The sequence below is a fragment of the Acinetobacter modestus genome, assembly GCF_014636095.1.
Classification (GTDB): domain Bacteria; phylum Pseudomonadota; class Gammaproteobacteria; order Pseudomonadales; family Moraxellaceae; genus Acinetobacter; species Acinetobacter modestus.
Genome location: NZ_BMDV01000001.1, coordinates 711636 through 769306, shown reverse-complemented (window position 1 = coordinate 769306; position 57671 = coordinate 711636). Strand labels below are relative to the sequence as shown.

General features: G+C 36.8%; 51 protein-coding genes (2 of these 51 cut by a window edge). 37 read left to right on the top strand and 14 right to left on the bottom strand.

Annotation, left to right across the window (positions count from 1 at the left end; genetic code table 11):
* Positions 1–583: the 5' portion of a pseudouridine synthase gene (locus IEV17_RS03530; protein ID WP_004663285.1), read on the bottom strand. Its footprint begins 221 nt before the window's first position; the window shows 583 of its 804 coding nt (coding positions 1–583); it begins with the start codon at positions 581–583; the stop codon falls past the left edge of the window.
* A gap of 192 nt (positions 584–775) precedes the next feature.
* Between IEV17_RS03530 and icd the strand changes: the two genes are divergently transcribed.
* The 6 genes from icd to IEV17_RS03500 all read left to right on the top strand — a co-directional run bounded on the left by icd (position 776) and on the right by IEV17_RS03500 (position 8372).
* Positions 776–2032, top strand: a complete 1257-nt coding sequence (gene icd, locus IEV17_RS03525; RefSeq protein ID WP_004663284.1) for an NADP-dependent isocitrate dehydrogenase — start codon at positions 776–778, stop codon at positions 2030–2032.
* 213 nt (positions 2033–2245) lie between these two features.
* Positions 2246–3064, top strand: coding sequence for a PhzF family phenazine biosynthesis protein (locus tag IEV17_RS03520; protein ID WP_004663280.1), 819 nt, complete (start codon positions 2246–2248; stop codon positions 3062–3064).
* 144 nt (positions 3065–3208) lie between these two features.
* Entirely contained in the window at positions 3209–5971 is a 2763-nt protein-coding gene (locus IEV17_RS03515) for a M16 family metallopeptidase (protein ID WP_004663278.1), read from the top strand.
* 314 nt (positions 5972–6285) lie between these two features.
* Positions 6286–7260, top strand: coding sequence for a hypothetical protein (locus IEV17_RS03510; protein ID WP_004663276.1), 975 nt, complete (start codon positions 6286–6288; stop codon positions 7258–7260).
* Positions 7261–7348: 88 nt separating this feature from the next.
* Positions 7349–7762: a hypothetical protein gene (locus IEV17_RS03505; protein ID WP_227554450.1), complete on the top strand. Its 414-nt coding sequence runs from the start codon at positions 7349–7351 to the stop codon at positions 7760–7762.
* A 28-nt stretch (positions 7763–7790) separates the two neighbouring features.
* On the top strand, positions 7791–8372 hold the full coding sequence (locus tag IEV17_RS03500; protein ID WP_155757120.1) for a hypothetical protein: 582 nt from the start codon (positions 7791–7793) through the stop codon (positions 8370–8372).
* 71 nt (positions 8373–8443) lie between these two features.
* On the opposite strand, the gene IEV17_RS03495 is transcribed toward IEV17_RS03500, so the two are convergent.
* Positions 8444–8827 carry a DUF3144 domain-containing protein gene (locus IEV17_RS03495; RefSeq protein ID WP_004663269.1) on the bottom strand — a complete coding sequence of 128 codons (384 nt, stop codon included), beginning with the start codon at positions 8825–8827 and terminating at the stop codon, positions 8444–8446.
* Positions 8828–8931: 104 nt separating this feature from the next.
* Between IEV17_RS03495 and IEV17_RS03490 the strand changes: the two genes are divergently transcribed.
* Positions 8932–9564, top strand: a complete 633-nt coding sequence (locus tag IEV17_RS03490; protein ID WP_004663267.1) for a hypothetical protein — start codon at positions 8932–8934, stop codon at positions 9562–9564.
* A gap of 104 nt (positions 9565–9668) precedes the next feature.
* Here the strand turns inward: IEV17_RS03490 and IEV17_RS03485 are convergent, their stop codons facing one another.
* Positions 9669–11117 (bottom strand): CYTH and CHAD domain-containing protein, encoded by a 1449-nt coding sequence (locus tag IEV17_RS03485; RefSeq protein WP_004663265.1) that lies wholly within the window; start codon positions 11115–11117, stop codon positions 9669–9671.
* A gap of 176 nt (positions 11118–11293) precedes the next feature.
* On the opposite strand from IEV17_RS03485, the gene IEV17_RS03480 reads away from it, so the two are divergent.
* From IEV17_RS03480 to IEV17_RS03435, 10 genes are all read left to right on the top strand, one after another.
* The gene (locus IEV17_RS03480; RefSeq protein ID WP_004663263.1) at positions 11294–11665 is read left to right on the top strand and encodes an Mpo1-like protein; all 372 of its coding nucleotides are present in this window, start codon (positions 11294–11296) and stop codon (positions 11663–11665) included.
* A 273-nt stretch (positions 11666–11938) separates the two neighbouring features.
* Positions 11939–13105: a helix-turn-helix transcriptional regulator gene (locus tag IEV17_RS03475; protein WP_004663259.1), complete on the top strand. Its 1167-nt coding sequence runs from the start codon at positions 11939–11941 to the stop codon at positions 13103–13105.
* Between the two features lie 234 nt (positions 13106–13339).
* Complete coding sequence (locus IEV17_RS03470; RefSeq protein ID WP_188363574.1) at positions 13340–14584, top strand: hypothetical protein; 1245 nt, start codon at positions 13340–13342, stop codon at positions 14582–14584.
* Between the two features lie 12 nt (positions 14585–14596).
* Entirely contained in the window at positions 14597–15538 is a 942-nt protein-coding gene (locus tag IEV17_RS03465; RefSeq protein WP_004663254.1) for a hypothetical protein, read from the top strand.
* A 148-nt stretch (positions 15539–15686) separates the two neighbouring features.
* Positions 15687–17300 (top strand): carboxypeptidase regulatory-like domain-containing protein, encoded by a 1614-nt coding sequence (locus tag IEV17_RS03460; RefSeq protein WP_004663253.1) that lies wholly within the window; start codon positions 15687–15689, stop codon positions 17298–17300.
* Positions 17301–17517: 217 nt separating this feature from the next.
* Entirely contained in the window at positions 17518–19809 is a 2292-nt protein-coding gene (locus IEV17_RS03455; protein WP_004663252.1) for a hypothetical protein, read from the top strand.
* 83 nt (positions 19810–19892) lie between these two features.
* Positions 19893–20360, top strand: a complete 468-nt coding sequence (locus IEV17_RS03450; protein WP_034601588.1) for a DUF4231 domain-containing protein — start codon at positions 19893–19895, stop codon at positions 20358–20360.
* Between the two features lie 251 nt (positions 20361–20611).
* The gene (locus tag IEV17_RS03445) at positions 20612–21214 is read left to right on the top strand and encodes an LOG family protein (RefSeq protein ID WP_004663250.1); all 603 of its coding nucleotides are present in this window, start codon (positions 20612–20614) and stop codon (positions 21212–21214) included.
* Between the two features lie 38 nt (positions 21215–21252).
* Positions 21253–22584 (top strand): patatin-like phospholipase family protein, encoded by a 1332-nt coding sequence (locus IEV17_RS03440; RefSeq protein WP_004663249.1) that lies wholly within the window; start codon positions 21253–21255, stop codon positions 22582–22584.
* A gap of 29 nt (positions 22585–22613) precedes the next feature.
* Positions 22614–23621, top strand: a complete 1008-nt coding sequence (locus IEV17_RS03435) for a S1 family serine peptidase (protein WP_155757119.1) — start codon at positions 22614–22616, stop codon at positions 23619–23621.
* Positions 23622–23639: 18 nt separating this feature from the next.
* On the opposite strand, the gene IEV17_RS03430 is transcribed toward IEV17_RS03435, so the two are convergent.
* Entirely contained in the window at positions 23640–24767 is a 1128-nt protein-coding gene (locus IEV17_RS03430) for a helix-turn-helix transcriptional regulator (protein WP_004663245.1), read from the bottom strand.
* A 257-nt stretch (positions 24768–25024) separates the two neighbouring features.
* Between IEV17_RS03430 and thiE the strand changes: the two genes are divergently transcribed.
* Both thiE and hemL read left to right on the top strand, forming a co-directional pair.
* A complete protein-coding gene (gene thiE, locus IEV17_RS03425; protein WP_004663243.1) occupies positions 25025–25636 on the top strand; it encodes a thiamine phosphate synthase in 612 nt (203 codons plus the stop codon).
* Positions 25637–25687: 51 nt separating this feature from the next.
* Complete coding sequence (hemL, locus tag IEV17_RS03420; protein ID WP_004663242.1) at positions 25688–26989, top strand: glutamate-1-semialdehyde 2,1-aminomutase; 1302 nt, start codon at positions 25688–25690, stop codon at positions 26987–26989.
* Positions 26990–27032: 43 nt separating this feature from the next.
* Here hemL and IEV17_RS03415 read toward each other — a convergent pair whose 3' ends face one another.
* Positions 27033–27374 carry a DUF5713 family protein gene (locus IEV17_RS03415; RefSeq protein ID WP_004663241.1) on the bottom strand — a complete coding sequence of 114 codons (342 nt, stop codon included), beginning with the start codon at positions 27372–27374 and terminating at the stop codon, positions 27033–27035.
* A gap of 368 nt (positions 27375–27742) precedes the next feature.
* On the opposite strand from IEV17_RS03415, the gene IEV17_RS03410 reads away from it, so the two are divergent.
* The gene (locus IEV17_RS03410; protein WP_171062419.1) at positions 27743–28387 is read left to right on the top strand and encodes an RluA family pseudouridine synthase; all 645 of its coding nucleotides are present in this window, start codon (positions 27743–27745) and stop codon (positions 28385–28387) included.
* 187 nt (positions 28388–28574) lie between these two features.
* Positions 28575–31403, top strand: a complete 2829-nt coding sequence (gene rapA / locus IEV17_RS03405) for an RNA polymerase-associated protein RapA (protein ID WP_004663236.1) — start codon at positions 28575–28577, stop codon at positions 31401–31403.
* Between the two features lie 62 nt (positions 31404–31465).
* Here rapA and dps read toward each other — a convergent pair whose 3' ends face one another.
* From dps to fabR, 3 genes are all read right to left on the bottom strand, one after another.
* The gene (gene dps / locus IEV17_RS03400; protein WP_004663234.1) at positions 31466–31960 is read right to left on the bottom strand and encodes a DNA starvation/stationary phase protection protein Dps; all 495 of its coding nucleotides are present in this window, start codon (positions 31958–31960) and stop codon (positions 31466–31468) included.
* A 206-nt stretch (positions 31961–32166) separates the two neighbouring features.
* Complete coding sequence (locus tag IEV17_RS03395) at positions 32167–33183, bottom strand: AI-2E family transporter (RefSeq protein ID WP_004663233.1); 1017 nt, start codon at positions 33181–33183, stop codon at positions 32167–32169.
* Positions 33184–33268: 85 nt separating this feature from the next.
* Positions 33269–33967, bottom strand: a complete 699-nt coding sequence (gene fabR, locus IEV17_RS03390) for an HTH-type transcriptional repressor FabR (RefSeq protein ID WP_004663232.1) — start codon at positions 33965–33967, stop codon at positions 33269–33271.
* A 138-nt stretch (positions 33968–34105) separates the two neighbouring features.
* Between fabR and IEV17_RS03385 the strand changes: the two genes are divergently transcribed.
* Together IEV17_RS03385 and IEV17_RS03380 are read left to right on the top strand one after the other, a co-directional pair.
* Positions 34106–35173 carry a ferredoxin reductase gene (locus IEV17_RS03385; RefSeq protein ID WP_004663231.1) on the top strand — a complete coding sequence of 356 codons (1068 nt, stop codon included), beginning with the start codon at positions 34106–34108 and terminating at the stop codon, positions 35171–35173.
* Between the two features lie 14 nt (positions 35174–35187).
* Positions 35188–36282 (top strand): fatty acid desaturase family protein, encoded by a 1095-nt coding sequence (locus tag IEV17_RS03380; protein WP_004663230.1) that lies wholly within the window; start codon positions 35188–35190, stop codon positions 36280–36282.
* Between the two features lie 52 nt (positions 36283–36334).
* Here the strand turns inward: IEV17_RS03380 and IEV17_RS03375 are convergent, their stop codons facing one another.
* A complete protein-coding gene (locus IEV17_RS03375) occupies positions 36335–36802 on the bottom strand; it encodes a hotdog fold domain-containing protein (protein ID WP_004663229.1) in 468 nt (155 codons plus the stop codon).
* Between the two features lie 113 nt (positions 36803–36915).
* Here IEV17_RS03375 and IEV17_RS03370 point away from each other — a divergent pair, with 113 nt between their 5' ends.
* Positions 36916–37548, top strand: coding sequence for a TetR/AcrR family transcriptional regulator (locus IEV17_RS03370; RefSeq protein ID WP_004663228.1), 633 nt, complete (start codon positions 36916–36918; stop codon positions 37546–37548).
* Positions 37549–37586: 38 nt separating this feature from the next.
* Positions 37587–38048, top strand: a complete 462-nt coding sequence (locus IEV17_RS03365) for a GFA family protein (RefSeq protein ID WP_004663227.1) — start codon at positions 37587–37589, stop codon at positions 38046–38048.
* 50 nt (positions 38049–38098) lie between these two features.
* On the opposite strand, the gene IEV17_RS03360 is transcribed toward IEV17_RS03365, so the two are convergent.
* Complete coding sequence (locus IEV17_RS03360) at positions 38099–38800, bottom strand: SIMPL domain-containing protein (RefSeq protein ID WP_004663226.1); 702 nt, start codon at positions 38798–38800, stop codon at positions 38099–38101.
* A 465-nt stretch (positions 38801–39265) separates the two neighbouring features.
* Between IEV17_RS03360 and IEV17_RS03355 the strand changes: the two genes are divergently transcribed.
* The 8 genes from IEV17_RS03355 (at position 39266) to blp2 (ending at position 51054) form a co-directional block, all read left to right on the top strand.
* Positions 39266–40636, top strand: a complete 1371-nt coding sequence (locus IEV17_RS03355; RefSeq protein ID WP_004652118.1) for a diaminobutyrate--2-oxoglutarate transaminase — start codon at positions 39266–39268, stop codon at positions 40634–40636.
* Positions 40637–40639: 3 nt separating this feature from the next.
* Positions 40640–42172 (top strand): pyridoxal phosphate-dependent decarboxylase family protein, encoded by a 1533-nt coding sequence (locus IEV17_RS03350; RefSeq protein ID WP_004663225.1) that lies wholly within the window; start codon positions 40640–40642, stop codon positions 42170–42172.
* Between the two features lie 522 nt (positions 42173–42694).
* Positions 42695–43726, top strand: a complete 1032-nt coding sequence (locus IEV17_RS03345; protein WP_004663224.1) for a substrate-binding domain-containing protein — start codon at positions 42695–42697, stop codon at positions 43724–43726.
* Positions 43727–43825: 99 nt separating this feature from the next.
* Complete coding sequence (gene pstC / locus IEV17_RS03340) at positions 43826–45205, top strand: phosphate ABC transporter permease subunit PstC (protein WP_004663223.1); 1380 nt, start codon at positions 43826–43828, stop codon at positions 45203–45205.
* Entirely contained in the window at positions 45202–46593 is a 1392-nt protein-coding gene (pstA, locus tag IEV17_RS03335; protein WP_004663221.1) for a phosphate ABC transporter permease PstA, read from the top strand. Before pstC ends, pstA begins: the two co-directional genes overlap by 4 nt.
* A gap of 14 nt (positions 46594–46607) precedes the next feature.
* Entirely contained in the window at positions 46608–47522 is a 915-nt protein-coding gene (pstB, locus tag IEV17_RS03330; RefSeq protein ID WP_004663218.1) for a phosphate ABC transporter ATP-binding protein PstB, read from the top strand.
* A 147-nt stretch (positions 47523–47669) separates the two neighbouring features.
* Positions 47670–48632 carry a protease SohB gene (gene sohB, locus IEV17_RS03325; protein ID WP_004663217.1) on the top strand — a complete coding sequence of 321 codons (963 nt, stop codon included), beginning with the start codon at positions 47670–47672 and terminating at the stop codon, positions 48630–48632.
* A gap of 244 nt (positions 48633–48876) precedes the next feature.
* Positions 48877–51054, top strand: a complete 2178-nt coding sequence (gene blp2 / locus IEV17_RS03320) for an Ig-like repeat protein Blp2 (RefSeq protein ID WP_004663215.1) — start codon at positions 48877–48879, stop codon at positions 51052–51054.
* 23 nt (positions 51055–51077) lie between these two features.
* Here the strand turns inward: blp2 and IEV17_RS03315 are convergent, their stop codons facing one another.
* Both IEV17_RS03315 and IEV17_RS03310 read right to left on the bottom strand, forming a co-directional pair.
* Positions 51078–51716, bottom strand: a complete 639-nt coding sequence (locus IEV17_RS03315; RefSeq protein ID WP_004663213.1) for a DUF2238 domain-containing protein — start codon at positions 51714–51716, stop codon at positions 51078–51080.
* A gap of 38 nt (positions 51717–51754) precedes the next feature.
* On the bottom strand, positions 51755–52105 hold the full coding sequence (locus IEV17_RS03310) for a hypothetical protein (RefSeq protein WP_004663211.1): 351 nt from the start codon (positions 52103–52105) through the stop codon (positions 51755–51757).
* Positions 52106–52246: 141 nt separating this feature from the next.
* Between IEV17_RS03310 and IEV17_RS03305 the strand changes: the two genes are divergently transcribed.
* On the top strand, positions 52247–52852 hold the full coding sequence (locus IEV17_RS03305; RefSeq protein ID WP_004663210.1) for a GNAT family N-acetyltransferase: 606 nt from the start codon (positions 52247–52249) through the stop codon (positions 52850–52852).
* A 79-nt stretch (positions 52853–52931) separates the two neighbouring features.
* Positions 52932–53336, top strand: a complete 405-nt coding sequence (locus tag IEV17_RS03300) for a hypothetical protein (RefSeq protein ID WP_004663209.1) — start codon at positions 52932–52934, stop codon at positions 53334–53336.
* Here IEV17_RS03300 and rsmD read toward each other — a convergent pair.
* Complete coding sequence (gene rsmD / locus IEV17_RS03295) at positions 53333–53881, bottom strand: 16S rRNA (guanine(966)-N(2))-methyltransferase RsmD (RefSeq protein ID WP_004663207.1); 549 nt, start codon at positions 53879–53881, stop codon at positions 53333–53335. The two genes, IEV17_RS03300 and rsmD, sit on opposite strands and share 4 nt — an antisense overlap.
* On the bottom strand, positions 53881–55881 hold the full coding sequence (gene mrdA / locus IEV17_RS03290; RefSeq protein ID WP_004663206.1) for a penicillin-binding protein 2: 2001 nt from the start codon (positions 55879–55881) through the stop codon (positions 53881–53883). The genes rsmD and mrdA overlap by 1 nt, the downstream gene beginning before the upstream one ends.
* A 241-nt stretch (positions 55882–56122) precedes the next feature.
* Between mrdA and IEV17_RS03285 the strand changes: the two genes are divergently transcribed.
* Both IEV17_RS03285 and IEV17_RS03280 read left to right on the top strand, forming a co-directional pair.
* On the top strand, positions 56123–56644 hold the full coding sequence (locus tag IEV17_RS03285; protein ID WP_004663205.1) for a hypothetical protein: 522 nt from the start codon (positions 56123–56125) through the stop codon (positions 56642–56644).
* 63 nt (positions 56645–56707) lie between these two features.
* Positions 56708–57671 carry the 5' portion of a DUF445 domain-containing protein gene (locus IEV17_RS03280; RefSeq protein WP_004663204.1) on the top strand. The gene runs 350 nt beyond the window's last position, so 964 of the gene's 1314 nt are visible here — the first part of the coding sequence; its start codon is at positions 56708–56710; its stop codon lies beyond the right edge, outside the window.

Here is a 57671-nt window from a genome sequence, read left to right as displayed (position 1 = left end):
GTTGATCTTCAGGTAAATCTTTAAAATCAGGATAAAGCAAAGGCTCGATTTCAGTTTGCTGGCCTGGTTGTAAACCTAAACGAACCAAATCAATTGCACCAATTTTAGTACGAATTAAGCGTAAAGTTGGAAAGCCAACCGCCGCGGTCATACGACGTACTTGGCGATTACGACCTTCACAAATTTGTAGCTCAATCCAACTCGTTGGGATGTTGGCGCGATAACGTACTGGTGGATCTCGGTCCCATAACCATTCTGGTGCATCTACTTTCATTGCGTTAGCAGGTAACGTCATGCCATCAGCGAGTTCAACGCCTTTACGCAATTGTTCTAATGCTTCCTCAGTTACATCACCATCGACTTGAGCAAGGTAGGTTTTAAATTTTTTATTTGCAGGATTCGTAATGTATTGATTCAGACCACCATGATCGGTAAGGAACATAAGTCCTTCTGAGTCAAGATCAAGTCTACCTGCCAGACGCAAATCTGGATCATGAATAAAGTGAGAAAGTGTAAGGTGAGCTTCATCCTCACGGAACTGTGACAAAACGTCGAAAGGTTTGTTGAATACAACTATTTTCATATGAGTATACTGCTTTGGCTATGGGCGGCATCATAACAATAAAGGTTTCTATTTAATGGGAAAATGTTGTTATTTCCCGTATAAATCTCAAAAAAACCTGTTTTGAACTAAACTGTTTCATGCAATAAAAACGAAAGTATGCCATAGAAGGCATAGTTATAATCGCTAAATACATGAGGGAGAACCTGCAAAATGGGTTATCAGAAGATCGTGGTTCCTGCTGATGGTGACAAAATCACAGTAAACGCAGACCTGTCACTGAATGTTCCAAATCATCCAATCATCCCTTTTATTGAAGGTGATGGTATTGGTGTGGATATTACACCAGCTATGAAAGCAGTAGTAGATGCTGCGGTGTTAAAAGCTTACCGAGGCAAACGTTCGATCGAATGGATGGAAGTCTATTGCGGTGAAAAAGCAGATAAAATTTATGGCACTTACATGCCTGAAGAAACCTTCGAAGCTTTACGAGAATTTATTGTTTCAATTAAAGGCCCTTTAACCACACCTGTGGGTGGTGGTATTCGTTCACTGAACGTTGCATTGCGTCAAGAACTTGATTTATATGTCTGTGTGCGGCCAGTACGTTGGTTTGAGGGCGTTCCTTCGCCTGTGCAACATCCTGAACTCACGGATATGGTAATTTTCCGCGAAAACTCAGAAGATATTTATGCAGGGATTGAGTGGAAAGCAGATTCAGAAGAAGCTAAAAAAGTTATTAAATTTCTAAAAGAAGAAATGGGTGTAACAAAAATCCGTTTTGATGAAGGCTGTGGAATTGGGATCAAACCTGTTTCTAAAGAAGGGACACAACGTTTAGTACGTAAAGCCATTCAGTTTGCGATAGATAATGATAAACCTTCTGTGACGTTGGTTCACAAAGGTAACATTATGAAATACACCGAAGGTGCATTCAAAGAGTGGGGCTATGAACTTGCAATAGAGCGCTTTGGTGGTGAACTACTTGATGGTGGGCCATGGGTTAAAATCAAGAATCCTAAAAATGGTAAAGACATCATTATTAAAGATGTGATTGCCGATGCATTCTTACAGCAAATCTTAATGCGTCCAGCAGACTATTCTGTTATTGCGACGCTAAATTTAAATGGTGACTATATTTCTGATGCGTTGGCAGCAGAAGTAGGGGGAATTGGCATTGCACCTGGCGCTAATATTGGCGGTGCGATAGCAGTTTACGAGGCAACGCATGGAACAGCACCAAAGTATGCAGGGCAGGATAAGGTTAATCCTGGTTCAATTATTCTTTCTGCTGAAATGATGTTACGTGATATGGGGTGGGGTGAAGCTGCTGATTTGATTATCAAAGGTGTTTCTGGTGCAATTGAAGCGAAAACAGTAACGTATGACTTTGAACGATTAATGCCGAATGCAACCTTATTGCGCTGTTCTGAATTTGGTCAAGCCATTATTCATCATATGGAAGATTAAACAAAGCTGAGCTAAAGAGAAGGGTGTTTAAATAATGCCCTTTTTTTGGCATGTTTTAGTTCTATTGTTTGTTAATATCATTCTTTCATAGTGCATTTCACATGATTTTTAAACGTATAAATATGCACTGTATCGTAAATTTAGATAAATCTGTATCTATGTTTTATCGGCTAAAAGTTCAAAATAGTTGAAAAATATTTAGAGTCTGTTGCTATGAAAATGTATCAAGTTGATGCTTTTACCCAAGTATTATTTAAAGGCAATCCAGCAGCAGTCATTGTCTTAGATGAATGGTTGGATGAGTATCTCATGCAAAATATCGCATTAGAGAATAATCTTTCTGAAACGGCTTTTGTTAAAAAGATTGATGAGACAAATTATGAAATTCGTTGGTTTTCGCCAACGGATGAGGTCGCTTTTTGTGGACATGCGACACTGGCAAGTGCATTCGTATTATTTAAAGATTTTACAAGAATAAAAACCATTCAATTTCATGTGCGTGAGTTGGGAATTTTTATCGTTAGCCAAGCAGCAGACGGCAAGATTAAAATGAATTTCCCTATTCGAAAAGCTGAACTTATATCTGAATATCCTCAAGAACTTCGCGATGGTTTAACCAAGCCATTTAAAGCGGTTTATCTGAATGGTCAGGCGTATATTGTTGAATATGAAACAGTCGCTGATGTATTAAACGAGCAACCTGATTTTGAAAAATTAAAGCAATTAGGCGCATTACGTACCGCAATTACTGCATCTCAACCTGATGTTGCTATTACAGCGAGAGGCGAAGGTCAGTTTGATTGTGTATCTCGCTATTTCGCTCCTACGATTGGGATTAATGAAGATCCTGTTACGGGTTCGATTCATACTGCAATTGCGCCCTTATGGGCTGAAAAACTTGATCAAACTCAGCTTATCGCATATCAGGCATCAGTTCGAGGTGGGATTTTAGAGTGTGTTATTGAGTCTGAGGATCGTATTGAAATTTCAGGTTATGCAAAACTGTATATGCAAGCTGAACTGACGATCTAAATTTTAACTAAACCGCTATAAAAATATAGAAAAAAGCTGTTTAAATACACAGCTTTTTTCAAAACATAACTATTAAAAATTTAAACCATTATCTAGTATAGCTTGTTGTTTTTATTTAAATCACCAAAAAAACTCGGATAATCTATGTTAATGCGGTTTAAGCAGCTTACTCTCTCACTTTGTTTGATCGGGTTGAGTGCAACGTCTTGGTCTCAGACAGTACTCGTAAAAAGTGAAAAAAATATTGAAGAATACAAATTAGATAATGGTTTCAGAGTTATTCTTGCACCAAATGATAAAGAAAATAAAGTCTATGTAAATACAGTGTATTTAACAGGCTCTCTTAACGATCCTAAAGGGAAAAGTGGTCTTGCTCATTTGCTTGAACATTTGGCATTTAAAGGCACACAAAATGTAAAAGGTGAGGAGTTTCAGCGTCGTTTGGATCAATTCACTTTAATGACCAATGCCAGTACCGATTATTACTCAACTAAATATTTAAATATTGTTCGTCCTGAAAAAAATGCACTGAATGAAATTCTATACCTTGAGTCTGAGCGTATGGATAAATTAGTGCTACAAGAAAAATTTGTCCCTTCTGAAATCGAAATCGTAAAACGTGAACGTGAAATTCGTATGGATCAACCGTTTGCAGTATTGATGGATCAGATGTGGAAAGCGGCTTATGGCAATCAATATTTAGGTCGATTGCCGATTGGTGATTTGCCTGAATTGAAGTCTATAAAAATGAATGAATTAAATCAGTTTTATAGAACATGGTATGCACCAAATAATGCCGTAATGGTCATTTCTGGAAAATTTGATAAATCAGAAGTACTAAATAAAATTGATCAATATTTTAGTCTGATTCCTGCACGTACTGTGCCTGCACCTGTTCAAGTTCCAGTCTTAGATTCTAGTAAGATTGAGCAGCGAAAATTCATGGTGCAAAAGGGCAGTGATCTTGCTAAATTCCACATTTATATGAATGGAAAAAATACGCAACTACAACCAGCATTAGCACTTGCACCAGCACTTTATACCATGCAGCCTAGTGGTACGCTGTATAAGAGCATGGTAGAAACAGGAGTGAGTACAGCTGTTCAATCGACGACATGGTTGGACCAAGATTTTAATATGGTCTTTATGGGTGCGGTGTATGCGCCGAATCATGATGCAAAGAAAGTTGATGATGCGTTGATTGATGGTGTTGAGAATAGTCAAGCATTTACCGACGCAGAATTACAACGTATCAAAACTATTACTCAAAATACCGCTGATACGATTGCAAATGATGCCGTTGCTTTGGGTTCTCGCCTTAGTGATTATGCAGTGTCTTCACATGGACAATGGGATCAGTACTTCAAAGATTTGCAAGCTATTCAAGATTTAAAATTAAATGATGCCAATCAAACATTAAAACAGTTTTTAGTGTCATCTCATCGTATTTCGGGAGATATTCTACCTACGCCTGAAGATCAAAAGAAAGCGATGACGCTCAAGGCACAAGATAAACCTAAAACCTTAGATCAAAGTGCCGAAAAACCTGAACCTTTGAAAGATGTTGCTATTTATCAACAAGAAGTAACTCAATTTGTTGCACAGTCTGCGCAGCAATTGCAAAAAAATGAGCAAAAAATTCAACGTGGTGAATTAAAGAATGGTATTCACTATGCTTTGTTCCCGACCACAACACGTGATGACAAAACCTATGCCACGATTAGCCTAGATTTTGGTACAGAAAAATCACTGTTTGGTAAAGGGGTGACCTTAGATTTAACCAGTTATTTGATGTTGCGTGGTTCCGAGAAACATACATTGCAAGAAATTACAGATAAAGCGATTGCAGCAAGTGGTGGAGCATCTATCACTTCAAATGGTAATGGTTTAACAATTGGGATTCAGGCAAAAAAAGATAAGTTTGAAGATTTTTTAAACTTTATTATCGATGTGATGAAGCAACCTAAATTTGCACAATCGGAATTTGATTTAGCAAAAAATCAGAGTTTATCTGCATTAGATCGACCTTATACTGAACCTGCTGTAGTCGCATCTATGACTTTAGCAAGATTACTTGAAACCTATCAACCAGGTGATTTACGTTATCACTTTGAACCAGAGTTTGCCAAGAAGCAGTTAAATGCGGCTACGCAAGCACAGGTGAAGCAATTCTATGATCAATTCTTTGTGACAGATCATGGTCAAATTGCTGTGACAGGTGATTTCGATCCGAAAAAAATGCAAAGCACGTTACAGAAAGCATTTGGACAGTGGAAAACGAAACAGCTGTACCAAAAAATTATTTCCCCTTACGTCGCGTTCAAAGCTGAAAAAGTCCATGCACTATCTGAGCAACGTGAGTTTGGTAGTTATCAAAGTATCCTGACTATTCCTGTAGGTGCTTATCATCAAGATGCTCCTGCACTCATTATCCTTAGCCATATTATGGGTAACTCGCAATTGTCTTCTCGCTTGGCGCAGGAATTACGTGAGAAAAATGCGCTTGTTTATGGATTTGGAAGCAATCTTGATCTAGATTCTGATACCGATAGTGGATCAATTAGTATTACTGCGAATTATACAGCTGGTCGTTCTGATCAAGTTTCTCAATCTGTTCATAAAGTATTAACTGATTTGCTAAGCAAAGGTGTGACTGAACAAGAGGTTGAAGCAGCCAAAGCCGATATTATGAAGAAGCGTGTGACTTCATTAGAAGATGAACGAAATATTCATAGTATGCTTACGGGTCAATTAGAGCGAAATAAGACATTGATGGATCGTGCTGAGCGAGATCAAGCGCTTGCAAAACTGACCAAGGCAGATGTGGATGCTGTGATTCAGAAATATATCAAGCTGAATCAGTTTGTTGAAGTGATGGCTGATCAGTATGGTAAAGCACAGAAGTGAATAATTTTTAGAAAATCATTGGATTATCGTATGAACTTGATGATGTATATCAAAGAAAATTTTATGCAACGATTGACGCAATTGTAAGAATAATAATATCCTAGCCGCACTGACCATATTGTCAGTCGGTTTTGACAGACCGATTCAAACGAAAGTGCAAAGTGAAAATCTTTGTGCTTGGCTTTTCCGTCCCCTTTGCGGTAGAACGGAAAGGGGACACATTCGTGTGTGCTGGCTTATTCGTTTGACCAGTCTGTCAACCCTTTTTCGTTCTGCCACCATAATGACATGGTGGTTTTTAATGGGATTTAAGGATGAGTTTCAATACTAAGATTTTAAAAATATCTCTTGGGCTAATCAGTTTTAGTTTATCTTCGTTTGCTATAGCCAATGTACCATCACCAAAACAGATTAAAGATAATATTCTCAATAAATACCAATCGAGTGCAAATCCTCAAGGTGCGATCAAAGTTAGCAATACCAAGCAAATTCGATTATTAAATGGTGAAATTGCTTATATTTCTTCGGCGGATTATGCTGATTCTGCAAGAAACTTCTGGGGAGGATATATTTTAACCCGACCTAAGTTTAAATATTCGGTTATTTTACAAAAGTTTGGTGGACAGTCGAATACTTATAAATTGCATCCAATAAAATATAATGGTCGAATGATTGATTTAGTAGAGTTTGAAAATTCATCTTCAGGACAAGGGTGGAGCGGAACAACAAAAACACTCACTTATATTAATGGTTGGACTGTGCATGATTTGGATAAAATAGAAGAAGAATCCTATATGCAATCTGAAAAATGTTCTTCCAATTATGAGAAATTGGGGAAATTTAGTATTAATAATGAAAATAAATTGATTGTGAAAGAACTCAAAGCATTAAACGCATGTTCAAAAAAATATTCTACCCAAACATTAACCAAACCAATCAAGATTGTTGAAAATAAAGTAGAACAAAATTCAGAATTTTTGCAATTACTGAATCGGGATGTTGATGCTGATAAAGATGTTTATGAAACTTATTTAGATACTTCAACGATAGAGATTTCAGCAAATCCAAAGAAAGTTAATTTTTTACTTATAGGTGTGCATCCATCAAGTCAATCATTATTGGTCAATGAAATGGAAATATCTTGTAAGATTAAGGAATATAGAACGATATCAGAAACACTTTATTCTTCAAATAGTCAAGAACGTAGAGATGTAGGAGAAGGCTCTCCTGATCAGATCACAAAGGGTTTTGTTGCGATGTATAAAATGTATTCAAAATATTGTCAATAATTTATTTTAACTGTTCAATAAATAACCGAATGAAACTTTAAATGGACTAAATATGTGTTTTAAAATAATAATCTGTAGTTTGGCAATATTGCTAACTTCTAAAGTATTTGCAGTATCTGAAATAATGTTTAGATGTGATACGACACCAAAAGGCTTAATTGAAGTCAGTCGAGATAAGACGACTTATAAATTTAATATTTCTAAAAATGGAAAAAGTATTCTGAACTATACGAAAGATTTTAAGAAGAACACAGAAAGAAATTTTTTAAGATTTAACTATAGTTATGATTCAGATGTGGTTGCGATAGGATTTATGCTTGGTGATTTAGGCATTAAAAAGAATGAATTACATTTTGTATATATGGATGAGTATTTTACACATTTTGTTGGTTATAGTGTGGATAATAACAAAACTTTAGAATGTGTTAAAAATAACAATTATATTAATAGACTGAGAGAATTGGATAGACAAAAAAGTTTACCAGCTTTTAGTTATGATTGATAAATTTGTATTTGTAAATGGGCTATTTATGAAAAATATTTTAATAGCAAGCGTTCTGGTTTCGTTGACAAGTTGTTCATCATTCAACAATAGTGATGAACCATCACAAAATGATATTAAAAAAGCTTTTACAGAAAATGTACATATCTATAGCTCACCTAGAGATCTTGTCTGTATTGGAAAGGTATGTCCAACTGAATTTTTGTCAAAGTATGATTATCATGATCAGTTGACTAAAACCAGTAATGGATTCTATACCTCAGATGAAGATCGGCAGCGAGATGATGAACTACGAGAAAGCACAAGTCGTAAAATGCTGACAGATATTGCAGCAGACCTTGAAAAAATAGGCAATTGTTCACGCTCTTTAAAAGAGGGTGGGCAGTATGATCAGAAAGATAATACAGTATTTATTGATAGTGGTTATATTCAATATGAATGTATTGTAAAAATTAAAAATCAGATCACACAGCAAGAATTTGATGAGTATACACGGACAGGATCATCAACACCTCCAGAGATAAAATGGTCAAAGGAAATGTATCGAGTGATTGATTTGAATAAAAGGTCAGGAAATTGGATGATTACATCCATTCAAAGTAGAAGCTAACGCATTTTACTTGAATGATAGAAAAGGTTAATAGCGTGAATATTCATCCTTGAATATCTACGCTTTTTCAATCAATGATCATGTTTATGCGTATGAAAATCTTCATTTTTACGGAAGCGTAAGTAATTTTCAAACTGCTCGCAATATTCGTCAAAGTTATCTTCTAACATCATTTGAAATTGTTGCAATAAATAAGACATGACTTGCTCTTTGGCATCACGCATTTCATTGCCATCTTTAAAATTATTTGCTGCAACCCACGTATTAAAGCGAGCTGTTGCAAATAGCATGGCAGCGCTGACTTGTCCGCGTAACTCTTCTGGTTTGGGTTGCTGTCCTTTTTGTGGGCGACAAAACTCATTGGCTTGTTTGATAAATTCATCTGCTCGCTCAAAAAATATCGCATTTAAAGCTTCTTCTTCTGTCACATCAGTGGCATTAATTTTTTGAGACATGATTTTTCCCAACAACAAATAAGACAAGATATTATAGACAAAGCCTTGTCGAAACTAAACCTTTGGCTTAATCTAAAATAGCCTAAGTAAATAGAATAATCACTATGCAAGATGCGATTGCAATTCAAAGCCTTAAAACAGATATCGCTTTACTACGTCAACATATTCATCCACCACAATATTTAGAGCATGTCGAAGGTTTGCCAATTTATTATGGTTTAAAGGACGAGGTCGATGAATATTACCGACAATGGCAACCTTTGATTGAAAGGGCACAGCAACTCTGTCAGCCTTTTATGGAGGATGATGTCGTTGATGCAATTCATTTACCAAGCCATCTAAATTTGCCACTATTTTTCTTTCATGTAGATCGTATTCGAATTAATAAAACACGAGCTAAAGAATCTAAGACTTTCCGTGGCGTGGCGGCTTTGCTCGAAAAATGTGGACAATTTGAGACCGATCAGATTTTTGCGATGCAGGAATGGTTGGGGAGTGATGATACTGCGGCTTTGGTGGCACATCGTGAGTTTATTGATTTACGAATTTATGTCTTTCAACATGGACAAAGTGAATATACGCGTACCCGTTTTTATATGAATGGCGTGATTTTAAGTGTTGAGCCGCATTTTAAATTGGTAGATGCGCGAGATAAGCCACGTAAGCAGCGTAATGATAGTTATAGTGACCCGCTTGCTGATAATGGGACATGGAAGATTTTTGGGAAATATCGGTAGGGTTTGATCATTTCTTATCAAGTCAAGCTTTCAATCCCCCTCTTTTTCAAAGAGGGGTTAGACGAGATTTATACTGATCAGTATGTGGGTTTGAGTAGAGATTGCTATTTCCAGAAAATATCTTTAGCCGATAAATGCTGTAACTTTTTATTAGCTTTCTTTGCGATATGAGGTTGTTGTGCTTTTACCCAACCGAGTGCAAATAAAAATTGTGGTTGTTCTAGCGCCTGCTTTTCAAAAATCTGTTCCGCCACAAAGAGATCATTATAAAAACCTAAATATTCCTGAATTGGCTCAAGTTTATTTAGAAATTGCTGAACCTCTTTTTCAGGATAAAGCCTAGAAATAAAATCGATACAATAACGCAATTGCTTGATACGCTTACGAGTACGATGTTGTTTTTCAACTGTAAGTGTAGAGAACTGAGTGGCGTCCATTAAAATTTTATGAAAAAGCTTGCTCAAACTTTTAGCCACTTGCTTTGATAATTTGGTCTTAGACTCATGATCACAATATATAAAACTAAATAATGATAAGAATAGCTGTGTTGTTTTAGCTGCACTGAAAAGCTTGGCGATATTGGAATCTATTTCAGCACCAAGAGGAAATTCAAAATCACAGCTTTGTTTTATAAGCGGAATCACAGAATCCTGAATTGCATCGTGATCACGTGATTGCCCCAAAGCCCTAAAAAGTTCTGCTAATTCATTTTCCCAAGTTGGGTCAATCTGTGCTGACCAATTTGAAAAATGTTTTAAAGCAGAACGTAAGCGACGCAAACCGACACGTGCTTGATGAATATGATCGGCCTCAGCGACACCATCGGCAATTGCGGCAGCATTCGGCAATATTTGGTTTAAGGTATTTTCGACGATCAGTTTAAGCGACTGTTCTGCGCTAAGTTCAGCTTCTAAATTTAGCATTTTGGCTTTGGTCGCAGGAGAAACACGTTTGCCAATAGTCAGTAAATTACCCCGTTCTGCTTTGCTACGTACATCAAGCCATAATTGATATTTATCTACCCATGTCTTGGCAAAATCAATTAAGTCCTGTGCTGCACCTTGCTTGAGTTCAAATTCGACTTCACAGATTTTTGCTTGATCGGTTGGGGTACGAATTTCACCATCATCTAAACAAACTTCGATCTGTGAACCTTCAAACTCAAACACATGGAAACTTCGCTGTACATTGGTTTGAAACTGTAATTGTAGTTCAGCAGGCGTATCACCTAAAATCTCATGTAGCACCGTTTGAACGGTTCGGTTGTGCTGATAAAGTGATAGATCGAGTTCGGGTTCTTGTTCACATTTACCCAAATAAATATCTTCTTCAATGCGCTGTAGATGGTTTTTACTGGCAGCTTTAAAGGTTTGTACCCAGTGCTCACCTTCTTGGCGTAAGCGGATAGCGACATAATTTTTGGCAAGTAAGCGGTCAGCAGTATCATAATATTTGGCTTGGAGCTGAATTTTTTGCGCTTTTTGCTTATTCAATGTTTGTAAAACCGTTTTTTTCTTAGATTCAGGAAGTTGAAATTTAAGCTCTATTTCCATGATGTTATAACTCCTGAGCGTAAACAATGATAAATATAAAATGAGTATAACGAGTTGATCTCAAGAGTGGTTATAAAGTTGTTTTAAGTCCGGATACGATGACACCTAATGACTTTATTTTGTGCAAAAAATGAATTAACGTGTGGACAACCTTGCACGATTAGGATGATCAAGAAATGAATGCACCAGCAAATATAACCAAGCCAGTTGAATTTTCATTACCGGTTAAAAATTATAATGAATTCTATTATTTTTACCTTACAGAACATCGTAGTATCGCTAGTCGCCGTTTACACGTGATCGGTAGTTCAATTGGCTTATATTTCTTTAGTAAAGCAATTCGTCAGCGTAAAGCAAAATACTTCGCTTATGGCTTAGTCTCAGGCTATGCCTGCGCTTGGGTTGGGCATTTTTTCTTTGAACACAATAAACCTGCTAGCTTTAAACAACCGTTTTATAGCTTTATTTCGGATTGGAAGATGCTATCAGACGTTGCACGTGGGCGTTTGAGTTTGGTTGATCGTCAGTTTGATAAAATTGATTCTTAAAATTCATATTAATCTCTAAGTTTCCAAAAGCTGATTTAGTAACTTTTGTAGATCATGAAAATATAGCTTAATAAGTTTTGTCTATGATGTTTTATAAGATCTAATAAAAAATTAGCTCAAATATGATGATAATCATAGTGCAGATACTATTGAAGTAAATCATTAAAATATCGTCAGTTAGTGTTTCTAGTTTATTTGATTGGAGATAGTGATATATATCAACAAATATTTTTTGTTATATTGATTAATATACTATCTCTATTTGTTGGATCTATGAATCGCTATGATATCTACTATGATGAGCTTGTAGAGCTTATTTATAAAATTCCTTTAGATGCAGAAGGTTGGAATCAATTTGCTACACGACTGAACCAAGTTCTCAGTTTATCTTTGGTACATATTCTTGCACTAGATTTCCAAAAACAAGCTTTTTCATTTAGTCATAGTGTTGGTGTGATTTCAGAAGAAGAGATAGCAAGCACAGAGGTTAAATACCTACATTATTCGGTTGAAGATGATCCACGTTGGGGAGAGTTTCTAAGACCTGATCGTATAGGTTGGTATCAATGCCATCATACAGTTACTGAGGAGTTTGTTGCACAGTCTACCCTTTATCAAAATATCTTATTGCCGATACAAGTACGTTATACAGCAGCACATGAACTTATTTTGGATGACAAATTATGTGTGCTTTTGGGTGTATTTACCTCAATTGAACGACAACCACTAAAAAAAGAAGATTTGGACTTTTTAGATCAACTGATTGTACATCTAAAACGAGTTGTGGCGATTCAAAGACACATTTACGAATTTTCTAGCAAAGCAATTATGGGATATGCACTGATTGATAAATTATCTCAGCCAATTATGTTATTAAATCTAGCTGGGCAAGTATCTCATGCTAATTTGGCCGCTAAACAATTGTTGGTTAAGAATAGGATACTCAAGGTTGAAGATAATAAGCTGATCTTGCCAGAACCATACCAATCCCAATTGGCAGCTAACTTACAACATATTGAATATTTATTTAAATCAAGACAGTTATTATTTGAGCAAATTTTAGATGATGGCTGTATAAAAATAACTGATCAGAACAACGAGATTCTGTATATTTTCGCAACCTTGTTAATTTCTGAACAGGAGATGAAGGCTTTCGGCATCCGACCTTCGGTGATGTTGACTTTTTATCATCCAAGTTATTCTTCTACGGTTGATGCACATCTATTACATGCGGCCTTTAATTTGTCGCCTGCCGAAGCGAAAGTTGCGTTAGCATTATTAGAAGGTGATTTACCTAAAGAAATTGCAGTCAAACATCAAGTTAATCAAGATACAATTCGAAAGCAACTCCAATCTATTTATAAAAAGACTTCGACCAACCGCCAAGCTGAATTGGTTAAATTATTGTTGAATATTCCTCGTTATAATACAAATCAATAAAATTATTTTATAAATACAAGTTTTTTTGGTATGTAAAGTGTAATGATATAAAAGTCGTACGTGATGTGGCTTTTATTTTTATCCTAAATTAAATAATAAAATTCAAATATTTTTTTATTTATGCATAAAACTCTATTAGAGTCTATTCCTCAAATGAGGAATGTTTTAATTACAAAAAAAAACATAGTATCTGAGTTCGGAAATGTGTGCCAGATTTTTGATGGGGATGGACGAATGAATAGGAATTTTTTAAATTTTGGATTGGGATTTTTTCTGATTGGTATAAGTATCAATAGCGCATTGGCTAAAGATATTTTTACTGCAGAATTACAAGTAGATGGCTCTACTCAAACTACTGGATATAATAAAATTACTAATGTTGCGGATCAATATGAATTCCCCAATATGCAAAAATTGTTTCCGAATTATACAGAAAGTTCTGCTGTCAATGCCAAACTAAATTTACGAGATGTCTTTGTAAATTTAAACTTCGCTCAAAACTCTTCAGCTTTAGTTTTCACAATTCCAGAATTAGGTATAACGCGTACTTACACTGGAGCAACTCGAGAAGAGAGTAAAGATAAATTTATTGATGCTTTAAAAGGGGAAGATAAAGACTTACTTAAACAGCTTACTAAAGAATGGGTAAAAAAATCTCCTATTGATCCGGTCGCAGGTAACCCAACTAGTTTAATGTCAACAATGGTTGGCTCAATGGCCGATAATGTATCGGATATGGCAACGGATCGTGTATTTGGATTAAAAGATCAGTCTTCCTCTAGTTTTTCCATGGCGCCACGATTTGGTCGATACACTCAACAGGGATATGGTTTAGATGTTTATAATTTACCATTAACTTATTCACGTTGGTTTGATACAAAAAAAATAGGAATAGTAGTTGATGCCCCGATCACACTTGTAGATGCGGAAAATGGGGCATTGTCCGGTAGCTTAAATCTAGGTTTAGGAGTTAATTTTCAAGTATTATCAAATGAGTCTCTAACTTGGTATTTAATGCCTCAAATTCGTGTAGGGCTCACAGGTTCTGAGGATTTTGGTACTGCCGCAGTAATTTATGGTGGAGGATTGAGCAGTAATACTCAAATTCCTCTTAATGATCATGCAGTTGTATCTATGATCAATATGTTGTCATTTTATAAAACGGGCTCAATTAAAGTTGGAGATTATGATAGCGGCTATGATTTGAAAAATAGCGTATTGCGTAATGGTTTAGAATATAGTCAAGTTTTGCATAAAACGGTAGCTGGCAGCCCTTTAGTCGCAAAATTATCTTATGCAAGAACCGATTTTTCTGGAGATCAACTTTATTCTGAACTATCACATGATTTTTCAGGTTCATTAGGTTTTAAAAACTTAATGCCAAATGCTTGGATTAATGAATATCGTATAGGATTTACTTATACACATGCAGGTAAAGATCTAAGTGGCTTCATGGTGAATATGGGATATACCTTTTAAAAGGATTTTGTAATGAATAAATCTATATTTGCATGTGGTCTTGGTTTAATTTCTAGCTCCGTATTTGCGGAGCTAAATGTACAGGAAACACGTCAAGACACTGTACCAATCTCTACTCCAGTGGTGGGTGTAGTAGCAACAGCAAAACAGCCAGTCGCTGAAAGCATTATACCAAATACGCCACTATTAGAGCAAAGCTTTACGTCTGTACATACAGAAGTGCCGTCGAATGTTGCTGAACTTGTCGAGGGTGAAACTACAAATAAGCATATTCTTGGTTTGAGTTATTCACGAGATAGCAAGCCTTTTTTTGTATTTGCAGAAGGTGGAATTTTTGGATTTGGTGGTGGTATTGGTTTTTCACCAAATTCATATATTGATTTAACTGCGAGTTTTAATAAAGGTTCTTGGAAAGACGTTGAATTTTCTTCATTAGAACTTATTGATGGTACGAAATATAAGTTAGACATTGATACCGATGTAAAATCATTATATGCCAACATCCGTCCTTTTGCAGGAAGCTTCCATTTAACTGTTGGTTTGGTCAATCAAAATAATAAATTTAATGGGTCGATTGAGCCAAGCAAGTTTATCCCAGAAGATATGGATATTGAAAAAATTGAACCAGAATATGTGTTTGATGATGCGATGTTTGATGCAAATGAAGTGGGTAAAGTTTATGGAAGTTTGCATTATAAAAAGAAAACCATGCCTTATATTGGGATTGGTTGGAGTCCAGCATTAACCAAGCGTTTTGGATTGACGACACAAATCGGTGCGCTGTATGCAGGTAAGCCTACGATTGAGTTGTATCCTGAAAATGGCAATCTCGCTGTACAAGATAAAAATCATACGACAACTTTAGGCGTGGCATTGGAAGCAGAAAAAGAAGCTTACAACTCAAAATTGGAATGGTTTCCTGTTGCTAAACTAGGTCTGTGGCTTCGGTTTTAATCATTTAATCTTAACTGTTTAATTTTTGCCGCATCTCCAGTGCGGCTTTTTTTAAACTTATACCTCATTTGAGGAATAGACGGTATTAAATTCTTATTTTAGTCTGAGAAGGTCATTATTTCATACGAACGAATATAAAGGAAATACAATGAATTATTCAATTATAAGTGTTTTGATGGGAAGTTTATTATTAACTGGTTGTGTTGGCAGTGGGAGTGATGATGATCCAACACCAACACCAACACCAACACCAACACCAACACCAACACCAACACCAACACCAACACCAACACCAACACCTACTCCTTCTGCCAGTGTTGCTTTACAAGTTTTTGATAGTAGTACAGGAGCGCAAATCAGTGCAGCACAAGTCAGCGTGGTGAATACGACATTATCAACAAATACTGATGTTGAGGGTAAAGCACAATTTCCAAAGGTTGCTGTTGGTAAATCAACTTTAAAAATTAGTAAAGCAGGCTTTGCTGATCAGTTTATTACAGTTGATTTGATGGATAAACAAGCACTCTCAGGAGTAGTTGTTCAAATTATCCCATTGAGATTAGGGGGGGCAGTTACCGCAACTGTAGGTGGTACAGTGACGTTAATGGGTAGTACAGCTCAGGTTGTAATTGCACCGAATAGCTTAAAACGTACAGATGGGCAGCCGATTCAAGGCAGTGTAAATGTAAGTTTTGCTTTAATTAATACAGCACAAGACATTCGTAATATGCCAGGTGATTTGGCAACACAAGTAAATAATATACGATCCCCACTTGAAAGTTTTGGTGCGATGGTTGTTGATTTAAAAGATAGTTCAGGTGCAAAAGTTGAATTAATTAGTAATCAACTTGCTGATATTCGTATTCCATTGATGACAAGAGGGATCGCTCCTACCACTATTCCACTTTATTATTTTGACCCACAGCGTGGTTATTGGTTGCAAGATGGCAATCGAGTTCTGACGTTACAACAAGATAGTAATGGCAATCGTTTTTATGCAGGAAGTTCAAGCACACTTAATACTGTGAATGCAGATGTCCCTTATCAAACAACAAACGTTGCAGGTTGTTTAGCTGATTCAAATGGTCAGCGGGTCTCAAATGCTCAAATCTTGTTAGAAGGTAAAAACTATTCTGGTTATAGTACAGCAAGAACCAATTCTAATGGTGAGTTTACAATTGCAGCTAGACAAAACTCAACTGTACTTATTAATGGGCAAGCAAATAGTTTGCGAAGTAATACTATTGAGCGTAGTGTAGTCTCTGCAAATACAACATTAAATGAATGTTTGGTTTTAACTGAGCCAAGCCAAAATGTAACAGTACGATTATCTTGGGGGAAAAATCCTGAAGACATCGATTCACATATGATTGCACCTGATGGAAGTCATATTTCTTATGAAGATGAAGGTGCATTATTACAGCATCCATTTATGAATTTAGATGTCGATGATACAGATAGCTACGGACCAGAAATTATCACTTTAAACAAGTTAATGGTTGGCGAATATCATTATTTTGTTCACAACTATTCTGAGACATCAAATCCTGGAATATTCGGTTCACCAATTAAAGTTGAATTAAATTCTCCACAAGGAACTCAGATTTTCACACCGACTACAGGTTCCGGTGAGAGTATGTATTGGAGTGCTTTTAAAATAAAAGTTGCTGATAATTGTGACATAACGGTAATTCCAACTAAGCAATGGTTAGCAACTGAGCCGAATAGCACGTCATCTGCAATTAAATATTGTTCTAAATAATTATATTTAGTTAAATCATTGTTTTATCATGACATAGTTTTTATTTTCATCTTTTGCCGCATCCCCAGTGCGGCTTTTTATTCTATTAGAAGAAAAATCAAGTAACTCACTCGATTAATCATAAAAATATTAAAAAATCCATTCTTCATTTATGGAATAGACAGCACGGAACTTTTCTTGAAGACTAAAGAAAAGTGTTTTGGGTAAGGGGATTGCGATGAAGTATTCATTATTGAGTATTTTGGTGGGAAGCTTATTGTTGGCTGGGTGTGGTGGCGGAGATAATAAAACATCTAATCAGAGTAAAGGAATCGAAACTCCTGAAAAACTAACTACAAGTAAAGTCGATTTAGCTAATCAAATTCCAATAACAACAAAGTCATTAATCAATGAAATTGTTACACCACTTGGAAGTACAGTCATTGGTGGAAATATTCCCACAGTAAACACTCCATCTGTTGCTATGGCATTAAATAAAGATGGGCAGATTGTGATGTTAGGTTTTGCTAAAAGTAATATGCCGACGATGTTGGATGAAAATTCTACGGCACTTGGTTTAGTGTACTTATTACTGCATCATCCCAAAGATGTGAGTGATGAGCAATTAGAAACCTATATTAAAGAGAGTGCAGGATTTCCTGAATTGCTCAATAGCGTAAAACAGGCTTTTAATGCAGGGCAAATTGTTTCTAATGACATGACGATTCTAAAACAGTCCCTAAATGTGGCGAATCAAGTATATGACCGTCTTGATACTGTACCTAAAACTGCTATGGCAAGAGCTTTACCTATAGACCCTGCTGTAGAATCGCCTTATCCATTCAGTTTGATTAAAAATGAAAAAGCACTAGGTAGTATTACAATCAATGAATCAAAGCGTCTAGTAAACAGTATACCTTTAGCATGGGACGCAACGGCAAAGGATTATCAAGGTAATATTTTACCAAATGGCAAGATAAAAATACCTATGGCTTCACTGGGCAACCGTATTGCAACAGGAGTAAGTGATTGGGGAATTATAGGATTAGCGACAGATTATTTTGGTTCTCAGGATGTGATTATTCCTGATGATAATGGTAAAACATTTTCTTTAACGGTAGAGCAGACGAATGAAACTCGTATCACAAATATGTCCTCAGCATTAGCAGATTTAATTGCAATTGAGTTAAAAGTATTGGCAGAAACAGATGGAGAAAAATGTGCTGCGGAGGTTACCAAGGCAGTCATGACTGGGTTGAATATAGAACAATTGGCAAAAGGAGGTGCGAGTGGTTTTATTGATAGTTTAAAAATTGATAAAGTTCAGCTTTCTAATGCAATGAAAGCCTATAAAATAAGTGCGAGTTGTGCGCCAAGTTTAGGTAAAAATATAGAAAAAATTGCTACGGCTATTGCTCCAAAATTATTTTATGTTTATCAAGCTTATAAGGCTCTAGAGAATACTTATAAATATGCTAGTGTTGCAGAACGTCTTTACATTATAAATAAAGAATGGGAAACAAAAGAGACTTATACGGTCTGTATGGGACAAAATGGAAAAATTTCAAATTGTGCTGTTAAATTTAAACTTCAACCAGAAGGAGCTATAGTTGCAACCGCAGGGGCAGAAATTCCAATTATTTTAAAAGCTTATGATAAAAATGATAAAGAAACGTTATTACCGAATAGTTTAAAATTTCAAACAGATGACATTCAAAAATTAAGTATTAATGCTGATAATACAAAACTGACAGCATTAAAACAGGGAGTTGTACAACTTAGAGCTTTAGACCCGACCACAGATAAGAAAAATGATTTTCCAATAGAGATTGTTTATCCTCGTTTTAAAGAAAGTGAAATTACCATTAAAGAGGGTGAAACGGTAACTTTACCTTTAACTGATCAGAAAGGGCGAACTATTCAATATAATGGATTAACAGAATGGTCGAGTGGGGATGAGGCGGTTGCCAATGTTTCTACTTTTATGTTTGATCCTAAAAAATATGCTGGAACACAAATTGTAATTAAAGGACTTAAAGTAGGGGAAACAAATATAACAGGAAAAAATTTAACAGATGGTAGTTTAATTGGGGTAAGGGTTAAGGTTGAAAAAGAGCAACCCATAGTACCAAAATTTACTGGACAGGTAATTCCAGAAAATAGATGGTCAGGAGCAGCAGCTTTTCAAATTAAAATAAAATATCAGTGTGAGGAAAATTGTGAAGCTATTAAATATATTCGTAATATTTGGGCTGAGACTCACTGTGATTATATAATTAATACTCCTGATCAGCCTAGTGCTTCTGGTTCAGGAGAATGGACTTTCTTTTCTAAGATAGATCAAGAGAAAGGATATTTAACATTACCTAGCCCAATAGGAACATTAGGTTTATCTTCTGAAGGTAGTATGAGTATATCATGTTATGCAATAAGGGCTGGTTTTCAAACTAATTATGATAATCAAATATATAATTGGAATGTCGCATCTGGTTCTGGTTCAGGAGTTTATGATCCATCTGCTGGACTGTGAATGTAAATTCTGATTTTATTATGGGTGACATAAGATATTTAAAGTTATTATAAAATTGGAGCTTAATAGAAGTATAAATAAGGATGAATCATCATCCTTATTTGAAACCTTTAAAAATACTTAATTTTAATAAAAATAGAGCAGAGGTTCATATGAAAGATGATTTAGAAAAAGATCTACAAGAAGAAATTGAAAAATCGGCTTGGTGGGCAAAAATGAATTTAACTTGTGCCCATATTGTTTATTTTGTTTCGATTGTAGCAAGTTTTGCCGCATCTATTTTAGCAGCTAAAAGTGGCGATAATCCTAATTTTGCTACCTATGCAGCAGTTTTCTCTGCTTTATCGGGTGCAGCTTTAACCATAAGTAGCACTTTTCGATTTGATGAACGATCTCGATGGTTTGAAAATAGAAACAAGTTACTTCAAGGATACTATCGAAAACTCAGAGATGATGAAACGTGTGATGCTGTTGCTTTAAGCCTTGAATATAGTGAAAAGATGAAAGAACTAGAAAAAGGATGGCCAGGCTTTGGAAATATTAAACAATAAGAGTAGTCAGTCTTTAAATTTTTTAATCTTATTATTGTGAAGTAAAGTTGAAAAATATTTTAAAATATATTTACATTTAAAATTAAGTTATAAATTTTAACCACTTATCGTCTAAATTAAAAAAATATTGAAAAATAAATCCTGTAGTATGAGTATTATACAAATAAGAAAAAATGAGGTTAATGTAAAATACTTAAAATGAATTCTAGTTAAAATTTTTTTAAATGATAATTAATGAAAAGGAAATAACTATGTCAACTCCACAGCTTAGTCGTGAAAATGCTTTAAAAATATTAGAATGGAAAGGTATTTCTCTAGAAAAAAAACCTCTAATTTTGCTGGGGGTTCGAGGTTATTATTTAGATACAATGGGAGTCAAAGGAAATAATGATCGCGGGATTTATGATGATGCTTTTTTTTGGATAACACCTACTTCATTCATTTCCTATAATGGTAATACAGACCCAAGTAGTTATAAGAAAGGGCAAGGGTTTGATGAGAAAAAAGGTATGGCAATGTTGCAAACAGGAAAGTGGTGGTATAAGGCGGGAATACATCATGGTAAAAGTAAAACTTATCCAGCTTTTATACAAGCTGATGATGTAACCGTAATACGGGATGGTAAAGCAAAAGATTATCCACATACAGGTAAATTTGGTATTAATATTCATAAAGGGGGAGTAAATACGACGAGCTCTGAAGGATGCCAAACTATACTTTCATCTCAATGGGATTCATTTAGATCATTTGGTTATGAAAAAATTAAACAATATAAATTAAAGAATTTTATTTATTGTTTAGTTGATGAAAATGATATTAGAGAGAGTGGTGTGTTAAAGCTAATTGAAAAATAAGCTAGTAATAAAATATAAACTATAAAAGGTGTAAGATTATGGCTGATCAAGATTTAGTATTAAGTATTAAGAAAGATGTAGAAATAAACAATATGATACAGAAAATTAAAGAAAAGATTGGAAAAGAACCGATTTCTGATCTTGAAGATGATCAGGGGAATCAATATGTAGATATTGTTTTAGAGGGTGGAGGCGTATTAGGTATTGCTTTAGTAGGTTATACTTATGCAATGGAACAAGCAGGCATTCGATTTCTTAATATTGCAGGAACTTCGGCAGGAGCTATTAATGCGATGTTTTTAGCAACACTAGGCAAAGCTAATGAAATTAAAAGTGATCAAATGATTAAGTTGCTTGCAGATATGCCTATGGAGGATTTCATTGATGCTGAACCAGCATTCAAAAAGATATTATTTAATTGGATTGAAGGAAAGAAACCCTCTTTTTTTTCTTTTAATACATTAATTGCATTAAAAAAATTATATGCAAAAATCTCTAATGGAGAAGTAAGTTTTAATACAGGTCGACCATTTGAGAAATGGTTGGAGGAAAATATTCCGATAAATACGACAGAAAAATTATCAAAAAATTTAGAAAATTCCTCAAGTTTATTGAAAATTAGAAAGAGTGCAAAAAGAGATTATATTGATCCTAAAACTGGAAAGATATTTAACAGAGAGTATGATTTAGAGCGTTTAGCTAAGGATTTTTCAAAGCATAAGTTAGCTTTAATTACTGCTGATATCACAACGACAAGCAAAGTTACCTTACCTGAAATGGCAGAATTATATTGGCAAAATCATATGTCTTTACATCCCGCAAAATATGTTCGAGCATCTATGTCAATTCCTGTATTTTTTGAACCAGTTAAAGTCTATCCTCCTAAAGGTCAAGATCAATTATGGAAAGATTCTGTTGGCTATGAAGGGACAATTCCTGATGAAGCTACACTAGTAGATGGTGGAATAGTCTCAAACTTTCCGATTGATGTATTTCATAAGCGTGATGCTATTCCTTTATGTCCTACATTTGGTATAAAATTAGGAATTGATCGTCAGAGCCCAAGTAAATATAAAAATTTAATAGATTTTGCTGGTCTTGTATTTGATACCGCAAGACAAACGGCAGACTATAATTTTATTTTTCAAAATCAAGATTATAGACAGTTGATCGCATATGTCGATTTAGAGGGTAATAAAGTATATCGTTTTAGTTGGCTAGAGTTTAATATGAATCATGATAAGAAATTGGCATTATTTAAATTGGGGGTTCAGGCTGCTTATGAATTTATTGTAACTGGCAATCCTAATATTCATTTGCAGTCATTTGACTGGATGGATTATAAAAAAACCAGAGAGAAAATGTTGTAAATTATTGATTATAACTATGGTTTTTTTTTGTGAAAAAATATTTTATTATGCTAAGTGCTTTGTTCTGTATTTTTATACAAAACATATGGGCAAATATAAGTCCTCAACCTCGTATTATTAATGGTGATACAGCATCCGAAGCACAAATGCCGTGGCAAGTAGCATTGGTCACTAATCCTTTGGATGCTTATCAATCTTATGTCTGCTCTGGTAGCCTAATTGCAGACCGTTGGGTAGTGACAGCAGCCCATTGCGCTGAGCAACTGAAAAAGTTAAACAAAGATTATTATGTTTTAGTTGGTACAAACAATTTACAGGACAATCAACAAGCTCAAATCATAAAAGTTAAACAGTCTTATATTCATGAACAATATAATAATCGTATTTATGACAATGACCTTGCTTTATTAGAGTTGGAACGTGCAGTTGATTTTATAAAATGTGGTATAAACTGCCAAACAATCGATTTGATCAATCCCGTTATAGAAAAGCAAAATGCACCGATTACTACTCTTGTAAAAGTTGCAGGGTGGGGTGTATTAGAGGATTGTGAAAATAGCCAGTCTGGAATCTGCCAGCAATATTCAGGGAAAATGATCCGAAATCCTCAACTTTACCCAACAACTTTAAGATATACGACATTAAAACTAACACATTGCCTATCTTCTTCATCCTTATATCAAGTAAAACAAATTACTGAGAATATGCTTTGTGCTGAATCACCTGTACAGTATCAACCTAGAGATACTTGTTTAGGCGATAGTGGGGCTGGTTTAACAATCGAAAATGATTTTAATAGGCCCTATTTATTAGGAATCGCAAGTTGGGGTGTGGGGTGCGCAAAGTCTGGTTATCCTGGTGTATATACACGGGTAGCAAATTATAATAGTTGGATTAATCGATATATTCATCCAGAAACCGCTTCTGAACAAAACGCGATATCTAGTAGTACGAGTGGTGGTAGCGTAAGTATTTTTGTGCTTTTAATGTTATTAGGATTGAGTGTTATACGTTGGTGGTCGATTCAGTATAAATAATATCGTTTCTAAAGATGATTATAAAAACTTCATCAATAATTGTACCAGTTCACTTTGCCGATGGGTTCGGGTTTTTTTGAAAATAGCCTGTAAATGCTTTCTAATCGTATCGACTTGGATGTCTAATAAACTTGCAATTTCTTTTAATGTTTTGGAATCTAACAACTGTTCGCAGATTTTATTTTCTACAGGCGTAAACAGGAAAATTTGTGTGTATAGCTCTCTTTGATATTTGGCCTTGTGTTTCAAACAAGAAAAGGTCGCTAATACGACAGGACGTAAACCAAAAATCTTATGTGCTTTTTCTGGAATGAGTAAATCTAAGGTTAAAAATAAATCATGACTAAGAACTATTGTTTTAGTCCGTTGCGTATAACTCAGGGTTTGATAATGATTATAATTCTTTTCTAACTCGAATAGATGCTGGTTAAATTGAATTTTGTGCTGTTCATCAAATACAAATCGACTTTGTTGTAGATGAAAGTGTGGGTTATTTTCGCATAATTGTTTGACCTCATCATTTAATTCTAAAATAGTTCCATTCAAATTGATGATTGCAATTGGTTGTTTAATTTTTTGGATCAGCTGAGAGCCTAATAAGGTACGTGTTGAATATTCAAAATGATGACGATGCTGCTGAATCTTTTGTTGCAATATCGGCAACATGTTATAAATAGGTTGTAACTCTGAATTGCTCAAAGCACCTCGTTGAGGGCTGGTTAGAAGTGCCAAGATTACACAAATTTTTTGATCATAAATCAGTTGAATTGCAGAACCAAACTGTATATTCAGTGGTTGTAAAACTTGTTGATAGACTTGTGTTTGGTTAATTTCTTGTTCTGTAAAATGTTGTGAATCATGCATCCAGCCCTGAAATGGTGCAGAGATCGATTTTTTTAAACGTGGGTCATCATCAATCTCTAAGCGTACATTGGTCAAAGCCACTTGATTAAGATAGTCTGCATCAATACTAAGACCATGATGTATGCTAAAAGACAAGGCTTGGACTTGGAGATCAACTGCTAGAAGTTGAGATAATTGTATATTAAAGGCATGATTCATATATTCCAAAAACATGACCCAATCATCAATATCCTGAACTTTTTCCAAGATTTCCATAACCGCATTTTGTTTGGTTAGATCCATCTAAAACCACGATAATAAATCATACGATTTTAGCTATTTTATAGAAGCTTCTTGAGCACGAGAATTAGTAAAAATAAAAAATGTGATTTATTTAAATAAATATCCGATGAAATGCAAAAGCGATTGAATTTTAATCTAATTTAAGGATATGTCATCTTTATAAACGTAGAAATATGTAGAATGATTTACAATCTGATAGCTTCTGATGCGAATATTCTCTACAGTATTCCTTGAAAATTATTTTAACTGAGTGATTTATGCGCGGTCTTTATCTGATTACCAATGATGATCCCCTCCAATTATTATTAGAAAAATTAGATGTGGCTTTGGCGACGGGTAATATTGCTATTTTACAATACCGCCGTAAAAAAGTGGCAATAGTAGCTCAGCCATCCGAAGTTCAACAAATCAAAGTACTTTGTGAAAAATACCAAGTTCCATTTGTAATTAATGATGATTTAGCTTTGGCAGAACAATTTGGTTTAGGTGTGCATCTTGGGCAGTCTGATGGCGAAATTATTGATGCGGCTGCACGTCTACCACAGGGGGTGATTATTGGGCGAACTTGCTTAAACTCCTTAGAACTGGCTGAAAAGGCAATTGCCGAAGGTGCAACTTATGTTGCATTTGGTGCAGTCTATGCCACTTCAACTAAACCTGAAGCAGGTAATGTTGGAATTGCAGTCATTCAACAAGCAAAGCAGAAGTTTGAAGTACCAATATGTGCCATTGGTGGTTTGACCGTTCAAAATTCCCAAGTGGTCATCGAGGCAGGAGCAAGCCTTTGTGCAGTAATTAGTGATATATTAGGGCGGTCAACAGCCGAAATTCCTGCTCGTGTAAATGCATGGGCAAAGTTATTTGCATAATTTTTTGCATCGTTTCGACATTTTATTCTTCGATTCTAGGTTGAGTCTTTTATGAGTTTATCTCCAAAGCAAGAACAGTTATTTAGACAAGCAAATAAACATATTCCAGGTGGTGTCAATTCACCTGTACGTGCATTTAACGGTGTTGGTGGTACGCCTGTCTTTATCGAAAAGGCAAAAGGTGCATACTTGTGGGATGTCGATGGGAAGCGTTATGTGGATTATGTTGGTTCATGGGGACCAATGATTTTAGGTCACGCGCATCCCGATATTATCCAAGCGGTACAAACCGCAGCAGAAGATGGCCTAAGTTTTGGTGCACCAACGGTATATGAAACCACTTTGGCAGACACTATTTGCGAGATTATGCCTTCAATTGAATTGGTACGAATGACCAGTTCAGGAACTGAAGCGACTATGACCGCGATTCGTTTGGCGCGTGGTTATACTGGACGTGACAAAATCGTAAAATTTGAAGGCTGTTACCATGGCCATTCAGATTCGTTATTGGTGAAAGCAGGATCAGGTTTACTCACTTTAGGTGAAGGTGAGCCAACTTCAAAAGGTGTACCTGCTGATTTTGCAAAACATACCTTAACGTTGCCATATAACAATATTGAAGCTTTAAAAGAATGCTTTAGTAAGTTTGGTCATGAAATTGCAGGGGTCATCATTGAGCCTGTGGCGGGAAATATGAACTTGGTGACGCCAATCGATGGCTTCTTACAAGCGATTCGTGATGTTTGCGATGAGTACAAATCGGTATTCATTATTGATGAAGTGATGACGGGTTTCCGTGTTGCTTTAGGTGGTGCACAATCTGTTTATAACGTAAAACCAGATTTAACGACTTTAGGAAAAATTATTGGTGCGGGCTTACCTGTTGGTGCTTTTGGTGGTAAACGTGAAATCATGCAATGCATCGCACCTTTAGGTGGTGTTTACCAAGCAGGCACATTGTCGGGTAATCCATTGGCAATGCGTGCCGGTATCGCGATGTTTAAACATCTACGTGAACCTGAATTTTATGACAAGCTTTCGGTACAGCTCGCAAAATTACTTGCAGGTTTACAGGTTGCGGCAGATGAAGCAGGCATTCCATTTAAAACGCAACAAGTGGGTGGCATGTTTGGTTTGTATTTTACCGATCAAGAAGACATTACTAGCTTTGATTCGATGTTAGCTTGTGATGTTGAAGCATTTAAGAAATTCTTCCATGGCATGTTAAAGCGTGGTGTGTATTTAGCTCCCTCGGCATTTGAAGCTGGATTTATTTCATCTATGCATTCAGATCAAGATATTGCAGAGACCATTCAGGCAGCAAAAGAAACTTTTGCAGAGATGAAGGGCTAAGATATAAAAAGCAAGCATACTGAGTGTGCTTGCTTTACAAAAATTACCAATCTCGTGTTGCTATAAGCTCTTCTATATCTGCATCAGCAAACCCATAAGCGCCGGCAATCACATCAAAATCATGCGCAATTGCCTCTCGTGCTGCCGTTTCGATTTCACTTTCTTTTTCCCAAAACTCTTCTTGCAACTCGTTAAATTGGTCAGTTGTTGCATGAGTCAAAACATAGAGTTCTGCCAAAGTTTTGGGCTGTGTTAGCTCAATTTTTTGACAAAGTGCGATGAGAATATTTTCACCTTTTTTCACCAAATCATCAGGGAAATATGAATCGTCATACATATCTGTTAAGAAAGCATAATTTGCCATTTTCTCATTTTGAAGTTGCATATTTTTCTCTCAATATTTTAAGGTGATTTGATATTTTCTATATAAAAATAGCGAGATAGTAAAATTAAATCGCTAAGCTCAATCTTATACTCGCAGTGTCTTGTGCAATGCTGACAGGTCAATGCTGGTTTAAGTTACTTTATTTTTTGTAATTTCGATATTGATATCAAATCAAATTTAAAAAACTTTATTTAAAACTATTGAGTTCATGGTGGCATACACCATTTAGAGAAAACGATCAGTATTATTTGGGACTTAAATGTGAGTCATGCTAAAAAATAACCGAGTTAGCTAAAATTTGATTGTAATTTCTCTCCAAGCTTTTTATGATTGCCCGCTTGTTTTCATCCAGTCGTTGGAAGGTACGCTTGAGTAATTTTCTAAGTGAACATTTGATTCATCGTGATGAAGATTTTATGGTGATCCATAAACCTGCTGGGCTTCTAACAGTGCCAGGGAAAACACCCGATTTACAAGACTGTTTGATCAATCGTTTATTAAAATTAGAACCCAAAACTCTACTCATTCATCGTTTAGATCGTGACACTTCAGGTATTCTAGTCTTTGGTTTATCTAAATTTGGACAAAGCAGTATTTCACGTCAATTTCAAGATCGACAAACTTCAAAAATTTATCAAGCTTTGATTGCTGGACATTTAGAAGGTCAGGGCACAGTCGATATTCCTGTGATTTATGATCCAAGTCGTCCACCGCTGCATATTGTTGATGCTTCATATCACAAACCTGCATTAACAGAATGGCAAGCCATTGAGCATTTAGAAATTCAAGGACAAGCGGTAACTCGAGTTAAATTGATTCCGATTACAGGCCGTTCACACCAACTTCGTGTGCATATGCAATATCTAGGTCATCCAATACTAGGAGATACCTTATATGCAACTCCTGAACAGCAACAGCTTTATGCACGTTTGTGTCTTCATGCAACACAACTCAGCTTCACTCATCCTAAAACAGGCACTCAACTGAGTTTTGATTGTTCTGTACCATTTTAATCGTATTTTTTTGATCTAAAGAGATGTAAAGCGCGCTATTTCAGTCAGCTTTATGTCAAAATATTAGGGTTATTTGCGTGGCTGAATTTCACGTAAATACCAAATTTAAAACTACATAAAGTAGCTTAAACTTTCGTCAGTTTAAGGCATACAATATGTGGGCTAACATGAGAAAAGGTGGAATAAATTGCAGCCGTTTGCTATTGGTCAACGTTGGTTATCAGATACAGAAACTGAACTCGGTCTAGGTGTTCTTATTGATGTAGATGAGCGTTCTATCAGTATTTTATTCCCTAAAAGTGATGAAACTCGTGTATATGCACGAAACAATGCGCCTTTATCTCGCATCATCTTTAATGTCAAAGATGAAGTGCAAGATCAAGAAGGTGTTAAGTGGATTGTTGAATCGGTTGAAGACCGTCATGGCGTGCTTCGTTACGATGTCGTTCGTAGCCTCGAAAATGGCGAACAAGAACGTAAGTCATTGAACGAAACTCGTATCGGTGCGCAAATTCAGCTATCAAAACCTTTAGAGCGTTTGTTAGCGAGCCAAATTGATTATAAAGAATGGTATGACCTTCGTATTGAAGCGATGTTATTACAAGCGCAGATGCATACTAGCCCTTTACGTGGTTTTTTAGGTGCACGTGTTGGTTTAATTCCTCACCAACTTTATATCGCACACGAAGTGGGTAAACGTTTTGCGCCACGCGTATTGTTAGCAGATGAAGTCGGTCTTGGTAAAACCATTGAAGCGGGTTTGATTATCCATCAACAACTGAAAACAGGGCGTTCAGAGCGTATCCTGATTTTAGTGCCCGATTCGCTGCAATATCAGTGGATGATTGAGATGCGTCGTCGTTTCAATTTACAATTTTCTCTATTCGATTTAACCCGTACTGCTTCGATCAAAGAACATGATCCTGATCTCAACCCATTCCTGACTGAGCAATGCATTATTGCGAGTGTCGATTTGATGGTTGACCATGATGATTTGCGTGAGCAAGCGGTTGAGGCAGGTTTTGATTTACTGGTTGTCGATGAAGCACACCATTTAATGTGGAGTGAAGAAGAAGGCGGTAATGATCGTTATGATCTTGTCGAAGAGTTGGCTGAACAAACAGCGGGTGTCTTACTTCTCACTGCAACGCCTGAACAATTAGGTGTTGAAAGTCATTTTGCACGTTTACGTTTACTTGATCCGCAACGTTTTAGTAGCTTAGATCGTTTCCTTGACGAAGAAGAACAATATCAGCAAACAGCTAAAGTTGCTGAAGTCTTAATGTCAGATGAAGCACTGACTGAAGAACATCTTGCTGCTCTGGATGGCTTATTGGGTCATCGTATTGATGATCAGCCTGAACAGCGTATGCGTGCAATTCACGAGTTGCTAGACCGTCACGGTACAGGTCGTATTTTATTCCGTAATACACGTGAAGCGATCCAAGGTTTCCCAGGTCGTGATTGCCAGCCAGCACCTTTGCCAGCACCAGAAGATTGGTCATTTGATGGCAAAATGCGTGAGCAAATGTGGCCAGAAGAAGGTCAACTCGATGGTGCTTGGATGGAAAATGATCCTCGTGTGCCATGGTTGATGGAAGTTCTACGCAAAGATTTAAAACATAAAAAAGTGTTGTTGATTGCACGTAGTGGACCAGTAGTTGAAGCGCTTGAAAATGTATTGCGTTTACATGCAGGTATTCGTACAGCAATGTTCCATGAGGGCATGAGCTTATTAGAGCGTGACCAAGCGGCAGCATACTTTGCCGAAGACAGTTATGGCGCTCAGATTCTTCTCTGTTCGGAAATTGGTTCTGAAGGTCGTAACTTCCAGTTTGCCAGTGACTTGATCTTATTTGATTTACCTGCAAACCCTGACGTACTTGAACAACGTATTGGTCGTCTAGATCGTATTGGTCAGGAAAATCGCATTCAAATTCACGTGCCATATTTGATCGGTACAGCGCAAGAGCGCATGTTCCGTTGGTATAATGAAGCATTGAATATTTTCAGCAATATTTCTCCAACGGCGCAAACGCTGCAAGAGAACTTTATTGTTGAATTGAAAGACTGTTTATTGGCAGATCAAGGTCAGACGTTTGAGGATTTACTTGAAGAAGTGAATGTACAACGACAAGCTTTGGAAGCTGAGTTACAAGCTGGTCGTGATCGTTTGCTTGAGTATAACTCTTGTCGCCCAGTCGTTGCACAGGGCATTGTACAAGCACTTGAAGACTATGATGACAACACGACTTTGCCAATGTTCGTGAAGCGTTTCATGTCATCGACCAATATTGACTTTGATGAGCAAAGCAACGGTACTGTGATCATCAAACCAACGGATCAAATGCAAGTCCAAGGAATTACCTTGGACGAAGAAGGCATGACAGCAACTTTCTATCGTGATCAGGCTCAGATCCGTGAAGATGCACAATATTTGACCTTGGAACACCCATTTATTGAAAGTGTTATGGAAATGATCCGCACACAATCATTTGGTAGCACTAACGTTGCATTACTCAAATCGAATGCGTTAAAACAAGGTTCGGTCTTACTCGAAGTTTGGTTTAAGGTCGATGTAGTTGCACCAAAAGGGTTGAACTTACCGTCAAGTTTGCCGAAGCAATTGATTCGCGTATTACTGAGTGAAACAGGCCAAGATTTATCTGCCAAGATCGATCCAAGTATTTTGCGCCCATATTTGCATCATCTCGATGGCAATAGCTGCCGTCAAGTTGTAAAAGCACGCCGTGATGTAATTGAAGAGCGTTACGCACAAGCTTTAGATATTGCCAAAACCTCTTTGCCTGAATTGATGCAACAAGCTAAAGAGCATTATGGCAGTAAATGGCAATATGAAATTGATCGTTTAACTTATCTTAAGCAATTTAACCCAAGTATTCGTCAAGATGAAATTGAGCGTTTACAAAAGTTCCAGAAAGAGGGTCTAGGTTTATTAGATGGTCTTTCTGTGACTCCAGAAGCGATTCAAGTCTTAGTTGTAGTTAAACCATAATTACGACTGATGTAATAAAAAAGAGGACAAATCATGTCCTCTTTTTTATGTCGTGAATATACTTAGTTTTGATCGATATTAGCCTCTAAGAACCATAAATATTGATCCAGATCTTCGAGTGCTGCATGGATAATATCTTCAGAGATTGGATCTTTAATTTGCTCGATTGTATCTCGAAGATGATTTGCAACGACACCATAACGATCAGCCAGCTCTTTTAAGTGATCTTGCACTGCATGGATTGCAACAGGGTAAGGCTTGAGATGTGAGGTCTCCGAAACCGTTTGGGTTGTTCCGAGCGCTGTTCCACCGATCTGTACCGCACGCTCTGCGACATTATCTAAATGGGTAATCAATGAAGTACGGAACATATCTAACATTTCATGTACCGCAATAAAATTACTACCCCGCATATTCCAGTGCGCTTGTTTGGTAAGCAATGATAGATCAATAAGATTTGCAAGAATTTGATTTAAAATTTTAACGGTGGCTTCTTTGATAGAATCATCTAAATTATTACGTGTATATACTTTCAAAGCCGCTGCTGAAGAATTCATAGTTACCTCATTCAATTATAATGTGATGAAACATCGTGAATAAAAACCATTTTGTTCTAGCTTAAGCGCAGAATGCCTGAATGAATGTTTTAATTCGCAAGGCTTTTGTAATTTTCCTTATCATCATTTTTCTTTTTATTACTTTGCTAAATCAGTCGCAATGATAGATAGATTGATCTAATGAATCTGAATAGCCCGAATATAATTCAGATCAAACCAGCATCTTTGCATTCTAATTTAATGTAAGCATAAAAAATCGGTGCAACGATTAAGCCACTCAAGCCAAAAATCGATTCAAAGATTAGCATAGCCAAGAGTACTTCCCATGCACTCGCATTAATTTTTGTACCAATAATTTTTGCATTTACGAAATATTCAAGTTTATGAATAATGACTAAATATGCTAAAGCGATGGCTGCTACTGAGAGTGAAATGGTTAAGCCAGCCATAATAATTAAAGTATTTGAAATCAAGTTACCAATAATAGGTAAAAGACCAAAAATGAAGGTCAGAATAGTCAGTGTTTTAGCAAAAGGTAAATGGATATGGAATAGAGGCAAAACGATAAAAACAAAAATGATGAATAGTGCTGTATTAATTAAAGAGATTTTTACTTGAGCAAAGACAACATTTTTGAATGAAATCGAAAGCTTCTGAATACGATGTAAAATAGCAGCTTTAAAGACTGGTTGTGGTGCATGCTGCTTAAAGTTCTGAATAGAAACCAAGATACCTACAATTAAACCGATCAGCATGGTAGCTAAGTTATGCAGAATATCGGTACCTGTATTTTTAACAATCGAAATATTATTTTTGATGAAGGACAAGATCTGATTCTTGATATCTGCAACACTATGAGGAAGATAACCAGGGACATATTGACTCATTTCAGCTTGGAATTTAATGAGGGTTTGATCAATCTTAAAGTTAAACGAGTTAAGACCTGTTCCTTTTAAATCATAGATCACAAAGCTAATTAAACTGGTAATAAAAAAGCCAATCAAAAATGTGGTCAAAATTCCAAGAATAATACTGATAAAGATACGCGCACGTTGTCCATCAATATGTTTTTCAACAATTGAGCTTAGACTGTTAATAATTTCGAAAATCAAGAAACCTGCAAAAAAACTAGGCAACAAATGCAGGGGAATGACCATCATTAAAAATAAAAACATCAGAATAAAACTGGCGATGATACTTTGACGGTCATTGAGAAGGGTCATGATCTGTATGCCTAAATTTGCTTGTAGTTATGATAAATGACAAAGATATATACTTAATGACGATAGTCTATGCTGATGAAATTGCTTAATCAATTTCCATTTTATCGAAATGACGAGCGCCTTCTAAAATCATACGAATCATTACCATGGTTTGCTCTGCAACGTCAGTTCGTTGTTCAGCAGGTAAATCAATCACTTTTGCGCCCATATTGAATACCAATTGGGTAATCGCTTTAGCCGCAATGTCAGCATGACTGATTTTACTATTATTCATTTGTTCTAGGCGAATCAGGTCTTCTTGTAATTCTTGCTGAAAGAAATTCAGCTGACGGTCTACAGCAAGTTTATATGAGGTTGAGCCTGTATAACCTTCGCGTAATAACAAGCTGAGATAACCTTCATCGGCATCTAACTGTTGAATGAAAACTTCAACTGAACTTCGAATAATGCTTTGCTGCATAGATGCCTGCAAACGCGCTTCGCGAATGATTTTACGTAATACCAAACCTGCACGATCGATCAGAGCGATAGCCAGTTCATCAATATCTTTAAAATGTCGATAAAAACTATTTGGTGCAATGCCTGCTTCACGCGCTACTTCACGTAAGCTCAAAGATGCAATACTTTTTTGTGGACCAATTAAATTCAGTGTCGCCTGAAAAAGTTCTTCTTTGGTAATGGTTGCTTTTCTACCAACCGAACGTACAGGAGATTTCATAGCAATGACATCTTGTTCATTTAGTGTGTCATGACCGAGCGGTAAAAAAGTAGAAGACTGAACCATTATTTTCAAAATATAAGTAAGCTACTCGGGATTATAGCGATTGTCTGACTACTTGGGAAATGTAAATTCTTATACGAATATATATACAAATATATATACATATGTATAATAATTAAAAAATGATCAGAGTTCCCGCTCATGCAAGCAGTCGAAAAGAGAATTTCTCTATTCAATTCAATAGCCCAAAGCGTAATTACGAACCATGATGCCAATTTTTGGCTACAAAAAATCAATCCACTGTGGTCTTTGAATCAATCACTCGCCAAAGTTGTAAAAAAACAAACGGTAGCTAAAGATACGGTGAGTCTTATTTTGCAATGCAATCGTCATGTACAGCGTGGTGCAGCAGGACAACATCATCCTGTCACTGTTGAAATTGCAGGGCGTCATTACGAACGCACGTATAGCTTGATGCAATTAGATGCAGATCATCTCTGTTTAACCGTCAAAAAAGTTGATCAAGGTTTGGTGAGTTCATGGTTGGTTGAGCAATCTAAAGTAGGGGATATTGTCTATTTAGGGCAACCTTATGGCGATATGCAGCAGCATATTCAAACTCCTAACTTGTTATTACTTGCAGCAGGTAGCGGCATTACCCCGATGCTGAGCCTGATCGAAAGCTTGAGTCAAACCAAGCAGTTTTTGACGACATCTGTACAGTTGATGTATTGGGTGAAAACTCAGGCCGATGCAGCCTATGCTGAATATTTAAAAGAAACAGCGGAAAACTTTCCCCATTTCAGTTATCAAATCTTTTATACCCAAGCGCAAGATCAACGTTTGAACCAAAGTTATGTTGATCAAATTTCAGTTTTAAATGAAACCACTGTATATGCCTGTGGTCCATCGGGTTTTGTGAGTACAGCAGAAAAATTATTTTCTTGTGCTGCTTTGCTTCAAACCGAAGCTTTTAGTTTAAGCCAATTTGATGTGGATGCTTCGGAAACTGGTTTTATAAATGTGAGATTGACTCAATCCAACAAAACGGTTGCGATACCTAAAGGGCAATCCATTCTTTCTAGTTTGGAACATCAAGGGATTAAACCTAATCATGGTTGTCGTATGGGCATTTGTAATAAATGCGCCTGCACTAAAGCACAAGGCTCAACGAAGAATTTGTTGAATGGTTCAGCGAATCATGAACCAACTCAACTATTAAAAATTTGTGTAAATTCCGCTCAGTCTGATCTAGTGATTGATCTATAAATGAGAAATTAATTATGAATATGCCTGTTAAAATTGAATATTTTAAAAATCCTAAAAATCGTGATTTAACTGCTTCAGAATTAGATGCTTTTGCTCGAGAATTAGATCAGATCAAGCAAGAAGTATTGGATGACTTAGGCGAAAAAGATGCGAAGTATATTCGTCGTGTTTATTCGTCAATCCGTTATAGCAGCTTACTCGGACGAGCTTTGTTGTTTGCAGGATGGTTTCCACCAGCATGGTTATTAGGAACGGGGTTATTGGGTTTTGCCAAAATTATGGAAAACATGGAGTTAGGTCATAATGTGATGCATGGACAATATGACTGGATGAATGATCCAAAATTTAATGGTCAGACTTACGAATGGGATACCGTTGGAACCTCAGATAATTGGCGTCAAACACATAACTACAAACATCATACTTATACCAATGTGAAAGGTATGGATGATGATGTGGGTTATGGTGTATTTCGCTTATTTCCAGAACAACGTTGGACAAAGTTTACTTTAATTCAACCGATTTATATTGTGCCATTCAGCTTACTATTCCAATGGGGAGTCGCAATTCAAAATCTTGAACTCGGCAAAGTGATTTATAAGCGTAAATCAATGGCGCAATTTAAACGAGAATGGCAACCAGCGCAGAAAAAAATAGCGAAGCAACTTTTTAAAGATTATGTATTTTTCCCATTGATTGCAGGACCTTCAGCGATCCCAGTTTTTACTGGAAATTTAGTTGCTAATGGGATTCGTAATATTTGGACTTTTAGTATTATTTTTTGTGGTCATTTTACTAAAGATGCTGAGGTCTTCCCAAAAACTGTTTTACAGAATGAAAGTCGCGGTCATTGGTACATGCGTCAAATTCGTGGTTCTTCTAATTTAACAGGTTCAGAAGCATTTCATATTTTGACAGGACATTTGAGCCATCAAATTGAACATCACTTATACCCAGATATTCCCGCTCGCCGCTATCGTCAAATTGCACCTAAAGTGGAAGCTGTATGTGAGAAATATGGTTTAAATTACAATAATGCTAGCTTTGTAAAACAATTCGGTGAAGTGGTCGGGCGTATTTTTAAATATGCGCTTCCTTTTAAAAAGTAAAAAATAACTTAAGCAGAAGAGCCCCGAATAGCATGTTCGGGGCTTTTTACTTTTATTTTTTCTTTTTTGAAACCCACATGGTAATAGTGGCGTGAAAGACTTTTTCATTTTGTTGATCAAGTACATCAACATTCACCAGATATTCTCCAGCTTTATCCCAATCGTAGTGCTGCTCTACTGGGGTAGCGATCGCAATTAAATCAGTTTCCGCTTTCTTTAAATATTCTACGGTCATGCCTTTTGGAATCCAGCGATGTGAAGTTGGAACAGTAACCTCAGTCATCGTACCGCCTGCAAGTTCGGCCATATTGCACATTGCAATCGCATGAACTGTACCAATGTGATTCAGCACTGCGCGTTTTTTCTTAATGGATATTTTACAAGAGTTCGGTTTTAACTCCTCAAATAAAGGAGAAATGCTACTGAAATAAGGTGCTTTTAAACAAAGCATACGTGTGAACGTCCATTTTCCAGCAGGTAAAGCTGAAACCCTATTCCATAATTCCAAAGTTGATGCCATTAGATGATTTCCTATAAAACAGAATTAAATTCTTTTAAAGAATATAATTCTGTTTACAAGTTGTGGTCAAGTCATACACAATAGTTCCGATGATTGGTAAATTTAAATAACTTATGCAAACGGCTCAGCAATTATTAGAACGCTTATATCCACAACGTAGATCATTGTTAAAAAGACAAATCTTATTGGATGCATTGGCATGTTTTCTTGAATATGGTCTCGATGCGACTAGCATTGAAATGATTCGCGATAAATCTGAAAGTAGTGTTGGGGCAATTTATCACCATTTTAAAAACAAAGAGGGTGTTATCGCTGCACTTGTTTTTGCTGCTTTAGATGATCAAGCATCATTGCGAGATCAATATCTAGAGCGCGCGCGGTCTTTAAAAGATGTATTAAATGCTTTAATTTATAGTTACGTTGATTGGGTTTCAGATCAACCTCATTTTGCTAAGTTCCTAATGTTAGCGCATTTTTCAGTGATGCAAGGCGAGCACCGCCCAGCATTAAATGAAAAAAATAAAATCAGAAATCAAAAGATCGTAAATAATATTGCAGCCTATAGTGATGCGAAATTATTACAATCGGTTCCGTCTGAATTGATGATGTCATTAGTGATTGGTGCAACTGAAAGTTATTGTCGTGCTTGGTTATCTGAAAAAGTGTTCACCAATCCAAAATTCTATCGCGAAAACTTGGCTCAAGCTGCTTGGGATTCATTACAAAATTTAAGTCATCCAGCATAAAAGGACTAAGACAAACAAATCATCTGGATCAGAAAGTTATGGCAGGATTAGATCAAAAACAACAATTCAATGGCGCTTGTTTGTGTGGGGAAATAAAATTTCATTTTCATATATCGAAAATTAAAACGATCTATCGTTGTTATTGTCGTTTATGTCGCAAGCAGAGTGGGGCAGCATCCAACACTGCAACATTGATTTCATCTGATCAATTTTATTGGCAGCAAGGCGAGCAATTTATTTGCACTTATATCAAAGCCACGGGTTTTACTAGCTCCTTTTGCAGAAAATGTGGTTCGCCTATTCCTAATCTACTAGGCACTAATCCCAAAGTAATGTGGATTCCGCTAGGTTTAATTCACGAAGATTTTGAACCAAATAAAGAGTTAAATTTTTGTATGACTTCTAAAATCAGCTGGGCTGGCGAGAATAAAGCACATACTTCATTTGATGAATTACCAACTGGTAGACAGTTTGAAGAATATTTTGAACTCAATGAATAAAAAAAAGCAGAAAATTAATTTTCTGCTTTAATTTAAATAAAATCGTACTTTTATTTAAATTGGATTGAGCCATTAGCACTGACAGTAATTTTCGATTCACCAGCCGCCATGTCTTGTGCTGGAGCTGCCTCAGCCATCGCAAATTTTGCCATACCACCACGCATCATTGGTTGAGGGAAATAATTACTTGTATTCAAATTTAAACTGACAAGATTATATTGCGTTTTATTCCAAGCCTGGGTAATCGCTTGTGCGCGTTGCTGAAAGTTTTTAGAAGCTTCAATCATCAGTTCATTTTCAACTTTTTTACGTTGTTCGTCAGATACGCTAAAACTAATCGATTGGGTCTGAAAGCTCTGTTGTAGTTCACTAATCAACTGGCTTGCTGCTTTAAAGTCTTTACTTTCAATTTGGATTTCTGCACGTGCACGCCATTCTTTTAACTTATTATTATCATTGTCATAAATAGGGTAAGTACTTTGAGCACCTGTTTCGACTTTTACTTGTGCGTATTTACGAGAAATTGCTTGCGCTTGATTCATTAATTGATTGATTTGATTGGAAAGCTCTGCGGGTTGCTTATTGCTTCTTTCAATATAAAGCACAGCACGCATTTCGTCATTCGCAACTTGGCGTGCTGCATCTGCTTGGATATTCACAATATTATAGTTCAAGTTTTCAGTCTCATGAGCAAAAAGGCTTGGGCTAAGTGCAGCTCCGATCATTAATGTTGCAAGTGCTAAAGTACGCATAAAAAATTCCTTAAAATTTGGTATTAAACATTTATTTTTACAAGTCTGATATTAGAAACAACTGATGGGGAACTTTTGCATATTTTGTGGTGTCTTTGTAATATATTAACAGTGTTTTGCAACAGAAAAATTAATTAAAAAATATTTAAAATTAAATAATTAGCTTTATATATTTGACCATTTATCTAAAAAAATTAAGGCTGTTAAAAAAAGCTTACTTTCTTTCGCTTGTCACATAGTATGATGATAATTCATCATAGTTATTGGAATGAAGCATTTTTTCAATAATATTAGATGAATGTCAGGCATAAAAAGAGTTTATTTTATTTCAAAATTAGGTATCATCTCGCTCCTAGTTGAAAGATATAAAATTTGTGTCTCACTAGATTCTAAAAAGCACCGAGTCAAACGACCGCAAGTCACCAGACTTATTTCTTTTACCCATATCAGAGATGGTAATTCGATATGAGCGTTACTTCCGTAAATCCTGCCGCTAATGCAACTAACGAATATTATCTGACTCGCCAAAGTCAGATGGAATCGAATGTTCGTAGTTATCCACGTAAATTACCGTTAGCGATAGCAAAAGCACAAGGCTGTTGGGTTACTGATGTTGAAGGTACAGAGTACCTTGATTGTTTAGCTGGGGCAGGAACATTGGCTTTGGGCCATAATCATCCTGCGGTGATTCAAAGTATTCAAGACACATTGGCAAGCGGTTTGCCATTGCATACTTTAGACTTAACGACTCCTTTAAAAGATGCGTTTACTGAAGCGCTTTTGGCTTATTTGCCAGGCGGTCAAGAAGAATATTGCCTACAATTCTGTGGTCCATCTGGTGCAGATGGTACAGAAGCAGCGATTAAATTAGCGAAAACTTATACGGGTCGTAGCACAGTGATTAGTTTCTCTGGTGGCTACCATGGTATGACGCACGGCGCGCTTGCAATGACAGGTAACTTGTCTGCAAAGAATGCGGTCAATGGCTTAATGCCAGGCGTGCAATTTATGCCATACCCACATGAATATCGTTGCCCACTTGGTTTAGGTGGGGAAGCAGGTGTTGACGCTTTAACTTATTTCTTTGAAAACTTCATTGAAGATGTTGAAAGTGGTGTAACCAAGCCTGCAGCTGTGATCCTTGAAGCGATTCAAGGTGAAGGTGGTGTTGTTACTGCACCTGTAAAATGGTTGCAAAAAATCCGTGAAGTGACTGAAAAGCACAACATCGTTTTAATCTTGGACGAAGTTCAAGCTGGTTTTGCACGTTCAGGTAAGATGTTTGCCTTTGAACATGCTGGAATCGAGCCTGATGTTGTGGTGATGTCTAAAGCGGTAGGTGGTAGCTTACCACTTGCAGTATTAGGTATTAAACGCAAGTTTGATGCTTGGCAGCCTGCGGGTCACACGGGTACTTTCCGTGGTAACCAACTTGCGATGGGTACAGGTTTAGCATCACTTCAAGTGATCAAAGAACAAAACCTTGCTCAAAATGCGCAAGAGCGTGGTGATTTCTTACAAGCAGAGTTCAAGAAACTTGCTCAAGAATTCCCATGTATCGGTAACGTACGTGGCCGTGGTTTGATGATCGGTGTTGAGATCGTTGATGAGCGTAAACCTGCGGACCATATGGGTTCATTACCTGCTGATGCTCAATTGGCTGCTGCAATTCAGACGGCTTGTTTCAACAATAAATTATTGCTTGAAAAAGGCGGCCGTAACGGTACTGTAATTCGTTTACTTTGCCCGTTGATTATCAATCAAGAAGAGTGCGTAGAGGCGGTTGCTCGCTTCAAGAAAGCTGTTGCTGAAGCATTAAAAGCAGTACGAGGCTAATTCATGGTTGATTTTGCAGAACATCGTAAAGCGTTACTCTGCAATGATGCTCAATCTATTGCTGACTATCAGTCAGCAATGGGCGAGGCGGTAACTGCCGTTTCAGCATGGTTGCAAAATGATAAAATGTACACTGGCGGTAGCATTAAAGATTTGCGTGAAGCAATCTCTTTTGCTCCTTCAAAAGAAGGTCTAGGTGTACAGCAATCATTACAACGTATGGTTGAGCTTTTTCTCAATAAAAGCTTAAAAGTACATCACCCGCATTCACTTGCACACTTACACTGCCCAACCATGGTGATGAGCCAGATTGCGGAAGTGTTGATCAATGCAACCAACCAGTCGATGGACTCATGGGATCAAAGCCCAGCGGGTTCTTTGATGGAAGTTCAATTAGTTGATTGGCTTCGTCAAAAAGTCGGTTATGGTGCAGGTCAAGCAGGTGTGTTCACTTCTGGTGGTACACAGTCAAACTTGATGGGTGTATTGCTGGCGCGTGACTGGTGTATCTCGAAAAACTGGAAAGACGAAAATGGTAAGCCATGGTCGGTTCAGCGTGATGGTATTCCAGCAGAAGCAATGAAGAACGTCAAAGTCATCTGTTCTGAAAATGCACATTTCTCTGTGCAAAAGAACATGGCGATGATGGGTATGGGCTTCCAGTCAGTAGTGACTGTTCCTGTGAATGAAAATGCACAGATGGATGTCGATGCACTGGAAAAAACCATGGCGCATCTTCAGTCTGAAGGCAAAATCGTGGCTTGTGTTGTTGCAACAGCAGGTACGACTGATGCTGGTGCGATTGATCCACTCAAGAAAATCCGTGAAATTACCACGAAGTATGGTTCATGGATGCATATCGATGCAGCTTGGGGCGGTGCACTGATTCTTTCAAATGACCATCGTGCAATGTTAGATGGAATTGAATTATCAGACTCAATCACGCTTGACTTCCATAAGCATTATTTCCAAAGCATTAGCTGTGGCGCTTTCTTGTTGAAAGACGAAGCAAACTATCGCTTTATGCATTATGAGGCAGAATATTTAAACTCTGCTTATGATGAAGAACATGGTGTACCTAACCTTGTGTCTAAATCATTACAAACGACACGTCGTTTTGATGCATTGAAATTATGGATGACAGTTGAAGCATTAGGCGAAGAGCTTTATGGTTCAATGATTGATCATGGTGTGAAATTAACACGTGAAGTTGCAGATTATATTAAAGCAACAGCGGGTCTTGAATTGTTGGTTGAACCACAATTCGCTTCAGTCCTGTTCCGTGTAGTACCAGAAGCTTATCCTGCTGAATTTATCGATAGCTTAAACCAAAACGTGGCAGATGAATTGTTTGCTCGTGGTGAAGCGAATATTGGTGTAACCAAAGTGGGTAATGTTCAATCATTGAAGATGACCACGTTAAGCCCAGTTGCAACGCTTGAAAACGTTCAAAACTTGCTTGCACTTGTGTTGGCAGAAGCTGATCGTATTAAAGATGCAATTGTTGCAGGCACTTATGTTCCAGCGATTGACTAATCGATTTGCTTTCTAAGAAAAAGGCACATTCATGTGCCTTTTTTATTTTTTAGTCTGTGTGATTGAGCTTAGAAAGATTTAGCTCATCTCAATATACCTTTAATTTAATCTCAAGTAATTTTCGGAATAGCTTAAGATAGGCGTGTAAATGGCTATTGGAAACCTAATTTTAGTTAATTTAGAACCGAATTGACGGATTAAAACTAATATTACATAGACATTTGTCATATAGTTTTCATTACTAAGGTCGTCAAATTTGTATTTCTAGTTTGATTTCTTATATGTTGTGTTGTAAGTAAAAAATTATAAATTACAATCATTAAGATAATTTTCTTTCGCTATTTTTATCAAAAAATTCTTTTCTTTATGACTGAAAATTTTCAAATAAAAATGATCATCATAAAAGCGTCATAAAGTTGTCACTTAATTGTCATATTATCTCCTCAAAATGCAGTTAACTAAAGTACAACACTTGAATTAAAAAGAGTTGTAAATCAAATTGTATAAATGAGAGAAAACAGAATGCGCTTAAATCCACGTCATATCGCAATTGCATTAGCTGTATCTGGAGTAGCCGTAGCAACAACTGCGAATGCAGCTCGTGATACGATTCAAATCGCTGGTTCTTCAACTGTATTGCCATACGCAAGTATTGTTGCTGAAGAGTTTGGTAATACTTTCCCGCAATTTAAAGCACCCGTTGTTGGTTCAGGTGGTACTTCAGGTGGTTTAAAGCAATTCTGTCAAGGTGTTGGTGATAATACCATCGATATTGCAAATGCTTCACGTAAAATCAAAGATTCAGAGCTTGCTGCATGTAAAAAAGCAGGCGTAAATCAAGTGCAAGAAATCAAAATTGGCTATGACGGTATTGTATTTGCGTCTAACTCAAGAAAAGGTGCTTATAACTTAGATCCAGCACATGTATTTACTGCATTGGCTGCACAGCTTCCTTCAGGTGGTAAATTGGTTCCAAATCCATATACACGATGGAACCAAATTGATGATGACTTACCAAATGAACCGATTACTCTAGTTATTCCAGCAACAAACCATGGTACGCGTGAAGTGTTCCAAGAAAAAATGGTTGAAGCGGGTTGTGAATCATTTGCTTATTTCAAAAATTTAGATAAAGAAGAACAGAAAAAAGCATGTTCAAACTTCCGTAAAGACGGTCGTGTGATTGAAATTGCAGGTGACTACACTGAAACACTTGCTCGTTTAAAAACTTCTCCTAATGCAGTAGGTGTATTTGGTTTAGGTTTCTATGATCAAAACCGCGATAAATTACGTGTTGCAACAGTAAATGGCGTATTACCTTCTGAGAAAACAGTTTTAAGTGGTCAATACCCAGTATCTCGTGCACTTTACTTCTATGTGAAAGGCGAGCATTTAAAATCAATTAAAGGTTTACCACAATACGTAGAATATTTCTTAAATAAGAAAGCTTCTGGTAAAGGTTCTAAATTAGAAAAAGCTGGTTTGATCACTATGAGCGATAAAGAACGTGCAAAAGTTCTAGCTGATTTCAAAGCGGGTAAAACAGTTAAGTAATATTGTTAAAAGGGAGGCTGGTGCGACTTAGGTTCATCAGCCTTTTTGTCTAACTAAGTTTTTTCAAATGATGAAAATTGAGAAAACAGTGGAGATTACATGAATCTGCTACTTATCGGTGTGTTATTAGCCCTTGTGGCAATTGCATATCAAATCGGGCTGAGCAAAAGCCGTAACCTAGCAGGTAAGGGAAACAACTCAGCAACTTTGCATTCACGTCCAGGTTATTATGGTGCGTTGGTCGCTTTGTGGTGTGGTGTTCCTGCTTTTTTAATTTTGATCATTTGGAACTTGGTCGAACCAAGTGTCCTTCAACATATTATCTTTAACAATATTCCAGCATCAGTCAGTGCAACTTTAGATGAAGCAAGCCGTGATGTTTTAATCGATCGTGTTCAAGCGATTGCGTCTGGTTTTGGGGTTACTGATCAGCCAGCAGCTTATGAGCTAGCAGCTGCACAACAACTTGCTAAATTTGAAACCATAGGTTCTTTTGCAAAATTGGCAATTGTAATTAGTGCTGGTTTAGCAGGTTTGGTTTGGGCTAAACGTCATGTGAGTCAGCAATTTCGCGCTCGTAATCAGGTTGAAAAAGCCATTAATGTTGGTTTGATCCTATGTTCTGGTGTGGCAATTCTCACAACGATTGGTATTGTACTGTCAATGTTGAGTGAAGCATTACATTTCTTCCGTTTTGTTAGTCCAGCAGATTTTTTCTTTGGTACAGAATGGAATCCAGGCTTTAGCACGTCGGGTAATGCAGAGGGAAGTTACGGTATCTTGCCATTAATTTGGGGTACTTTAATGGTTAGTGGTATTGCATTATTAGTTGCAGTACCAGTGGGTTTGATGATTGCTATTTATCTAGCTGAATATGCATCTCCGAACTTACGCTCTTGGGCAAAACCAACAATTGAAGTATTAGCGGGTATTCCAACCATCGTTTATGGTGTATTTGCTTTAATGGTCATTGGCCCATTCTTCAAAATGATTGGTGAAATTGTTGGTATTGATATTAATGCAACAAGTGCACTGACTGCGGGTTTTGTCATGGGGATTATGATCATCCCATTTGTTTCATCGCTTTCAGATGACATTATTACTCAAGTTCCTCGCGCCTTACGTGATGGTTCGTTGGGCTTAGGTGCAACCAAATCAGAAACGATTCGCCAAGTTGTATTGCCAGCAGCCTTACCTGGTATTACAGGCGCATTTTTACTTGCGGTGTCACGTGCGGTAGGTGAAACCATGATCGTGGTTCTTGCAGCAGGGAACAGTCCATTATTGCATGCAAATCCATTTGAAGCAGTTTCAACAGTGACAGTGACAATTGTTAAACAGTTAACTGGTGATACAGATTTTGCGAGCCCACAAGCATTGGTGGCATTTGCACTTGGTTTAACTTTGTTTGTGATTACATTGGGTCTAAACATTATTGCACTATATATCGTGCGCAAATATCGTGAGCAATACGAATGAGTTCAAATACATCTCCTCTGGATCAGAACGTATTTGATCCACAAGTAGCTGCTGAACAACGTGAGCAGCGTAAAGCAATAATTCAAAGCTCTTTAGCAAAGCGTCATCGTAAAGAGAAAGCATTTCGCTTTGCAGGTTTCTCTGCGGTGATGATTGGTCTTGCATTTGTTGCTTTACTTTTCGGTAGTATTTTAGCAAAAGGTTTGCCTTCATTTTGGCAAAGTAGTATGACTGTTCCTGTGTATTTTGATCCTACAATTATTAATGTAGGAGCAAAACCGAAGCAGACTGCTGGTGAGACACCTGCTCATTTTGAAGAGCGCTTTGTGGCTTGGCAAACTGAAATGGGCATGGTGGATTGGGATGCACTTATTGTTAATGGTATTGTTGCTAAAGATCCAGCACTAGAGTCACAACGTGATTATTTGAATAGTTTGTACACGAGTTCAGAAGCCTATCGTTTGCGTGACATGGTGCTTGAGAATCCAGCATTAATTGGTACTAAAGAAGAGATTAAATTCTTAGCGGATGCTAATGTGGATGTGTGGTTAGCAGGTAATATTGATCGTTCTTTACCAGATGACCAACAGCAGCTGGATCCAGAAGTTCGTCAACTTGCAGATAAATTAAAAGCAAATGGTATTATTGAAAATACATTTAATACGAATTTATTTATCAGCCCAGACTCACGTAGTTCACCAGCAACAAGTGGTTTAGCGGGCGCGTTTATGGGTTCGTTATTCATGATGTTGATTGTAATCTTGATTTCAATTCCAATCGGGGTTGCAAGTGCGATTTATCTTGAAGAGTTTGCACCTAAAAACATCATGACTGACATCATTGAAGTCAATATCAATAATTTGGCTGCTGTACCTTCGATTGTATTTGGTCTACTCGGCGCGGCGATTTTTATTGGTTGGATGCATTTACCATTGTCTGCACCGTTGGTTGGTGGTCTGGTACTCAGTCTCATGACTTTACCAACCGTGATTATTACAACACGTGCTTCATTAAAAGCTGTGCCACCTTCAATTCGTCAGGCAGCGCTTGGTTTAGGTGCATCAAAAGTTCAAACAGTGTTCCATCATGTGCTACCACTCGCGTTGCCAGGAATCATGACAGGATCAATTATTGGTGTTGCACATGCTTTGGGTGAAACCGCACCATTACTATTAATTGGTATGAGTGCTTTCGTTGCGAGTGTTCCAGCTACGCCACTGGATCAGGCAACAGCATTACCTGTACAAGTTTATTTATGGCAGGGAAATGAGTTACGTAACTTCTTTGAAGGGCGTACTGCTGCTGCGATTATTGTGTTACTTGCATTAATGATTGGTTTAAACAGCCTTGCAATTTGGCTTCGTAAGAAATTTGAAGTGCGTTGGTAGTTGAGGAGAGTACAATGAATACGATTGATATTATGAACGCCGTAGAAAAGGATAAGTCAGTGAATCCACAGCAAACAGAATTTACTTCATCTGAAGCGCCAGTTCAGCAATCTAATACTGCGTTTGTTTCTCAGTTTGAAACAGCTTCATCGAATAAAAAGCCAAAAGTAAATGATGTGAAAATCAGTACCAAAGATGTGCATGTTTATTATGGTGAAACTGAAGCAATCAAAGGTATTGATATCGATATTTATCAAAATGAAGTGATCGCATTTATTGGACCATCGGGTTGTGGTAAATCGACATTTCTGCGTACCTTAAACCGTATGAACGACACCATTGATAGTTGTCGTGTGACAGGCAAAGTGACACTGGATAATCAAGATATTTACGATCCAAGCCTTGATGTGGTGTTGCTACGTGCTCAAGTGGGTATGGTGTTCCAAAAGCCAAACCCATTCCCAAAATCAATTTTTGATAACGTTGCTTACGGACCAAAATTGCATGGTTTAGCACGTGATAAATATGATTTAGAAGAAATTGTAGAAAACAGCTTACGTAAAGCAGGCCTGTGGGATGAAGTGAAAGATCGCCTTAGCCAACCAGGTACAGGTTTATCTGGTGGTCAGCAACAGCGTTTGTGTATTGCACGTACCATTGCTGTTAGCCCAGAAGTGATTTTGATGGATGAGCCTTGTTCAGCGCTTGATCCGATTGCGACAGCAAAAATTGAGGAATTGATTTCAGAACTTTCTGAACAATATACCATTGCGATCGTAACGCACTCTATGCAACAGGCTGCACGTGTTTCTGATCGTACTGCTTACTTCCATTTAGGTGATTTGATTGAAGTAAACTCGACTGAGAAAGTCTTTACTCAACCAGATCATCAATTGACTGAAGCGTATATTACGGGTCGTTTTGGCTGATTGATCTTCTATAAATCAAAAGGGCCTTCGGGCTCTTTTTTTGTGATACAGATGAAAATGAATCTATTTTGCAAAATCACTATTGAATTTTTATCCAATAGACCACATCTTAGTCGAATAAAGCCGAACTTATAGAGCACTTACTTTATGTTATTCCATTTACCTAAATTTCCTGCTGAAATTCGTATTAGTCATTTAAATGCGCGTGTGAATGAACAAAGAAAAAGAATTGCACAAACAACAGCATCTCGTTTGGAATTACTACAACTCGTTCAACAACTTGCTAAAGAAGCAAAGATTAGAAAAAAGAATGATCAAAAAATTTATGTGCTTGACTTTAAAGGTGATGTGCAAGCATCTGCGGTAGATACCATTCGTGAAGAAATTACTTTAATTTTAGCAACTGCAAAAGCAGGGCACGACCGTGTCGTTGTACGTTTAGAAAGCCCAGGTGGCATGGTTCATGGTTATGGTTTAGCGGCAGCTCAATTGGTCCGTTTACGTGATGCTGGTTTTAACGTCACTATTTGTGTCGATAAAGTCGCTGCAAGTGGCGGTTATATGATGGCATGTATTGCCAATGAAATTATTTCTGCTCCTTTTGCGGTTGTTGGCTCTATAGGTGTGGTTGCTCAAGTTCCAAACTTCAATCGTTTATTGAAGCAACACAATGTTGATTTCGAGCTTTATACCGCAGGTGAATACAAACGTACTGTGACGATGTTTGGTGAGAATACGCCAGAAGGTAAAGCGAAATTTGAAGAAGAGTTACAACAAACCCATTCTTTATTTAAGCACTTTGTTGAGAAGTATCGCCCACAATTAGATGTTGCTAAAGTTGCAACAGGTGAGCATTGGTACGGTGAAGATGCACGTGAGCTGAACTTGGTTGATAAATTACAAACCTCTGATGAATATTTGTTAAGCCTATTACCAAAACATGATGTGTATGTGATTAATACCCGTAAGCGTCCAACTTTTGGTGAAAAACTAGGTTTACAGGCTGCTCAAATGGCTGAGAATTTAATCCCTACAGTTTTAGGGAAACTAGTTGATAGTATTCACAAAGCAAATAGTTCAATCGTTCAAATGCGTGATCCAAAGTTCTAATGAGATTGCATTTTTAATGTTGATATAAACCAGTCTGAATAGACTGGTTTATTTTATTTAGAGATTGATCATGAAATTAAATCCTAAGAATATATAAATAATCAGCTATATAAAAACCACAAAAGTTGTTTTAGGGTAGATTGTTGTTATCGTGATCATTTGTTATTTTAACCATTAGGTTAATTCTTTAACTAATTAGTATTCAATAAATACATAAAAAATAATTGATAAGAGAGTATAAAAAATGACACGAGTTGTTGTCTCATCTAAGAAAAATTTGCATGTTTTACAAGATGCGCAAATGAAAAGTATTATTTTGGATCAGCCCTCAATTGTACAAATTGGTGTAAATCAGGCGGATATTAAATTAATTATTAAGCAGGGTAATGATCTGGTTATTACATTAAAAAATGGTGAGCAAATCATTATTAGTGACTTTTACAAGGATAGCAATCACACTGAACATACACTTGCAATTCCAAATGAAGATGGAAGTTATGCAATTGCTCAATTTGATGATTCAGGTCGATTTATCCGTTATATGCCTGCAACTCAATTGTCTCAATTTATCGATGGTGAAATGCCGACTCAAACTATTAAAACAGAGGGCGGGGTAGATGATTTAGGTATTAGTAAGTCACAATTATTGAAAGTCGGTTTAGTTGCTTTAGCAGCAGAAGGCGTGTATTTATGGGCCGTTAAAGATGATGAGGATCAGTCTAATCAGAATCATTCTATTGATATCACTCCGCCAATTGATCCAACCGCAACATTAGCTACTGATACGCAAACTATTACAGGGAAAACGGAAGCAGGTGCAAAAATTGAAATTAAAGATACGACAGGAAAAGTAATCGCAACCTCACATGCCGATCAGCAAGGTAATTATACAATTAAACTTGATCAACCTTTAGTGAATAATAACAAAGTAACGGTGATTGCAATTGATGCTGCTGGTAATTCATCTAAAGCAATTGCAGTGATTGGTAATAAAGATACGATTGCACCAGAAGCGCCAAGTGCGCAATTAAATGTAGATGGGACGATTGTCTCAGGTAAGACAGAAGCGAATGCTAAAGTATCTATTTATGATGCAGATGGAAAATTATTAGGCTCTGTTAATGCAAATAGCTCAGGATTGTATTCCATTAAACTTTCATCACCCTTAACAAGTGATAAAGGGGGAACAGTTATTGCTGAAGATGCCGCAGGAAATAAGTCTACGCCGTCTAAGGTGATTGCGGGAAAAGATACTTTAGCTCCTGATCAACCATTAGTAGAAGTGAATAAAGATGGGGCTTCAATTTTAGGTCGAGCTGAAGCAAATACAAAAGTACAAATTAAAGATTCAGATGGAAAAATTATAGGAAGTGGTATTATAGATTCACAAGGCAAATTCAACATTACACTTTCGCCAGCTTTAACAGCAACGCAAAAAGCAACTGTTGTGCTTGAAGATGCGGCAGGAAATCAGTCTAAGCCATTAGAAATTAGTGCAGGTAAAGACACTATTGCACCTGAAAAAGCAGTAGCACAATTAAATGCTGTAGGTGATTCACTGACGGGCACAGCTGAAGCAAATGCTAAAATTCAAATTAAAGATTCAAGTGGTAAATTAATTGGAAGTGGAGTTGTTGATGCACAGGGTAAATTTACGATTGCTATTTCACCTGAACTAACCGATCAAAAAACAGCAAAAGTATATGTGATTGACTCGGCTGGTAATTTATCGGATGCAACGAGTATCGTTGGGACAAAGGATATTACTCCTCCCACTAAGCCTATAATTCCAAAATTAACTGATGATGTTGGTGATGTTAAAGGTTCTATTAATGCAGGTGGTACAACGGATGATGCTAGACCAACCTTTTCTGGGACAGCGAATTCAGCAGAATCTAAGGCTTTGTTAACGATTTATGATAATGGGCAAGCAATAGGAGTCGTGACAGTTGCCAGTAACGGAAGTTGGGTCTTTAATCCAAATCATGATTTAGGATTAGGGTTGCATAAAATTACATTGACTCAGACGGATGCCGCTGGGAATACTAGTGAAATGAGTGATGTATTTAGTTTTACGATCGTTTCTCCAACGACGACCTTGGCATTGCTGCAAAGTGAAAATATTGATGCTAATTTGAGTCATGCTTCGCTCGTAGATCAGATTGATTTAAGTTCGTTAGAAACTAAACAAATAGCTGTTACGCCATTACCCTCAGTCGAAAAAGTTTCATTAAATGATATATTAGTTTCGTCAAATCAACATGATAACCAACTTGATGAGGTGTTAAACCAGTTTGCTTCCACATCATCTACATCTACCAACGATGTCGTGGATAAGAGTTTAATAGGTTCTGATTTTATTCCAAGCATTAAACCAGAGATTTTTGATCAATTCGATATATTGCAACACGCGATCATTTAAATTGGAATTTTTAAATAAAACGCTTATTTATCGATAAGCGTTTTATTTTTGTAGAGTTGAATCATCCCCATAACAATCGCACCAAGCGTAGCAAGAAACATATCTTTGTGAGCATCCCATTGATCGCCTTGTTGTCCATTGTAATTCTCAGCATCTTCAGGAGATAAACCCATCGCAATCCACCATTCAATCAATTCATAAAATAAGCTACTTGCCATTACAAATTGGATCACCAATAAAAATAGAGAGAATGGTTTTACCTTGGGTAACCATACTTGAAAACATCGATAAAAAAATGGGTACAGCAACAAGCCATAAGCAAAATGCACAAAGCGATCATACATATTACGTGACCAGCCCATACTTTGATTTAGGTCGAAGTGAAAAAGTGTATTGATCCAATCGTTATAAGGAACATAAGAATATAAGTAATGTGCACCAATAATATGAATGAAAAGGAAGGCGAGATAGAGACAGAAACTATAAAAATTGATGCCAATCTTTTTCAGTGTAACTAACAAGGCAATCAGCATCAGAACAGTACCAGCTTGATGCAATAAATAGGATTCAAACTCTAAAGGTTGAATACTTGCGATTATGACACTCAGTACAATGCTAGCTAAAGCGAGGTAGTGTTTTAAATTCAGTTTTTTTTCTATCATGCCATATCCAAAATGAATTAAGGCAAATATGATTTACCTTACTTGTTTGTATTTAAGTCAATGGGTTGTTTTTCTGTAGATATACCACCAAGTGCCTGACAAGCTTGTTTATATAATTGATATTTTTGTTGTACAACCTCATCTAGTGGGATATCAAAAAGATCTTCACCATTTTTATATTGTTCGATATAAGTTGAGACTTTTTCCTTATTGACCGCAAGTGTTTCTTGGTAAAAATTAGACATTGATGATGGAGCAACTTGGTTTGTCTCAATATTTTTACATTCGAAATTCTGTAAAATTTTTTCTGCACGTTTGACTTCACTAGATTTGCCAAAAACACATCCAGTTAAACAGATTGTGAGCACAAACGAGAAAAAAAGCTTCATGATAAATAAGGTAAAATTTGAGTTATTGTATTATTGTATATTAAATTAATTTAATAAATTAATTCTTAATGTCCAACACAAAAAAAATTAAGTAATTTTTAATAATTTATTTTTTTAAAGATAAATAACCTGAGAATCATGATGTACATAAGAAAAGCAGAGAAAAAAGACGTATATGATTGTGTTCCATTGATCTATAGTGCGGGCGTGCCTCTATTTGATTACATTTATCGGCATGAACAAATTACGGCGGAGCATTTTATTCACAAAGAGTTTTTGTCTGAATATGGGTATACCAGCTATAACTTACATTGGGTTGTCGAGCATCAGGGGAAAGTGATTGCTGTCGTGGCATGCTATGCAACAAAAGATTTGTCTCGTATGGATAATGGAACCATTAAAAATATTCTAAAGATGTATAAATTTCGGTTTCCTCGTGTGTTGATGCGAGCACTAAATTCTAGTTCGGTTGTAACAAAACCCAGTGAGACGAGTTTACATGTGGCAAATTTTGGTGTGCATCCAAATTATCGTAGCCAAGGAATCGGCACTCAATTATTACAACATCTTAAAATGCATGCCATTGAACAAGGATATTCAGGGTTGTCTTTAGATGTTTCTAACGCAAATCCAAAAGGGCAAAGCTTATATGAGCGAATCGGTTTTAAGGTCGTAGAAGAAACAGCTTTTAAAGATGAAAACACTCAAAGAATACCAAATGGTAGACGGATGGAATGGTATTTCTAACACGATCTGGAATATGAATATTTATAAAAACTAAGATTTCACGTTATGCTATGCATGAGCATCATCAATCCAAATTCTTATGCGAGTTTTAAACATTATTTTATATGTCTTGCTAATCTGTTGCTCTTGTTTGGCAAGTGCCAAAGATTATGACTTTTTTGCAGAAGATCATGATAAAACGGAGAGTATGTTTGATGCTGCTTATCCGCAAATTAAAACAGATTATTCAATCTTGCATAATCTTTTTTTCCAAGATGATCGTTGGCGTGTTTATAACTATACAGCTTACCAAACCAATCAATTTAATCAAAAGATGTTAACTGGAGATACGAGCAATCTATCTTTGGATGATTTTTCGATTTCACTTGGATACGGTATGGTGTATCAATTGAATAAAAATAATCGGATTGGTTACGAATATCTTTCCAGTTTTCCATTTGATCGTGGGCAGTTAATTCGTTTGTTTTGGTTGCGTATTTTCTAAGCATGTTTTTGATACAGCCCAGCTCTCACAATCCCAGCTTTGGTTTCTTTGATCTTTTGCCACGTTGATGGGAGTTGCAATTGAGATAATTCTCGATCCGCTTCTACATAAATAAACGCATTTTCGGCAATGATTGGATCGGCTAATTCAGCAAGTTCTTCCCATAATGCTAGGTCGTAGGGGGGATCTAAAAAAACAACATCAAAATGAGTGTTTAATTTCTTTAATGCTTGCTGTGCAGTGAGTGTCAGTAACTGACAATTGCCTGCTTTTAGCAATTGAATGTTTTCTTTCAAAAAGCGAGCTTGAATTGGATCTGGTTCGATCATGACGACTTTTGCAGCGCCTCGTGATAAAGCTTCGAAAGCCAGTGCGCCAGAACCACTACATAAATCTAAAACTTGTGAATTTTGTATATCCCACATGAGCCAATTAAATAATGTTTCTCTTACTCGATCTGGTGTCGGACGTAAACCATCAATGCTAGCGAATGGTAGCGTTCTACGTTTCCAATCACCACCGATGATACGCAATTGATTTTTCATTATTCAGTGACTCCATCATTGGAATGAGAAGCAGCAGTTGTTGTAACTGAACTTGACGCTGCTGGTGTCGATGCAGGTGAATCAGAACTATTTGGTAGTTCACCAGGTTTAATACCAGCAGTCATTAAACCGCCACTCACTTGATGGTTGGCTGGACGAATAGGATTATTTTTACGAGTGACTAGCCAGTAATCAAAGACTGGACGTGCAAGTTGAGCCGCCGATCCGCCATGTTTACCATTCTCCCAAACGACAGCAATTGCGATTTGAGGATTATCCGCTGGTGCAAAGCCAACAAATAAACCGTGATCCCATTGTCGAGAGGAAAGAGCGGCTTCATTATAACGTTTGCCCTGAGCAATACTTTTGACCTGAGCTGTACCTGTTTTACCCGCAATAGAATATTGTAATCCACCCTTAATTCCACGCCCCGTTCCAGATTGAATCACGTCAATCATGGCTGCATGCATGTTGAGCCAATCTTGCTCTGTACCATTAAATTGAATTTTACCGTCAGGAGCATTGTGCACAGAATATTTTTTTGCGCCCTTATTATCACGTAAAACGTGAGGTGTAACGTGAGAGCCTTTGTTGGCAGTAATTGCTACAGCCATCGCAAGTTGTAATGGGGTAGCAGTAAATGCACCTTGTCCAATACTCACAGAAATAGTTTCGCCTTTTAACCATTTCGATTTACGTGTACGCATTTTCCAGTCTGGACTTGGATATAAACCTGTGCTTTCACTTGGTAAATCTACACCTGTTTTTGCACCAAAGCCAAATTGCCGCATCCAGTCATTCATTTTTTCGATACCCATACGATAAGACAGGATATAGAAATAGGTATCGCAGGATACAACTTCAGCTTTATGTAAATTTACAGCACCATGACCTGTCTTTTTATGATCACGAAAGCGGTGGCTATCTCCTGGTAAATTAAAATAACCAGGATCAGAAATTGCTGTGCCCCAATCGACAAGTCCGTAATGAATTCCGCCAAGTCCGAACATCGGTTTAATCGTCGAACCAGGTGGATAAACGCCTTGTACGGCACGGTTATAAAGTGGTTGGTCTAAGTTGTCACGTAAACCACTATAATCTTTTGAACTGATGCCTGTAACAAATAAATTTGGATTAAAACTCGGGCTAGAAACCAGTGCTAAAATTTCTCCTGTTCGAGGATCGATTGCTACAATTGCACCACGACGATCTGCCAACTGTTGAGCTGCAATGGTTTGAAGACCATAATCTATCGATAAATAAAGATCATTTCCGCGCGTTGGGTTTTGACGACCTAAATGACGGAGTACATTACCATGTGCATCGGCTTCAACTGATTCATATCCCGGTGTTCCATGTAATAACTCTTCATAGCTTTTTTCTGCACCAATTTTTCCAATCAGGTTTGTGCCGGCATATAAATCTTTATCAATAGATTTTAGTTCTTTGTCGTTAATTCGTCCCACATAACCTATCACATGGGCAAATAATTCACCATGAGGATAGTAACGTGTCATTTGTGTTTCAATTTTTACACCTGGGAAGTCGTATTTAACTTCGCTAAATTTCGCAATATCTGCCTCAGTCAGATTTAACTTAATAGCAATTCTTTCCGTTTTACGTGCAGTTTTTACGCGACTTTTAAAACGATCGACATCTTCTTGGGTTAAGCTCAGTACTGGAATTAAACGTGCAATGGTTCCATCAATATCTGTGACATCTGTACGACTCAGTGTCGCTGTAAAAACAGGATAATTATCAGCTAAAAGTACGCCGTTACGATCATAAATATAACCACGCGCTGGTGGAAGAGGTTGTAAACGAATCCGGTTTTTATCCGAGGCTGTTGTAAAGTCGTCGTAATGAATAATTTGTAAATATGCATAACGGCAAATTAATAAAAGTAGAAAAATAGCGACGACGAATATAGCAAAGAAGATTCGACCCTTGTAAATGCGCTTTTCTTGCTGCATGTTTTTTAAAGGAAAGTGCTGTTTCATAGGGTGTCGACTTAAATTACAAGGGAGAAAATATAAAAGGCGCGTTATTTTAACGTAAGTTGCATGATCATACTGTAGTATTTTCAATACATCATCTGAATGATGACGCGACAGTTTTTGACTTTGCAGACATTAAAATTGTAGGGACTTGTATATTAGATGCAAAATAATTCTGTTAAAGTCTCAAACTGTTTGAAATAGGATTGTCCAAGATACATTCTTAGGGAAAATGGAGAAAATAATGAAAAAATCTTACCTTTTACTAGCGGTTTTAGCATTCAACGGCGTTGTCCATGCTGAAGAAAATCCATATATGCCTGAAGCAAAATTAAAAGGGGCAAAAGACGTAGCAACTTGGAATATTGGTGCTGGTTTTACTAAAAAATTACTACATGCGAATCTTGAATGGGTAAACCCATACGGCATTGCTTATGCAAAAGTAGGCGCTTTTTTAAATGATGATAATGAACCTGGTGCGCAAATTGGCTTTCGTTATCCATATTATTTAACAGGTACAGATAAAAATGGTTATTACCTTGGCCTTTATGCTGGTCATCTTGATAGTAGAAACTATGGTGGTAAACAAAAAGGGAATTTAGGTGTTGGTACTGATTTAGCATTTGTTTGGTTGAATAGTGATCGAATTAGTACATTTAGTGTGGGAGCGGGAGTGCGTGACAAGATAGAAGATGGAAATGGGAATACTGTTAAAAAAGTAGAGCCCGTTTTTCAGATTTCTTACACGTTAAGTTTTGGCTTATAGGAGTGTGACTGATTGTTCATTCTTCTGTAAGTCTTAATGTATCAATAATTCTGAGAGTCATGCATGTTTGATTACGTCAATGAATTGTGGCAGATTTTTTTAAATCGACCTGACCATCTGGCGGTCCTAAGTATTATTCCAGTGACAGCCCTAGTAACATGGGCTCATGTATGGATGGCTTTAAAAATGGTGTTTTACCCAATTAATTTTTGGGGATTCCATTTAGGACCTTTACCTGTAGGTTGGCAGGGGATTGTGCCGCGTAAAGCAGGGCGTATTTCGGGCATCATTACCGATAATACATTATCTAAGTTGGGTTCATTGCGTGAGTTTTTAGAGGCAATGGATCCAGAAGATATGGCAATGATCATTGGTGAGCAAGTTGGTTTTGAACTTGAACACTTAATTGATGAAGTCATGGTTGATCGTAATGCTGTGTTGTGGGAGAACTTACCATACTCGATTAAACGTCGAATTTATGCGCAAGCCCATAAACAATTACCAAATACATTAAAAGAACTTGTGACTGAGTTGACCATGAACGTCGAGTCACTTGTGGACATGCGGGAAATGGTGGTCAGCCAAATGGAAGGTGATCGCCGTTTAATGGTACGTATGTTCCTTAAAGTCGGTCAGAAAGAAATTAATTTTATTTGGCATATCAGTGCGTTAATTGGAATGTTCTTTGGTGTTTTCCAAATGATCGTTTGGTTTGTGGTGCCTTGGCATTGGACAGTTCCTTTTTGGGCATCAATCTGGGGCTTTTTAACCAACTGGATTGCGATTTGGATGGTATTTAACCCAATTGAACCACATTATATCCGTTACCCACAGATTTTCCGTTTGACCAAAGATCGTAAGTTTCCATGGGTTGTTCCTGTGCTAAGGATTGGTACATATAACGTTCAAGGTGCATTTATGAAACGCCAAGAGGAAGTTTCTGATGTATTTGCAAGCGTGGTTACGGAAGACTTAATTACTCTGAAATCCATCATGACTGAAATGATGTATGGTAGTAAAAAAGATA

Bases quoted from the DNA above. Each gene is read 5' to 3' on its own strand.
- IEV17_RS03310 (WP_004663211.1), bottom strand. From the start codon at position 52,105: ATGAAGCTTTTTTTCTCGTTTGTGCTCACAATCTGTTTAACTGGATGT.
- IEV17_RS03415 (WP_004663241.1), bottom strand. From the start codon at position 27,374: ATGCAACTTCAAAATGAGAAAATGGCAAATTATGCTTTCTTAACAGAT.
- IEV17_RS03300 (WP_004663209.1), top strand. From the start codon at position 52,932: ATGCGAGTTTTAAACATTATTTTATATGTCTTGCTAATCTGTTGCTCT.
- thiE (WP_004663243.1), top strand. From the start codon at position 25,025: ATGCGCGGTCTTTATCTGATTACCAATGATGATCCCCTCCAATTATTA.
- rsmD (WP_004663207.1), bottom strand. From the start codon at position 53,881: ATGAAAAATCAATTGCGTATCATCGGTGGTGATTGGAAACGTAGAACG.
- pstB (WP_004663218.1), top strand. From the start codon at position 46,608: ATGAATACGATTGATATTATGAACGCCGTAGAAAAGGATAAGTCAGTG.
- dps (WP_004663234.1), bottom strand. From the start codon at position 31,960: ATGAATTCTTCAGCAGCGGCTTTGAAAGTATATACACGTAATAATTTA.
- IEV17_RS03385 (WP_004663231.1), top strand. From the start codon at position 34,106: ATGCAAGCAGTCGAAAAGAGAATTTCTCTATTCAATTCAATAGCCCAA.
- IEV17_RS03515 (WP_004663278.1), top strand. From the start codon at position 3,209: ATGTTAATGCGGTTTAAGCAGCTTACTCTCTCACTTTGTTTGATCGGG.
- IEV17_RS03430 (WP_004663245.1), bottom strand. From the start codon at position 24,767: ATGGATCTAACCAAACAAAATGCGGTTATGGAAATCTTGGAAAAAGTT.
- sohB (WP_004663217.1), top strand. From the start codon at position 47,670: ATGTTATTCCATTTACCTAAATTTCCTGCTGAAATTCGTATTAGTCAT.
- IEV17_RS03315 (WP_004663213.1), bottom strand. From the start codon at position 51,716: ATGATAGAAAAAAAACTGAATTTAAAACACTACCTCGCTTTAGCTAGC.
- IEV17_RS03475 (WP_004663259.1), top strand. From the start codon at position 11,939: ATGAATCGCTATGATATCTACTATGATGAGCTTGTAGAGCTTATTTAT.
- IEV17_RS03370 (WP_004663228.1), top strand. From the start codon at position 36,916: ATGCAAACGGCTCAGCAATTATTAGAACGCTTATATCCACAACGTAGA.
- IEV17_RS03520 (WP_004663280.1), top strand. From the start codon at position 2,246: ATGAAAATGTATCAAGTTGATGCTTTTACCCAAGTATTATTTAAAGGC.
- IEV17_RS03485 (WP_004663265.1), bottom strand. From the start codon at position 11,117: ATGGAAATAGAGCTTAAATTTCAACTTCCTGAATCTAAGAAAAAAACG.
- IEV17_RS03305 (WP_004663210.1), top strand. From the start codon at position 52,247: ATGTACATAAGAAAAGCAGAGAAAAAAGACGTATATGATTGTGTTCCA.
- IEV17_RS03355 (WP_004652118.1), top strand. From the start codon at position 39,266: ATGAGCGTTACTTCCGTAAATCCTGCCGCTAATGCAACTAACGAATAT.
- IEV17_RS03490 (WP_004663267.1), top strand. From the start codon at position 8,932: ATGCAAGATGCGATTGCAATTCAAAGCCTTAAAACAGATATCGCTTTA.
- blp2 (WP_004663215.1), top strand. From the start codon at position 48,877: ATGACACGAGTTGTTGTCTCATCTAAGAAAAATTTGCATGTTTTACAA.
- hemL (WP_004663242.1), top strand. From the start codon at position 25,688: ATGAGTTTATCTCCAAAGCAAGAACAGTTATTTAGACAAGCAAATAAA.
- IEV17_RS03380 (WP_004663230.1), top strand. From the start codon at position 35,188: ATGAATATGCCTGTTAAAATTGAATATTTTAAAAATCCTAAAAATCGT.
- IEV17_RS03500 (WP_155757120.1), top strand. From the start codon at position 7,791: ATGAAAAATATTTTAATAGCAAGCGTTCTGGTTTCGTTGACAAGTTGT.
- IEV17_RS03460 (WP_004663253.1), top strand. From the start codon at position 15,687: ATGAATTATTCAATTATAAGTGTTTTGATGGGAAGTTTATTATTAACT.
- pstA (WP_004663221.1), top strand. From the start codon at position 45,202: ATGAGTTCAAATACATCTCCTCTGGATCAGAACGTATTTGATCCACAA.
- IEV17_RS03375 (WP_004663229.1), bottom strand. From the start codon at position 36,802: ATGGCATCAACTTTGGAATTATGGAATAGGGTTTCAGCTTTACCTGCT.
- IEV17_RS03350 (WP_004663225.1), top strand. From the start codon at position 40,640: ATGGTTGATTTTGCAGAACATCGTAAAGCGTTACTCTGCAATGATGCT.
- mrdA (WP_004663206.1), bottom strand. From the start codon at position 55,881: ATGAAACAGCACTTTCCTTTAAAAAACATGCAGCAAGAAAAGCGCATT.
- IEV17_RS03345 (WP_004663224.1), top strand. From the start codon at position 42,695: ATGCGCTTAAATCCACGTCATATCGCAATTGCATTAGCTGTATCTGGA.
- icd (WP_004663284.1), top strand. From the start codon at position 776: ATGGGTTATCAGAAGATCGTGGTTCCTGCTGATGGTGACAAAATCACA.
- IEV17_RS03495 (WP_004663269.1), bottom strand. From the start codon at position 8,827: ATGTCTCAAAAAATTAATGCCACTGATGTGACAGAAGAAGAAGCTTTA.
- IEV17_RS03450 (WP_034601588.1), top strand. From the start codon at position 19,893: ATGAATCATCATCCTTATTTGAAACCTTTAAAAATACTTAATTTTAAT.
- IEV17_RS03440 (WP_004663249.1), top strand. From the start codon at position 21,253: ATGGCTGATCAAGATTTAGTATTAAGTATTAAGAAAGATGTAGAAATA.
- pstC (WP_004663223.1), top strand. From the start codon at position 43,826: ATGAATCTGCTACTTATCGGTGTGTTATTAGCCCTTGTGGCAATTGCA.
- IEV17_RS03480 (WP_004663263.1), top strand. From the start codon at position 11,294: ATGAATGCACCAGCAAATATAACCAAGCCAGTTGAATTTTCATTACCG.
- fabR (WP_004663232.1), bottom strand. From the start codon at position 33,967: ATGGTTCAGTCTTCTACTTTTTTACCGCTCGGTCATGACACACTAAAT.
- IEV17_RS03445 (WP_004663250.1), top strand. From the start codon at position 20,612: ATGTCAACTCCACAGCTTAGTCGTGAAAATGCTTTAAAAATATTAGAA.
- IEV17_RS03465 (WP_004663254.1), top strand. From the start codon at position 14,597: ATGAATAAATCTATATTTGCATGTGGTCTTGGTTTAATTTCTAGCTCC.
- IEV17_RS03395 (WP_004663233.1), bottom strand. From the start codon at position 33,183: ATGACCCTTCTCAATGACCGTCAAAGTATCATCGCCAGTTTTATTCTG.
- IEV17_RS03365 (WP_004663227.1), top strand. From the start codon at position 37,587: ATGGCAGGATTAGATCAAAAACAACAATTCAATGGCGCTTGTTTGTGT.
- IEV17_RS03285 (WP_004663205.1), top strand. From the start codon at position 56,123: ATGAAAAAATCTTACCTTTTACTAGCGGTTTTAGCATTCAACGGCGTT.
- IEV17_RS03360 (WP_004663226.1), bottom strand. From the start codon at position 38,800: ATGCGTACTTTAGCACTTGCAACATTAATGATCGGAGCTGCACTTAGC.
- IEV17_RS03470 (WP_188363574.1), top strand. From the start codon at position 13,340: ATGAATAGGAATTTTTTAAATTTTGGATTGGGATTTTTTCTGATTGGT.
- IEV17_RS03455 (WP_004663252.1), top strand. From the start codon at position 17,518: ATGAAGTATTCATTATTGAGTATTTTGGTGGGAAGCTTATTGTTGGCT.
- IEV17_RS03510 (WP_004663276.1), top strand. From the start codon at position 6,286: ATGAGTTTCAATACTAAGATTTTAAAAATATCTCTTGGGCTAATCAGT.